Source organism: Sediminibacillus dalangtanensis, from assembly GCF_017792025.1.
Classification (GTDB): domain Bacteria; phylum Bacillota; class Bacilli; order Bacillales; family Amphibacillaceae; genus Sediminibacillus; species Sediminibacillus dalangtanensis.
The window spans coordinates 2,593,374-2,651,044 of the sequence record NZ_CP046956.1; the positions used below are offsets into that span (position 1 = coordinate 2,593,374).

50 protein-coding genes, 3 rRNA genes, 2 riboswitches and 1 other annotated feature (2 of these 56 cut by a window edge) are annotated in these 57,671 nt (G+C 44.4%); of the genes, 18 read left to right on the forward strand and 35 right to left on the reverse strand.

All coding sequences use genetic code 11. The annotated features are described in order from the left end of the window. The 3 genes in view from thpR to ERJ70_RS13050 are tightly spaced (at most 30 nt apart) and all read right to left on the reverse strand, a layout consistent with a single transcriptional unit that may run on beyond the window. On the reverse strand, positions 1 to 243 hold the beginning of the coding sequence (gene thpR / locus ERJ70_RS13040) for an RNA 2',3'-cyclic phosphodiesterase (RefSeq protein ID WP_209365274.1). It extends 309 nt beyond the left edge of the window; 243 of the gene's 552 nt are visible here — the first part of the coding sequence; its start codon is at positions 241 to 243; the stop codon falls past the left edge of the window. 5 nt (positions 244 to 248) lie between these two features. Then, entirely contained in the window at positions 249 to 1,427 is a 1,179-nt protein-coding gene (locus ERJ70_RS13045) for an MFS transporter (protein WP_209365275.1), read from the reverse strand. Positions 1,428 to 1,457: 30 nt separating this feature from the next. Then, positions 1,458 to 2,483: an ion channel gene (locus ERJ70_RS13050; protein ID WP_245207951.1), complete on the reverse strand. Its 1,026-nt coding sequence runs from the start codon at positions 2,481 to 2,483 to the stop codon at positions 1,458 to 1,460. Between the two features lie 151 nt (positions 2,484 to 2,634). On the opposite strand from ERJ70_RS13050, the gene ERJ70_RS13055 reads away from it, so the two are divergent. Beyond that, the gene (locus ERJ70_RS13055; RefSeq protein ID WP_026569649.1) at positions 2,635 to 2,853 is read left to right on the forward strand and encodes a DeoR family transcriptional regulator; all 219 of its coding nucleotides are present in this window, start codon (positions 2,635 to 2,637) and stop codon (positions 2,851 to 2,853) included. 44 nt (positions 2,854 to 2,897) lie between these two features. Here the strand turns inward: ERJ70_RS13055 and ERJ70_RS13060 are convergent, their stop codons facing one another. Together ERJ70_RS13060 and ERJ70_RS13065 are read right to left on the reverse strand one after the other, a co-directional pair. After that, positions 2,898 to 3,620, reverse strand: a complete 723-nt coding sequence (locus ERJ70_RS13060) for a pseudouridine synthase (RefSeq protein ID WP_209365276.1) — start codon at positions 3,618 to 3,620, stop codon at positions 2,898 to 2,900. Between the two features lie 19 nt (positions 3,621 to 3,639). Beyond that, the gene (locus tag ERJ70_RS13065; protein ID WP_209365277.1) at positions 3,640 to 5,265 is read right to left on the reverse strand and encodes a putative polysaccharide biosynthesis protein; all 1,626 of its coding nucleotides are present in this window, start codon (positions 5,263 to 5,265) and stop codon (positions 3,640 to 3,642) included. 279 nt (positions 5,266 to 5,544) lie between these two features. Here ERJ70_RS13065 and ERJ70_RS13070 point away from each other — a divergent pair, with 279 nt between their 5' ends. Beyond that, on the forward strand, positions 5,545 to 6,807 hold the full coding sequence (locus ERJ70_RS13070; RefSeq protein WP_209365278.1) for a BaiN/RdsA family NAD(P)/FAD-dependent oxidoreductase: 1,263 nt from the start codon (positions 5,545 to 5,547) through the stop codon (positions 6,805 to 6,807). Between the two features lie 483 nt (positions 6,808 to 7,290). On the opposite strand, the gene rrf is transcribed toward ERJ70_RS13070, so the two are convergent. The 8 genes from rrf to ERJ70_RS13110 form a co-directional block, all read right to left on the reverse strand. Continuing rightward, a 5S ribosomal RNA gene (gene rrf, locus ERJ70_RS13075) occupies positions 7,291 to 7,406 on the reverse strand. 303 nt (positions 7,407 to 7,709) lie between these two features. Further along, positions 7,710 to 10,627 (reverse strand): 23S ribosomal RNA (locus tag ERJ70_RS13080). A 360-nt stretch (positions 10,628 to 10,987) separates the two neighbouring features. Continuing rightward, positions 10,988 to 12,553 (reverse strand): 16S ribosomal RNA (locus ERJ70_RS13085). Together the 16S, 23S and 5S rRNA genes form the textbook arrangement of a ribosomal RNA operon. A 304-nt stretch (positions 12,554 to 12,857) precedes the next feature. Then, complete coding sequence (locus ERJ70_RS13090; protein ID WP_309506994.1) at positions 12,858 to 13,169, reverse strand: rhodanese-like domain-containing protein; 312 nt, start codon at positions 13,167 to 13,169, stop codon at positions 12,858 to 12,860. A gap of 119 nt (positions 13,170 to 13,288) precedes the next feature. Continuing rightward, a complete protein-coding gene (gene leuS / locus ERJ70_RS13095; protein WP_209365279.1) occupies positions 13,289 to 15,706 on the reverse strand; it encodes a leucine--tRNA ligase in 2,418 nt (805 codons plus the stop codon). Between the two features lie 86 nt (positions 15,707 to 15,792). Next, positions 15,793 to 16,005, reverse strand: a binding site (T-box leader). A 77-nt stretch (positions 16,006 to 16,082) separates the two neighbouring features. Further along, positions 16,083 to 17,732 (reverse strand): methyl-accepting chemotaxis protein, encoded by a 1,650-nt coding sequence (locus ERJ70_RS13100; RefSeq protein WP_209365280.1) that lies wholly within the window; start codon positions 17,730 to 17,732, stop codon positions 16,083 to 16,085. Positions 17,733 to 17,747: 15 nt separating this feature from the next. Further along, a complete protein-coding gene (locus ERJ70_RS13105) occupies positions 17,748 to 18,710 on the reverse strand; it encodes a BMP family lipoprotein (RefSeq protein WP_209365281.1) in 963 nt (320 codons plus the stop codon). 169 nt (positions 18,711 to 18,879) lie between these two features. Then, positions 18,880 to 19,158: a DUF2524 family protein gene (locus ERJ70_RS13110; protein ID WP_209365282.1), complete on the reverse strand. Its 279-nt coding sequence runs from the start codon at positions 19,156 to 19,158 to the stop codon at positions 18,880 to 18,882. Positions 19,159 to 19,282: 124 nt separating this feature from the next. Between ERJ70_RS13110 and mnmM the strand changes: the two genes are divergently transcribed. Then, the gene (mnmM, locus tag ERJ70_RS13115; RefSeq protein ID WP_309506996.1) at positions 19,283 to 19,849 is read left to right on the forward strand and encodes a tRNA 5-(aminomethyl)-2-thiouridylate-methyltransferase MnmM; all 567 of its coding nucleotides are present in this window, start codon (positions 19,283 to 19,285) and stop codon (positions 19,847 to 19,849) included. Positions 19,850 to 19,886: 37 nt separating this feature from the next. On the opposite strand, the gene ERJ70_RS13120 is transcribed toward mnmM, so the two are convergent. Then, complete coding sequence (locus tag ERJ70_RS13120) at positions 19,887 to 20,951, reverse strand: tetraprenyl-beta-curcumene synthase family protein (protein WP_309506998.1); 1,065 nt, start codon at positions 20,949 to 20,951, stop codon at positions 19,887 to 19,889. Between the two features lie 116 nt (positions 20,952 to 21,067). Between ERJ70_RS13120 and ERJ70_RS13125 the strand changes: the two genes are divergently transcribed. Together ERJ70_RS13125 and ERJ70_RS13130 are read left to right on the forward strand one after the other, a co-directional pair. Beyond that, entirely contained in the window at positions 21,068 to 21,583 is a 516-nt protein-coding gene (locus tag ERJ70_RS13125; RefSeq protein WP_209365285.1) for a gamma carbonic anhydrase, read from the forward strand. Positions 21,584 to 21,658: 75 nt separating this feature from the next. Beyond that, positions 21,659 to 22,546 (forward strand): C39 family peptidase, encoded by an 888-nt coding sequence (locus ERJ70_RS13130; protein WP_245207953.1) that lies wholly within the window; start codon positions 21,659 to 21,661, stop codon positions 22,544 to 22,546. Here the strand turns inward: ERJ70_RS13130 and asnB are convergent. The 7 genes from asnB to ERJ70_RS13165 form a co-directional block, all read right to left on the reverse strand. Next, complete coding sequence (gene asnB / locus ERJ70_RS13135; RefSeq protein WP_209365286.1) at positions 22,536 to 24,440, reverse strand: asparagine synthase (glutamine-hydrolyzing); 1,905 nt, start codon at positions 24,438 to 24,440, stop codon at positions 22,536 to 22,538. The genes ERJ70_RS13130 and asnB overlap by 11 nt on opposite strands. 179 nt (positions 24,441 to 24,619) lie before the next feature. Further along, entirely contained in the window at positions 24,620 to 24,889 is a 270-nt protein-coding gene (locus tag ERJ70_RS13140; RefSeq protein ID WP_245207955.1) for a hypothetical protein, read from the reverse strand. A gap of 179 nt (positions 24,890 to 25,068) precedes the next feature. Beyond that, on the reverse strand, positions 25,069 to 25,947 hold the full coding sequence (locus tag ERJ70_RS13145) for an LCP family glycopolymer transferase (RefSeq protein WP_209365288.1): 879 nt from the start codon (positions 25,945 to 25,947) through the stop codon (positions 25,069 to 25,071). Beyond that, complete coding sequence (locus tag ERJ70_RS13150) at positions 25,931 to 26,464, reverse strand: sigma-70 family RNA polymerase sigma factor (protein ID WP_209365289.1); 534 nt, start codon at positions 26,462 to 26,464, stop codon at positions 25,931 to 25,933. Before ERJ70_RS13150 ends, ERJ70_RS13145 begins: the two co-directional genes overlap by 17 nt. A gap of 121 nt (positions 26,465 to 26,585) precedes the next feature. Further along, positions 26,586 to 26,846 (reverse strand): hypothetical protein, encoded by a 261-nt coding sequence (locus ERJ70_RS13155; RefSeq protein WP_209365290.1) that lies wholly within the window; start codon positions 26,844 to 26,846, stop codon positions 26,586 to 26,588. A gap of 41 nt (positions 26,847 to 26,887) precedes the next feature. After that, the gene (gene metK, locus ERJ70_RS13160; protein WP_209365291.1) at positions 26,888 to 28,087 is read right to left on the reverse strand and encodes a methionine adenosyltransferase; all 1,200 of its coding nucleotides are present in this window, start codon (positions 28,085 to 28,087) and stop codon (positions 26,888 to 26,890) included. A gap of 212 nt (positions 28,088 to 28,299) precedes the next feature. Further along, a riboswitch (SAM riboswitch) is annotated at positions 28,300 to 28,405 on the reverse strand. Positions 28,406 to 28,487: 82 nt separating this feature from the next. Next, positions 28,488 to 28,874, reverse strand: coding sequence for a thiol-disulfide oxidoreductase DCC family protein (locus tag ERJ70_RS13165; protein WP_209365292.1), 387 nt, complete (start codon positions 28,872 to 28,874; stop codon positions 28,488 to 28,490). A gap of 175 nt (positions 28,875 to 29,049) precedes the next feature. Between ERJ70_RS13165 and pckA the strand changes: the two genes are divergently transcribed. The 4 genes from pckA (at position 29,050) to ERJ70_RS13185 (ending at position 33,507) form a co-directional block, all read left to right on the forward strand. After that, the gene (pckA, locus tag ERJ70_RS13170; protein ID WP_209365293.1) at positions 29,050 to 30,630 is read left to right on the forward strand and encodes a phosphoenolpyruvate carboxykinase (ATP); all 1,581 of its coding nucleotides are present in this window, start codon (positions 29,050 to 29,052) and stop codon (positions 30,628 to 30,630) included. Between the two features lie 299 nt (positions 30,631 to 30,929). After that, positions 30,930 to 31,922 carry an ABC transporter substrate-binding protein gene (locus ERJ70_RS13175; RefSeq protein ID WP_209365294.1) on the forward strand — a complete coding sequence of 331 codons (993 nt, stop codon included), beginning with the start codon at positions 30,930 to 30,932 and terminating at the stop codon, positions 31,920 to 31,922. A 12-nt stretch (positions 31,923 to 31,934) separates the two neighbouring features. Further along, positions 31,935 to 32,714 carry an ABC transporter ATP-binding protein gene (locus tag ERJ70_RS13180; protein WP_209365295.1) on the forward strand — a complete coding sequence of 260 codons (780 nt, stop codon included), beginning with the start codon at positions 31,935 to 31,937 and terminating at the stop codon, positions 32,712 to 32,714. Beyond that, on the forward strand, positions 32,692 to 33,507 hold the full coding sequence (locus ERJ70_RS13185) for an ABC transporter permease (RefSeq protein ID WP_209365296.1): 816 nt from the start codon (positions 32,692 to 32,694) through the stop codon (positions 33,505 to 33,507). Before ERJ70_RS13180 ends, ERJ70_RS13185 begins: the two co-directional genes overlap by 23 nt. 316 nt (positions 33,508 to 33,823) lie before the next feature. On the opposite strand, the gene ytkD is transcribed toward ERJ70_RS13185, so the two are convergent. After that, positions 33,824 to 34,300 (reverse strand): RNA deprotection pyrophosphohydrolase, encoded by a 477-nt coding sequence (gene ytkD, locus ERJ70_RS13190; RefSeq protein ID WP_209365297.1) that lies wholly within the window; start codon positions 34,298 to 34,300, stop codon positions 33,824 to 33,826. A gap of 32 nt (positions 34,301 to 34,332) precedes the next feature. Next, positions 34,333 to 34,875 carry a hypothetical protein gene (locus ERJ70_RS13195; protein WP_209365298.1) on the reverse strand — a complete coding sequence of 181 codons (543 nt, stop codon included), beginning with the start codon at positions 34,873 to 34,875 and terminating at the stop codon, positions 34,333 to 34,335. Positions 34,876 to 35,506: 631 nt separating this feature from the next. Here ERJ70_RS13195 and ERJ70_RS13200 point away from each other — a divergent pair. Continuing rightward, on the forward strand, positions 35,507 to 36,298 hold the full coding sequence (locus ERJ70_RS13200; RefSeq protein ID WP_209365299.1) for a DUF6612 family protein: 792 nt from the start codon (positions 35,507 to 35,509) through the stop codon (positions 36,296 to 36,298). 192 nt (positions 36,299 to 36,490) lie between these two features. Here the strand turns inward: ERJ70_RS13200 and ERJ70_RS13205 are convergent, their stop codons facing one another. Next, positions 36,491 to 36,799 (reverse strand): hydrolase, encoded by a 309-nt coding sequence (locus ERJ70_RS13205; protein WP_209365300.1) that lies wholly within the window; start codon positions 36,797 to 36,799, stop codon positions 36,491 to 36,493. A gap of 110 nt (positions 36,800 to 36,909) precedes the next feature. Here ERJ70_RS13205 and ERJ70_RS13210 point away from each other — a divergent pair, with 110 nt between their 5' ends. Then, positions 36,910 to 37,137 carry a DUF6154 family protein gene (locus tag ERJ70_RS13210; protein WP_209365301.1) on the forward strand — a complete coding sequence of 76 codons (228 nt, stop codon included), beginning with the start codon at positions 36,910 to 36,912 and terminating at the stop codon, positions 37,135 to 37,137. Positions 37,138 to 37,172: 35 nt separating this feature from the next. On the opposite strand, the gene ERJ70_RS13215 is transcribed toward ERJ70_RS13210, so the two are convergent. Both ERJ70_RS13215 and ERJ70_RS13220 read right to left on the reverse strand, forming a co-directional pair. Continuing rightward, positions 37,173 to 38,018, reverse strand: a complete 846-nt coding sequence (locus ERJ70_RS13215; RefSeq protein ID WP_209365302.1) for an ABC transporter ATP-binding protein — start codon at positions 38,016 to 38,018, stop codon at positions 37,173 to 37,175. A 540-nt stretch (positions 38,019 to 38,558) separates the two neighbouring features. Then, positions 38,559 to 39,923 (reverse strand): TrkH family potassium uptake protein, encoded by a 1,365-nt coding sequence (locus ERJ70_RS13220; protein ID WP_209365303.1) that lies wholly within the window; start codon positions 39,921 to 39,923, stop codon positions 38,559 to 38,561. A 291-nt stretch (positions 39,924 to 40,214) separates the two neighbouring features. On the opposite strand from ERJ70_RS13220, the gene ERJ70_RS13225 reads away from it, so the two are divergent. Next, positions 40,215 to 41,471, forward strand: a complete 1,257-nt coding sequence (locus ERJ70_RS13225) for a DNA polymerase IV (protein WP_209365304.1) — start codon at positions 40,215 to 40,217, stop codon at positions 41,469 to 41,471. Between the two features lie 14 nt (positions 41,472 to 41,485). Here ERJ70_RS13225 and ERJ70_RS13230 read toward each other — a convergent pair whose 3' ends face one another. Both ERJ70_RS13230 and ERJ70_RS13235 read right to left on the reverse strand, forming a co-directional pair. Further along, positions 41,486 to 42,028, reverse strand: coding sequence for a GNAT family N-acetyltransferase (locus ERJ70_RS13230; RefSeq protein ID WP_209365305.1), 543 nt, complete (start codon positions 42,026 to 42,028; stop codon positions 41,486 to 41,488). A 15-nt stretch (positions 42,029 to 42,043) separates the two neighbouring features. Beyond that, the gene (locus ERJ70_RS13235; RefSeq protein ID WP_209365306.1) at positions 42,044 to 43,531 is read right to left on the reverse strand and encodes an o-succinylbenzoate--CoA ligase; all 1,488 of its coding nucleotides are present in this window, start codon (positions 43,529 to 43,531) and stop codon (positions 42,044 to 42,046) included. 272 nt (positions 43,532 to 43,803) lie between these two features. Between ERJ70_RS13235 and ERJ70_RS13240 the strand changes: the two genes are divergently transcribed. Next, positions 43,804 to 44,967 carry a DUF4317 domain-containing protein gene (locus ERJ70_RS13240; protein WP_209365307.1) on the forward strand — a complete coding sequence of 388 codons (1,164 nt, stop codon included), beginning with the start codon at positions 43,804 to 43,806 and terminating at the stop codon, positions 44,965 to 44,967. Between the two features lie 684 nt (positions 44,968 to 45,651). Here ERJ70_RS13240 and ERJ70_RS13245 read toward each other — a convergent pair. From ERJ70_RS13245 to ERJ70_RS13265, 5 genes are all read right to left on the reverse strand, one after another. Next, positions 45,652 to 46,311, reverse strand: a complete 660-nt coding sequence (locus tag ERJ70_RS13245; protein ID WP_209365308.1) for an SDR family oxidoreductase — start codon at positions 46,309 to 46,311, stop codon at positions 45,652 to 45,654. Between the two features lie 373 nt (positions 46,312 to 46,684). Continuing rightward, positions 46,685 to 47,503 (reverse strand): 1,4-dihydroxy-2-naphthoyl-CoA synthase, encoded by an 819-nt coding sequence (gene menB, locus ERJ70_RS13250; RefSeq protein ID WP_026569618.1) that lies wholly within the window; start codon positions 47,501 to 47,503, stop codon positions 46,685 to 46,687. Between the two features lie 124 nt (positions 47,504 to 47,627). After that, positions 47,628 to 48,431, reverse strand: a complete 804-nt coding sequence (gene menH, locus ERJ70_RS13255; protein ID WP_209365309.1) for a 2-succinyl-6-hydroxy-2,4-cyclohexadiene-1-carboxylate synthase — start codon at positions 48,429 to 48,431, stop codon at positions 47,628 to 47,630. A 5-nt stretch (positions 48,432 to 48,436) separates the two neighbouring features. Beyond that, a complete protein-coding gene (gene menD / locus ERJ70_RS13260; protein WP_209365310.1) occupies positions 48,437 to 50,185 on the reverse strand; it encodes a 2-succinyl-5-enolpyruvyl-6-hydroxy-3-cyclohexene-1-carboxylic-acid synthase in 1,749 nt (582 codons plus the stop codon). Beyond that, the gene (locus tag ERJ70_RS13265; protein WP_209365311.1) at positions 50,182 to 51,573 is read right to left on the reverse strand and encodes an isochorismate synthase; all 1,392 of its coding nucleotides are present in this window, start codon (positions 51,571 to 51,573) and stop codon (positions 50,182 to 50,184) included. The genes menD and ERJ70_RS13265 overlap by 4 nt, the downstream gene beginning before the upstream one ends. A 348-nt stretch (positions 51,574 to 51,921) precedes the next feature. Between ERJ70_RS13265 and ERJ70_RS13270 the strand changes: the two genes are divergently transcribed. The 3 genes from ERJ70_RS13270 to ERJ70_RS13280 all read left to right on the forward strand — a co-directional run bounded on the left by ERJ70_RS13270 (position 51,922) and on the right by ERJ70_RS13280 (position 54,101). Beyond that, positions 51,922 to 52,869, forward strand: coding sequence for a 1,4-dihydroxy-2-naphthoate polyprenyltransferase (locus ERJ70_RS13270; RefSeq protein ID WP_209365312.1), 948 nt, complete (start codon positions 51,922 to 51,924; stop codon positions 52,867 to 52,869). 391 nt (positions 52,870 to 53,260) lie between these two features. Further along, positions 53,261 to 53,647 carry a hotdog fold thioesterase gene (locus ERJ70_RS13275; protein WP_209365313.1) on the forward strand — a complete coding sequence of 129 codons (387 nt, stop codon included), beginning with the start codon at positions 53,261 to 53,263 and terminating at the stop codon, positions 53,645 to 53,647. 79 nt (positions 53,648 to 53,726) lie between these two features. Beyond that, entirely contained in the window at positions 53,727 to 54,101 is a 375-nt protein-coding gene (locus ERJ70_RS13280; RefSeq protein ID WP_209365314.1) for a TraR/DksA C4-type zinc finger protein, read from the forward strand. A gap of 304 nt (positions 54,102 to 54,405) precedes the next feature. Here ERJ70_RS13280 and ERJ70_RS13285 read toward each other — a convergent pair whose 3' ends face one another. Beyond that, positions 54,406 to 54,993, reverse strand: a complete 588-nt coding sequence (locus ERJ70_RS13285) for an ECF transporter S component (RefSeq protein ID WP_256439046.1) — start codon at positions 54,991 to 54,993, stop codon at positions 54,406 to 54,408. Positions 54,994 to 55,157: 164 nt separating this feature from the next. Then, a riboswitch (FMN riboswitch) is annotated at positions 55,158 to 55,301 on the reverse strand. A 64-nt stretch (positions 55,302 to 55,365) separates the two neighbouring features. Beyond that, positions 55,366 to 56,424: a M20/M25/M40 family metallo-hydrolase gene (locus ERJ70_RS13290; protein WP_209365316.1), complete on the reverse strand. Its 1,059-nt coding sequence runs from the start codon at positions 56,422 to 56,424 to the stop codon at positions 55,366 to 55,368. A 108-nt stretch (positions 56,425 to 56,532) separates the two neighbouring features. Here ERJ70_RS13290 and ERJ70_RS13295 point away from each other — a divergent pair, with 108 nt between their 5' ends. Further along, on the forward strand, positions 56,533 to 57,090 hold the full coding sequence (locus tag ERJ70_RS13295; protein ID WP_209365317.1) for a thioredoxin family protein: 558 nt from the start codon (positions 56,533 to 56,535) through the stop codon (positions 57,088 to 57,090). A gap of 97 nt (positions 57,091 to 57,187) precedes the next feature. Continuing rightward, positions 57,188 to 57,671, forward strand: partial view of a potassium channel family protein gene (locus tag ERJ70_RS13300; protein ID WP_209365318.1) — the 5' end (the start) only. 515 nt of this gene lie beyond the right edge of the window; 484 of the gene's 999 nt are visible here — the first part of the coding sequence; its start codon is at positions 57,188 to 57,190; its stop codon lies beyond the right edge, outside the window.

Here is a 57,671-nt window from a genome sequence, read left to right on the forward strand (position 1 = left end):
CCCTTTGACTTCAAGGGAGAAACAGTCTTTTTGTGAGAATTGCTGTAAGCTGTTTGTTAATTCTTTAATAGTACTATCGGCTGAAGGACCGAGAAATTTAAGTGTAATGTGCATATCCTGCGGGTGCGTCCAGTTTTTATACGCTAGATCAGGATGCCTTCTTAATTTCTCTTGAACAAGTACCAATTGTTGTTGTATTCGTTCATCCAACGGAATGCCGAGAAAATAATGCGAATCAGCCATCAACCTCATCCTCCTACGGTAAGCAGATCCTCGGCCTTTACCAACCGCTGTATATAGACTAGCAGCCCAAGGCCGAACAGTGTAATTAGGGAGAAGAAACCATACATGATAAAAATGGTTCCCGCATCTATCATTATGCCACCAAGGAACGTGAAAAATGCATTTCCCACACCATTGCCCACGGCACTATAAACACCGACAGCAGTAGCTTGTAAGGCATTTGGCGCGATGTCCCGGATAAAAATCAACGCTGCCGGTACATAAAGACCGACAGAAATGCCCTGTACGATGGTCGTGCCATAAACAACACTTGTAGGCGGTTCAAAGAAATATAATAACCACCTTGCACTTGATACACTGCCGCTGATCAACAGCACATTCATGATACCAACTTTATTGATGATACTCTGTGTGAACCGCATAAACGGCGCCTCACTCCCAGCAGCAAACAAGAATGCAACCCCCACACCTGCAAGGGTTCCGCCTGCAGTAAGCACAAAAGTACTGAAGTAAAAGTTATTGGCTAACACCGGACCGAAGACTAAAAAGTTGGCCAGTAAAAACAAGCTGAACTCTTTTTGTTTAAACAAGCTGGTAAGCCCTGTCCGAAAAGAAACGGTCACGCCTTGTCCGCGTTTCGGGAAATCAAATAAAGTTAACAGAGCCAGCAAAATTGCTAAGGAAAAAGCATAAAAAATCCAATTGATGGAATCGGTCATATCCGTCAAACGTCCGAGCAAGAACGCAGCGACAGCAAAGCCGACAGATCCCATTAACCGGATGTTTCCATAATCTTTTTTTTGCGTTTGTACATAATTAAGCGTCAAGCTGTCCGATAGCGGGATAATTGCACACTGGAATATCGCAATGATGATAATCCCGAACACTAAGGGGTAATATCCATTCAATAAAGGATATCCGAAGCCGAGCAGCCCTGCTGCAAGTCCCGAAATCAGTAATAATTTTCTTGGGTTTTTCGTAAAGTCACTGATTGCGCCCCAAATAGGTTGAAGAAATACAGTAACCAAAGGAATTGCTGATACGATAACACCGATCTCCGTATGGTTTAGTCCTTTTTCTTCTTCAAGGAAGACGGCTAGTAATGGAAATAAAGCACCATTAGAAAAAAAGGTGAAAAAATAGAATACTTGTAAAAAACGGTATGTTTTTTCGTGTTGTCCCATTCTATCCCCTCTCTATTTATCTTTTTCTATTTAGTGTCTATTCCCAGAATACTTTTGGTATATTCGTTCATATGTTTCTAAATCACATATAACATATAATTCTGCGTCTTCCGGCAATTGTTTATCCAGCATCCTGTTCACACTGAGATTGGTATGATCGGCGATAAGGGTAGCTCCGTCTGCCAGCAGTTCATCGAAAGCATCACGGTATGTTTTCCAGTGACTTTGCCTGGGGACATGGAATAAATCATCCCCAAATGATCTGCGAAGCAGTTGGTTATACACACTGGATATCCCTTTCCGAAAGGCAGATCGGACAAACAGAGACGAAATGGTCTCATGGGAAATAATGAACTCATCTACCTGAATGTGTTCAAAATTCTTGATGTGTGCTTCTTCCATGACTTCCACGATGGTATGTACGTTCGGTGCCACAGCTTCTACAGCCGTAGCAATCAAAAGCGTACGGCCGTCCCCAAGTTGCTTGTCCTGTACCCGTTCATCCGCAAAAATCAACACGGCTTCCGCTTCTTTTATATTCGCCTTTTCCAGGACATCTCCTCCCGAAACATTGCCTCTTATGTAATGGATATTTTCCGCCAGCATCGGGGCCTTTTCCAAATCATCTACGATGACGATTTCAGCGTCTTTATTGGTTTCCTGCATTTCCTTAATGGCTGCCTTTGCTTTATGAGACCAGCCAATGATAATATAATGCCCCTTTTCATAAAACATGATATTACCCTCCTCACGATTTTTCCGGAATTTTCCGAGCCCATCCAATACTTTTCCAATGACAACACCGATTAGTCCAATGCCCAATATGTATAGAACCAAAGCTATCAACCTGCCGCCAAAAGTTGCAGGGGAGTAATCTCCATATCCGACCGTTGTTACCGTAGTCATTGTCCACCAGAAACCATCAAATACAGTCGGAAAAGTTTCCGGTTCTACCACGACAATCAAGACAGAAGCAAGCAGAATCAGCAACGCACTGGATATAAACAGCATCGTGTTGCTGATGACAACCACTTTCAAGATAATTTTTCTAAGCAAACAATCATCCCCCTTTTGTTAAAATAACGTGAATTGTCAGTAAAATAGCTAGAAATTCTAGCGTTTTTGCTTAAAAAGGTGTAAAATTATAATAACTTCAAAGGTTCACTTGCACCACAATTCAATGACTTGAACGTTAAGGAGTGGTTTTTTGAATCAATCAACAACCCGGATGCTAACTCGAGTGAAGGCTGTTTATCTTTATATAAGAGAAAACGGGACAGTCTCCACAACAGAACTAGCTGAAGAATTTGGAATCACTGATCGTACTGTACAACGAGACCTTCATGTACTAGAGCATAACGGCCTGGTAGTGAGCCCAAATCGGGGAAGATGGAAAATCACTAGAAAGAAAGTCAAAATTTCATGAAGCATTGTTAATAAATAAACAAATGGCTGACTTACTTCGTCAGTCTATTTTTTTATGTGCTCGTTTTGTAAGTAGTCCAACTCTTTTTCAGTAAGGTCCCGGTATTCGCCTGGCTGCAAAGCAGGATCAAGCTTGAGACTCCCCATAGAGATGCGTTTCAAATAGGTCACCCGCTTTCCTACCGACTCGAACATTCGTTTCACCTGATGAAATTTGCCTTCCGTAATGGTTAGTTCGATTTCGGACATCTCTCCACGTGTCAAAATTTTCAATTCTGCCGGCTGGGTGACGTAGCCATCATCCAAAATCACACCCTTTTGGAAAACTTCAATATCCTCTTGTGTGACCCTTCCATCGATACTTGCATAATACGTTTTGCCCACATATTTTTTAGGGGAGAGCAATTGATGGGCAAGCTTGCCGTCATTGGTGATTAGCAGCAGCCCTTCGGTGTCTTTATCAAGCCTTCCGACCGGAAAAGGATCCAACACAGCATCTTCCGGTTCCAATAAATCTACCACTGTCAAGTCGCGTTGGTCCTCTGTAGCAGATACGTATCCCGGCGGCTTATTCATCATTAAATAAACCACCTCTTTGTATTCAACTGTTTCACCAAACACTGTGATGATACTTTTATCCGGATCCACATGCGTCTGCGGAGATTTTACCACTTGATCATCGCAGCGGACGTTCCCTTTTTTCAATAGATCTTTTACTTCTTTTCTGCTTCCATAGCCCATATTGGCAAGCAGCTTATCGATTCTCATCTTGTTCCCTCCTTCTATTTTATTTTCGTTTCAAAAATTTATCGATGATTCTTACTCTGCTTCCCAAAACGCGTTCCAGCAAAGTTGATTCATAACAAAGCCATAAATAAACGATCGCTCCGGCAATAACTCCGACAGCCAGTACTAAGACTCCCTCTGCCCTGCCATCCTGGTAGGATATAAAAAATCCAAGACCCCATTTCACCAGCCAGACAAAGACTCCCATAATCGTTGTGAAAATGGCAATCAGCATGGATCGCTTAATAAATTGTTTTAACGGGAAAGCCACTGCTTGTTTTACTCTCCATAGATTTAGAAGGACAGCAGTAACGACCGCCAGCATGGTTGCTAGTACGGCTCCTTTAGCACCAAAGGTATGGATAAACGGAAGGTTCAAAAAGACTTTGACCATCAATCCAGCGGTAAGACTGATTACGGCAAATCGCTGCTGGTTGATTCCCTGCAATATCGATGAACTCACGGTAAAAAATCCAAAAGCGAGTGCTACCGGGGCATACCATCCTAATAATGACCCATTTAAATCGATTTTGAAAGTCCCATAAAAAGACTGATATGCTTCATTAGAGAGGATAGATAATCCAACAATCGATGGGAGAATCAGCAACATGATCGTTTGCAAAGATTGATTGATTTGCTGATACATCCTTTGCCGGTTCTTTTCTGTAAACGATTTTGTAATCGCAGGCAAAGCGGCTAAAGACATCCCCGTCGCGAGGGTGACGGGGATAATCACCAGCTTATGCCCGTACAAGTTAATGTTCGACAATGCGACATCTGCAATATCACTTTGCCCAATCGCTGCCATTCCGCGTTTGAACGTAACCGAATCGACAAATTGATAGAGTGGCGTTGCAATTCCCACCAATACAAACGGTCCTGCATAACGGAAGAGCTCTTTAAACAAAGCGTTCAGCGGCAAATCGTAACTTTCCACCTGCTGTTGAACCTGCCTGTCCAAGTGACGCTTTCTTTTCCGCCAAAAAACCCACAACACGACACAGGAAGCAATTGCTCCTACAAAGGCTGCAAATGTAGCAAAACCTACAGCTAATTTTGTTGTTCCACCAAACACATCAATTACTAAGTAGACGGCAACCAACAAAAATATGATGCGAACGATTTGCTCGACTACTTGTGACACTGCAGTCGGCCCCATTGATTGATACCCCTGGAAAAATCCCCTGACAATACTCATTGCTGGAATGACCAACAAGGCGAAGCTCACCATTCGGATGACCATTGCCACATCTGCTGCAGCGATTCCTTCTGAATCATCTGGTATATAAATATTAGCAAGTATCCCAGCACCTAAGAACATTATCAAAAAAGCGATGAAACCTGTTATCGCCATTAAACTGAATCCTGCTTTGAACATTTTTCTTCCAGTTTGATAGTCGCCGAGTGAATTATATTTCGAAACAAATTTGGAAACGGCCAAAGGTACACCGACCGTCGAAATGCTGATCAAAATGTTATAAGGTATGTATGCGTACTGGTATAACGCTCCTCCTTCAGCACCTACGATCTCATTAAATGGGATAACATATATCATCCCTAAAAATTTCGATAAAAATGTAGCGGCAGTTAAAAGCATGGTACCGCGTACTATATTATTTACAGCCATGATAATTCACCTGCATCTCCTTTATCTAACTAGTCTATTTTATCATATCGTTCGATTTCTAACAGAATTTTGGGGTTTTATTTTGCATTCTGTTATATTTTGGCGATGCCAGAGTGAAGTTTCCATCCCGCATGGACTTTTACATACCGAAAAGTCCCCATTGGAAATCCTGCGACTTTTTGCGTATACTGACGACATGCTATGCTATAGTAGTGACAGACTATATAAGGAATCCTACCCTATATACCCAGTCAGATAACAGGAAGGAATGAAGAAATTTTGACTTACCAAGTAGTCGTGATCGGTGGAGGGCCGTCTGGACTGATGGCTGCAATTGCTGCTGCCGAAAACGGTGCGCATACACTTTTAATTGATAAAGGAAACAAATTGGGGAAAAAGCTAGCCATTTCCGGAGGTGGCCGATGCAATGTCACCAACCGGCTCCCCCAAGAAGAAGTAATCAAACATATTCCAGGAAATGGCCGTTTTTTATACAGTGCTTTTTCTGTTTTTGATAATTACGATATCATTGACTTTTTTGAAGGTCTAGGAGTCAAATTGAAAGAAGAAGACCATGGCAGAATGTTCCCTGTCAGCAATTCCGCTAAAAGTGTCGTGAACGCATTGCTTGACCGGCTGGCGGAATTGAACGTAACGATTAGGACAAACACTCCCGTGGAAGCAATTGATTACGGCGAAAGCGAGCACACTATTATCCTTAAAGACAAAGAAAAAATCACAGCTGGCGCAATCATCGTTGCAGTTGGAGGAAAAGCCGTTCCCCATACCGGAAGTACGGGTGACGGGTATGCATGGGCAAAGAAAGCAGGACATACGATTACCGACATCTATCCTACAGAGGTACCCCTCCTTTCTTCGGAAACGTTTATCAAGGAAAAGAAATTGCAAGGTCTTGCACTGCGCGACGTAGCTTTATCCGTGTTGAATAATAAAAACAAACCAATTATCACACACCGGATGGACATGCTGTTTACTCATTTTGGTGTTTCTGGGCCAGCTGTATTGAGGTGTTCACAATTTGTCGTCAAAGAATTAAAGAAAGGAAACAAGGAAGTAAAGATGGAAATCGATGCTTTACCAGATCGCTCCCTCCATGTTTTGCTGGATGATTATAAAAAACTTTTGGAGGAAAGTCCAAAAAAGACAGTTAAAAATGTTTGTAAAGGACTTGTTCCTGAACGTTTTCTTGATTATTTACTGGAAAAAAATGGCATTTCTTTAGAAGATCGAGCAGCGAATATTTCCCGGGAAAAGTTTTCCCTCTTTATAAGTGATTTGAAGCAATTCCAATTTAAGATTAACGGCTCCCAGCCTATAGAGAAGGCGTTTGTAACAGGTGGAGGGGTCTCCACTAAAGAGGTGATACCCAATACGCTGCAATCTAAGTTCATGCACGGACTTTATTTTAGCGGGGAAATCCTAGATATCCATGGTTACACCGGCGGTTATAACATCACTTCCGCTATGGTAACAGGAAGAGTAGCTGGAATGAATGCGGCATGGGAAGCATTGGCCAAGTAAATATTATTGCACCCTTTCCGCTCTTTTTCAGATGGTTAAGTGCTTATACTCACTTAGACAGGAAGTTAAGGTGAAGGCATTCACAAGTTATGTAACAGTTTTTATCAACTGTAACACTTGAGCGCAAAATCACGGTCACTGTCAAATATGGTGGTGTGATTTATCACCCCACCCTCTCTTTATCAAAAGGCTTATTCCATAAATATAGCGATACTCAGACCGAAGAGGAAGTAAACTCGCTTTCCGCGGACGAACGCCCGAGCCTCCTCGCAAAGTCCGCTGTGAGGCCTCGATCGTCCGTTTTTCCGTAGGGAGTCTCGCTTATTTCCTCTGCTACGCTATTTCGCTTTTTTGGCACACTGCAGAAACACTTATCACGACCGGGGACACCGCCACATTCAGTATAGAGCCACAATCACAGAGGGAAAGAGATATAAAAAACACCCTTGAACGAGGATGTCCTCATTCAAGGGTGTTTGGTTTGCCTGGCGGCGTCCTACTCTCGCAGGGGCAAAGCCCCAACTACCATGGGCGCTGGAGAGCTTAACTGCTGTGTTCGGCATGGGAACAGGTGTGGCCTCTCCGCTATTGCCACCAGGCCTGCAGGATGCAGGTCGTTCTGTGTTGTTCACAGGACGTGAACGGTTTTAACAGAACTTCCTTTGTGTACATCTTTAGAAAGTGTACCTTCAAAACTAGATAAGAAGGAAGACATCAACGAACTTCACACGTTTTAATCCAGCTCTGCGGGCCGAAGCCCGCGACGCTTTTTGTTTTAATCCAGTTACGGCTCCTAACAGCTAGTGTATAGTTCATCCAGCTTTTCGTACGCTCAAAGCGGCGTACTACCATCTGGCTGATCTATCCATACGCTGTTGACCAGTCGCCTTCACTTTTTGTTTTAAGTTAAGTCCTCGATCGATTAGTATCCGTCAGCTGCACGTGTCACCACGCTTCCACCTCGGACCTATCAACCTCATCGTCTCTGAGGGATCTTACTCATTTAAAATGATGGGAAGTCTCATCTAGAGGTGGGCTTCATGCTTAGATGCTTTCAGCACTTATCCCTTCCACACGTAGCTACCCAGCTATGCTCCTGGCGGAACAACTGGTACACCAGCGGTGTGTCCATCCCGGTCCTCTCGTACTAAGGACAGCTCCTCTCAAACTTCCAACGCCCACGACGGATAGGGACCGAACTGTCTCACGACGTTCTGAACCCAGCTCGCGTACCGCTTTAATGGGCGAACAGCCCAACCCTTGGGACCGACTACAGCCCCAGGATGCGATGAGCCGACATCGAGGTGCCAAACCTCCCCGTCGATGTGGACTCTTGGGGGAGATAAGCCTGTTATCCCCGGGGTAGCTTTTATCCGTTGAGCGACGGCCCTTCCATACGGCACCGCCGGATCACTAAGCCCGACTTTCGTCCCTGCTCGACTTGTAGGTCTCGCAGTCAAGCTCCCTTCTGCCTTTACACTCTGCGAATGATTTCCAACCATTCTGAGGGAACCTTTGGGCGCCTCCGTTACTCTTTGGGAGGCGACCGCCCCAGTCAAACTGCCCACCTGACACTGTCTCCGGACCGGATCACGGTCCTGGGTTAGAAGGTCCGTACAGCCAGGGTGGTATCCCACCGGCGCCTCCACCGAAGCTAGCGCTCCGGTTTCTAAGGCTCCCACCTATCCTGTACAAGCTGTACCAACATTCAATATCAGGCTACAGTAAAGCTCCACGGGGTCTTTCCGTCCTGTCGCGGGTAATGCGCATCTTCACGCATAGTATAATTTCACCGGGTCTCTCGTTGAGACAGTGCCCAAGTCGTTGCACCTTTCGTGCGGGTCGGAACTTACCCGACAAGGAATTTCGCTACCTTAGGACCGTTATAGTTACGGCCGCCGTTTACTGGGGCTTCGGTTCAACGCTTCGCCTTGCGGCTAACGCGTCCCCTTAACCTTCCAGCACCGGGCAGGTGTCAGCCCCTATACTTCGCCTTACGGCTTCGCAGAGACCTGTGTTTTTGCTAAACAGTCGCTTGGGCCTATTCACTGCGGCTTCTCGCAAAAGAAGCACCCCTTCTCCCGAAGTTACGGGGTCATTTTGCCGAGTTCCTTAACGAGAGTTCTCCCGATCACCTTAGGATTCTCTCCTCGCCTACCTGTGTCGGTTTGCGGTACGGGCACCTCTTTCCTCACTAGAGGCTTTTCTTGGCAGTGTGAAATCAGGAACTTCGGTACTTTATTTCCCTCCCCATCACAGCTTGAGATTGCCGGACGGATTTGCCTATCCGACTCTCTTACTGCTTGGGCGCACATGACCAGCAGTGCGCTTTCCTTATCCTTCTGCGTCCCCCCGTCGTTCAAACGGAAAGGAGGTGGTACAGGAATATCCACCTGTTGTCCATCGCCTACGCCTTTCGGCCTCGGCTTAGGTCCCGACTAACCCTGAGCGGACGAGCCTTCCTCAGGAAACCTTAGGCTTTCGGTGAAAGAGATTCTCACTCTTTTTTCGCTACTCATACCGGCATTCTCACTTCTAAGCGCTCCACCAGTCCTCACGGTCTGACTTCGCTGCACTTAGAACGCTCTCCTACCATTGTTCGCAAGAACAATCCGCAGCTTCGGTGATACGTTTAGCCCCGGTATATTTTCGGCGCAGAGTCACTCGACCAGTGAGCTATTACGCACTCTTTAAATGATGGCTGCTTCTAAGCCAACATCCTGGTTGTCTAAGCAACTCCACATCCTTTTCCACTTAACGTATACTTTGGGACCTTAGCTGGCGGTCTGGGCTGTTTCCCTTTCGACTATGAACCTTATCACCCATAGTCTGACTCCCAAGATCGAGTGGCTGGCATTCGGAGTTTGACTGAATTCGGTAACCCGATGAGGGCCCCTAGTCCAATCAGTGCTCTACCTCCAGTACTCAACTCTTGAGGCTAGCCCTAAAGCTATTTCGGAGAGAACCAGCTATCTCCGTGTTCGATTGGCATTTCACCCCTACCCACACCTCATCCCCGCGTTTTTCAACACGCGTGGGTTCGGGCCTCCAGTCAGTGTTACCTGACCTTCACCCTGGACATGGGTAGATCACACGGTTTCGGGTCTACGACCCCCTACTCGATTCGCCCTGTTCAGACTCGCTTTCGCTGCGGCTCCGTCTATCCGACTTAACCTTGCAGGAGATCGTAACTCGCCGGTTCATTCTACAAAAGGCACGCCGTCACCCATTAACGGGCTTCGACTACTTGTAGGCACACGGTTTCAGGTTCTCTTTCACTCCCCTTCCGGGGTGCTTTTCACCTTTCCCTCACGGTACTGGTTCACTATCGGTCACTAGGGAGTATTTAGCCTTGGGAGATGGTCCTCCCGGATTCCGACGGAATTCCTCGTGTTCCGCCGTACTCAGGATCCACTCCGGAGGAAACAATCTTTCAACTACAGGGCTCTTACCTTCTTTGGCTGATCGTTCCAGATCGATTCGCTTAAACTGTTTCTTGGTAACTCCGATGGAGTGTCCTACAACCCCAGAGAGCAAGCTCTCTGGTTTGGGCTGTTTCCGTTTCGCTCGCCGCTACTTGGGAAATCGCATTTGCTTTCTCTTCCTCCGGGTACTGAGATGTTTCAGTTCCCCGGGTCTGCCTCACTTATCCTATGAATTCAGATAAGCGTCCTGCCCCATTACGGGCAGGGGGTTCCCCCATTCGGAAATTCCCGGATCAATGCCTACGTACGGCTCCCCGAGACATATCGGTGTTTGTCCCGTCCTTCATCGGCTCCTAGTGCCAAGGCATCCACCGTGCGCCCTTCTTCACTTAACTTATCGTTCGTGAATGACGTGTTACTTCAATGTCGTTGAATGTCTTGCATAGTCTAGTTCCAGCTCCTGCTGAGCAGTCGCCTTCACTTCCTATTTATCTTATCTAGTTTTCAAGGTACAAGTAGTAATTAAGGGAATTGATCCCTCAAAACTGAACCAAACAACCAAGTATGTCCTGTGTTTAGCTCGTAAGAGCTATTCCTGTCCAGCTCCAGCACCCAGCGACTAGCACAACTTCCCTCACCTCCGTACGATAAGTCAACATCAGCTCACGCTGTTCGCTGTGTTTCCTTTATCTCCTTCGGTTCAGTCCAGTTTGTACGTCGCTACCCGGGTGCTTTCGCCTTTCGTATATCCTTAGAAAGGAGGTGATCCAGCCGCACCTTCCGATACGGCTACCTTGTTACGACTTCACCCCAATCATTGGCCCCACCTTCGGCGGCTGGCTCCAAAAAGGTTACCTCACCGACTTCGGGTGTTGCCAACTCTCGTGGTGTGACGGGCGGTGTGTACAAGGCCCGGGAACGTATTCACCGCGGCATGCTGATCCGCGATTACTAGCGATTCCGGCTTCATGCAGGCGAGTTGCAGCCTGCAATCCGAACTGAGAATGGTTTTATGGGATTTGCTTCACCTCGCGGTTTCGCTTCCCTTTGTACCATCCATTGTAGCACGTGTGTAGCCCAGGTCATAAGGGGCATGATGATTTGACGTCATCCCCACCTTCCTCCGGTTTGTCACCGGCAGTCACCCTAGAGTGCCCAACTGAATGCTGGCAACTAAGGTCAAGGGTTGCGCTCGTTGCGGGACTTAACCCAACATCTCACGACACGAGCTGACGACAACCATGCACCACCTGTCACTCTGTCCCCGAAGGGAAACCTCTATCTCTAGAGGGATCAGAGGATGTCAAGACCTGGTAAGGTTCTTCGCGTTGCTTCGAATTAAACCACATGCTCCACCGCTTGTGCGGGCCCCCGTCAATTCTTTTGAGTTTCAGCCTTGCGGCCGTACTCCCCAGGCGGAGTGCTTAATGCGTTAACTTCAGCACTAAGGGGCGGAAACCCCCTAACACCTAGCACTCATCGTTTACGGCGTGGACTACCAGGGTATCTAATCCTGTTCGCTCCCCACGCTTTCGCGCCTCAGCGTCAGTTACAGACCAGAGAGCCGCCTTCGCCACTGGTGTTCCTCCACATATCTACGCATTTCACCGCTACACGTGGAATTCCGCTCTCCTCTTCTGTACTCAAGTTCCCCAGTTTCCAATGACCCTCCACGGTTAAGCCGTGGGCTTTCACATCAGACTTAAGGAACCGCCTGCGCGCGCTTTACGCCCAATAATTCCGGACAACGCTTGCCCCCTACGTATTACCGCGGCTGCTGGCACGTAGTTAGCCGGGGCTTCCTCGTCAGGTACCGTCAAGGTACCGCCTTGTTCAAACGGTACTTGTTCTTCCCTGACAACAGAACTTTACGATCCGAAGACCTTCATCGTTCACGCGGCGTTGCTCCGTCAGACTTTCGTCCATTGCGGAAGATTCCCTACTGCTGCCTCCCGTAGGAGTCTGGGCCGTGTCTCAGTCCCAGTGTGGCCGATCACCCTCTCAGGTCGGCTACGCATCGTTGCCTTGGTAGGCCATTACCCTACCAACTAGCTAATGCGCCGCGGGCCCATCTGTAAGTGACAGCCAAAAGGCCGCCTTTCAACCTTCCTCCATGCGGAGGAAGGTATTACCCGGTATTAGCCCCGGTTTCCCGGAGTTATCCCAATCTTACAGGCAGGTTGCCCACGTGTTACTCACCCGTCCGCCGCTCGTTCCACAGGCTTCACCCCGAAGGGATCCGCCTGCTTCCCGCGCTCGACTTGCATGTATTAGGCACGCCGCCAGCGTTCGTCCTGAGCCAAGATCAAACTCTCCATAAATGATGAGCTTGCTTGCTCGTTCAAAAACTAGCTTGTATATCTTGCTTGACATACTGGTTGTTTTGTTCAGTTTTCAAAGATCAAAAGCTGCCTTAGCGACAGTAATTAAATTCTACCATCATATTGACTTGATGTCAATTCCAATTTTTAGGATTTTTTCGATTACTTGCTTCAATGCGACAGCAATAAATATATTACTAGGTATAGAAGAATAAATCAAGAGGAATTTTAATATTTTATGCAGTTTTATGATGGTGGGAAGTTAGGTATATTAACTTTACCCCACTCCCCCTCATTTAAAACCTTAAATAATCAATTCTCCATCCCATTTCATCATTCCACCTACAAGGTTACGAACAACAAATCCCTCTTCTTGCATAAATAAGGCAGCATTCATACTTCTCATCCCTGAATGGCAAATCAACACATATTCCGTTTGCTTGTCCATAGATTCAATTGCTTCAGGAATTTCCCGTAGAGGGATGTGTACAGCACCTTCGATCATCCCGTTGGCTACTTCTTCTTCCTCTCTAACATCTATTAAAGATATTTTTTCACCTTGACCTAACATTTCTTGCAATTCAGCCGAGGTTATTTCTTTTATGGAATCCATCATCTTGACTCTCCTTTTATTTAAGACCGGATAGAATATAAACATTTCTAAACACCTCTATATTATAAGAGGATTCTCTTCTGTAAACAATGAAAGCCTCCCATTACTAGGAGGCTTTCCTGTTAGTTAGCGACAATATTAACCAGTTTACCTGGAACAGCAATGACTTTGCGAACTGTTTTGCCTTCAAGCCAGTCTTGGATACTCTCCAGTTCCAACGCCTGCTTTTCTAAATCATCTTTTGAAGCGTCTTTTGAAACCATCATCTTCGCTCGGACTTTGCCCATTACCTGTATGGCGACTTCCACTTCTTCTTCTATAAGCTTCGCTTCGTCAAATGCCGGCCAACTTTGGTAAGCAAGTGTTTCACTGTGTCCAAAGGTCTCCCAGATTTCTTCCGCCAGATGTGGTGCTACAGGGGAAAGAAGCTTTACAAACCCTTCTGCGAAAAGCTGCGGGATCTCTTTCGCTTTATAGGCATCATTGATAAATACCATCATTTGGGAGATCCCTGTGTTGAAACGTAAAGCCTCAAAGTTTTCCGTCACTTTTTTGACCGTTTCGTGATAAGCCTTTTCAAGGGACGCATCGTGCGAGTCCGAGACAATCTTTCCGGAAATCTTTCCATCCTCTGTCACAAACAAGCGCCACACCCGGTCGAGGAAGCGTCTTGCTCCGTCCAGTCCATTGGTGCTCCAAGCCACAGCTGCATCCAGCGGTCCCATAAACATTTCATAAAGTCTAAGTGTATCTGCTCCATGAGAAGCGACAATTTCATCAGGATTTACTACATTTCCCTTGGATTTGCTCATTTTTTCATTGTTTTCCCCAAGGATCATTCCCTGGTTATACAGCTTCTGGAACGGTTCTTTCGTCGGAACTACTCCGATATCATACAGGAACTTATGCCAGAAACGGGCATAAAGCAAATGTAGCACAGCATGTTCTGCTCCACCAATATACGTATCTACCGGAAGCCATTTTTCCAGTCTCTCATAATCCGCCAGTGCATCTGGATTATGAGGATCGATATAGCGCAAAAAGTACCAACAGCTTCCCGCCCATTGCGGCATCGTATTCGTTTCACGCCGGCCTTTTTTACCAGTCTCCGGATCCACTACGGAAACCCAGTCTTCTATATTAGCCAGTGGAGACTCACCAGTTCCGGATGGTTTTATTTCATTTGTTTTTGGAAGCTCAAGCGGTAAGTCCTTTTCCTTTACTGCAGACATTGTTCCGTCTTCCCAATGGATAATCGGAATCGGCTCTCCCCAGTAACGCTGACGACTGAACAACCAGTCGCGCAGGCGGTAGGTCACCTTCCGTTCACCTTTTCCGTTCGTTTCCAGCCATTCTATCGCTTTGTCGATTGCTTCCTCTTTATCCAGACCATCAAGAAATCCTGAATTGATGTGTGGACCATTACCGGTAAAAGCTTCTTTTTCCGTATTGCCGCCTTCTAGCACCGGGATGATCGGTAGTTGAAATTTAACAGCGAATTCATGGTCTCTTTCGTCATGTGCCGGAACCGCCATAATGGCACCAGAGCCATAGCTCATTAATACATAATCGGCCACCCATATCGGTAATTTTTCTCGGTTGATTGGATTGACGGCATATGCACCCGTGAAGACTCCAGTCTTTTCTTTTGCAAGATCGGTACGTTCCAAATCACTTTTCGCCTGGACATCCTTGATATAATCGGCGACTTTCTGTTGTTGTTCTGAGGAGACAATTTTGTCAATCAACGGATGTTCCGGTGCCATGACTGCATAAGTGGCGCCAAACAGTGTATCAGGGCGGGTCGTGAACACCGTGAATGAATCTTCAAAACCGTCGATGTCAAAATGGACCTCCGCTCCTTCCGAGCGACCGATCCAGTTTCGCTGCATATCCTTGATGCTCTCCGGCCAGTCAAGCTCTTCCAAGTCTTCCAACAGACGATCGGCATAGGCAGTTATTTTCAACATCCATTGTTTCATGGGTCTACGCTCGACCGGGTGACCGCCACGTTCACTCTTTCCATCGATCACCTCTTCATTGGCCAAAACAGTACCAAGAGCGGGGCACCAATTAACAGGCACTTCGTCGATATAAGCAAGCCCTTTTTCATATAGCTTAAGAAAAATCCATTGCGTCCATTTATAGTAATTTGGATCAGTAGTATTGATTTCCCGGTCCCAATCATAGGAAAAGCCAAGTTCCTGGATTTGCCTGCGAAAGGTTTCAATATTTTGTCGAGTGAATTCTTCCGGATCATTCCCTGTATCCAATGCATATTGTTCAGCTGGAAGTCCGAAGGCATCCCACCCCATAGGATGCAATACTTCATAGCCTTGCATGCGCTTCATTCTTGCAAGGATGTCTGTTGCTGTATAGCCTTCCGGATGGCCAACGTGCAAGCCTGCACCGGATGGATAAGGGAACATGTCGAGGACATAATACTTATCCTTATCTGTATCACTGTTTGATTTAAAAGTCTTGTTGTCCAACCAATAATTTCGCCATTTTTCTTCTATTCTTTGATGATCGAATGACATTGGCCATTCCTCCTTCAATTGATTCGACCTGCCCTCTAAGTCGCAAAAAATCCCGCAAAAAGCTATAAAAAAATCCCTGCATCCCATAATGGGACGAGAGATTAATCCCGCGGTACCACCCAACTTAGCGCAAAAAGCGCCCGCTTGAAGCCTTAACGCGGCCGACGACAAAAGCTACTGGCGCAGATTCACTTTTGCGACATCAAAGGCGAGTTCATAATGTCCAGGGACAGCTTTCACCGGCCGCTGTCTCTCTGACACCTGGAAACATTATTACTACTCCTTATCCAAGTCGTTCATTTATTAATTTAACCGTATTGTAAAGAAACCCCAGGTATTTGTCAAGGTTTGTGACAAGGCGGAAATACCCGCTTGCCTAACGATGGAATGCACCTACTGTTTCGTTTAATTCATCTGTCAGCTTTCTTAACTTGGCAACTTGCTCTACCATATGATTGAACGCGGTCAATTGTTCCTGTGTAGAAGCGGATATTTGTTCATTCCCGGCAGCCGACTGTTCAACAACCGCGCTAATGCTTTCCACATTGTCCAGCACTTTTCGTCCTGTACCTTTTGAACGTTGAATCCCCTCCAGCAAAATGGATAATTCCTTACTGAACCCTTCCACTTTCCGCTCAATATTGGTGAAAGCAGCAGTTGTTTTATCCATTGAAGCCTGTTCCTCTTTTACGATGCCGGCACCTCTTTCCACGGATACGGTAATGTCACTGATCCCATTCTCGATTAGCTTTACCATTTCAAAAATATGACTTGTTGCAGTCGAGGAGTCTTCGGCAAGCTTGCGCACCTCCTCTGCAACAACTGCGAAGCCTTTCCCGGCTTCTCCGGCGCGGGCGGCTTCTATCGCAGCATTTAATGCAAGCAAATTCGTCTGTTCAGCTATCTCAGCAACCGATTTTGCCATGTTGTTGATTTCTCCTGTATAGTTGGCAAATGTCTCGGCTGCTTGTCTGATTTCCTGCGATGTCTTGGCATTTTCCTCCACAAGTTGCTGCTGAGAACGAATGGCTTTTTGTCCGGAAGCGACTGCTTCTCCTGCATCATTACCAAAGGTTACAGCTTGTTTGGTATGTTCCACATTGTTTGAAAAGTCACCATCCATTTGTTCAATTAAGGTTACGGCGTCCTGCAAGTCTTCCGAAATGGATTGTGTACCAGCGGATAATTCGTCTGTGGATACAGCAACTTGTTTACTCACTTCGGTCAGAGACTTATTCTCTTCATCGATAACAGCTGCAAAACTTTCCACATCCTTACTCACCCCGTCAATCGAGGAAATTAAGTCACGAAGTTGTTCTGCCATCTTACTAAATGAATCATTCAGTGCACCCAATTCGTCCGACTTGTTGTAATCCAGAGGATGTACTGCCAAATTACCGGTTGCAATCTCTCTGGCATTATCAGCCAGCTTACGAAGGGTAGTCGAAATTGAATTCGTTACTTTCAAAGTAGAGATTGAAGCTATTACCAACAATACGACACAGCCGATTATGGAAGAAACAATCGTGAACCGGATTTGGTTTTTCAACCGCTGTTGTATGTCCTGGTAATTCTTCTCAGCTGATTGACTAAGCATGTAAATATCATTCAGTATGCCATCCGTTCGGATCGATTGGCGCTTTGCTTCGCCCAAGTCCTTTTCATCAAGGGATGCAGCAACTTGCTCCCTCCATTCGTCAAATTTCGTTTCTGCCTTCGTCAAGTAGTCAAGGCTGGTTTGGTCGCTTACTGTCGCCTTTAATTCTTCAAGCAATGCCTGACTTGCTTCCATTTGTCTAGTCGATTCCTGTTTTAGGGCATCCGTTCCTGAAAAGGAAAAGTTGCTCAGGCTTTGCTTTGTACCATTCATTTCTGATTGAACCCTTTCAATATTCAATAAAATGGAAACTTGGTCAGATGATGAAGACTGAATTTGTAACATATTATAAATAATAAATCCTACGATTAAACAAGCTAGCAATAAAATTCCGAGTGAGTTGAGTAAAAGTTTTTTCTTAATCGTCATAATATCCCCCTAGCGTTATTGCAATAACTGCTGCTTTGCATCTTCCAACAACTCATTTTCTCTCTGTGTCAGATTAACGATCCGCACAGGAGCCAAGCCTACCCCGTTGTCGTCTATCCCGAGGTCTAACTGCCCCTGCTTTATTTCATGATTTTCCACTAGTTGTGAAGCGAGTTCATAAACCGCGGAATCAATGTTCTTCATGACAGAAGTAATCACAGCTTTTTCAGCGTGGAAATATTGATCCGAGTCCACACCAATCGCATATATCCCCAGATTCTGTGCTTCCTTTAATGCTCCTGTTCCAGTAAAGCCGGCAGCAGCGAAAATTACATCTGCATTTTCGTCAGCCATTTTGCCGGCAAGTTTTGCTCCCAGCTGATCATCACCAAAGTCACCGGCATACTCTACCAATACATTGATGTCGCTGGAAACCGACCTAGCACCTTCTCTGTAAGCGTGCATAAACTGGTTGATCGTATCATTGTTTTCCCCGCCAATGAACCCAATTGTATTACTATCGGAAGTCAGGGCGGCCAGTACTCCTGCCAGATAGCTCCCCTGGTCCGCTTTAAAGGTGACCGATGTTATATTCTCTAAACCTGAAACGGCATCGATTAATACAAATTGCTGATCGGGGTTTTCTTCTGCGACCTTTTCCAGTTCTTCTTGTACCATATATCCAAGGCCGATAATAATATCATTATCCTCTTCGACCAGCTCCTTCAGGCCTGGTTCATAACTCCCCGATTCATCTAACTCCCTATAGTCGAACACGATACCAAGCTCATCTCTGGCCTTCATCAACCCGGTAAACGCTGAGTCACTGAAAGACTGGTCGCCAAGACCGACATCTGAGAGCATAATCCCTATTTTTATTGGTTCTTCCTCTCCTTCGGCAGCTTCTTGTTGACTACAGCCAGCTATAAAAAGAACTGCAATTATAGTAATTAAGACAACTTGAATGATTTTTTTCATATATGTAAAAACTCCCCTTTAAAAATAGTCCCAAAGATAATATCGGGAATTGAGTACAAATTTGAAGGAAACCTCTCCCGATTTCATTTTAAAAAATAAAGTTGAAATATTCTTTCGATTTTCACATACTAAAAAACCGCCCAGTATCAAACTGTGGCGGTTTTATTAACTATTCACCTGCTAAATCATTTTGATCCAGAATCATATCATTCAAACACTGGCTTGCCAGCAGGTGCAGCCGATGTAGTTGTTCACGTTGCTGAGCATTGGAGCTATCCATTAATTTGGCGATCTCCGCTTCCATTTGGGTCAACTTTGCTTGTGCTTCGGAATAGTCTGCATCGACTGAATAGCCATTTCGGTTCGTAATATCGAGTTGTTCTTCCGCTTCGGATATACAGGCAGTTGTCCTGGCAATAAGGTCATCGATTGATTGTCTGGTAGCCATTTTCATCACCCCTTTATAAGGTGTGCAATCCCGTTTATATTCATACGCAACGGTATTTTCCTAAATAGGAGGTTCATGATAAAATATAGCTGCTTCCATTACGAGGAAGGGAAAGAGGACATTGTTGAAAAAGGTTATCCCATACGCACACGACTTATTAAGAGAAACCATACAACCCGGAGAAGTAGTGGTTGACGCAACTTGCGGTAATGGCCATGATACGGCTGTATTAAGCGAACTTGTCGGAGACGATGGTATCGTTTATGCATTTGATATCCAACAGCAGGCAATTGATCGGACAATGCTGCTGCTTGAGGAACAAGGAATCGACAATGTTCATCTGGTTTTGGCTGACCATCAATATGTCCAATCTTACATACCCAAGACAGATCATGGACAGGTTGGCGGGGCAATATTCAACCTAGGCTACTTGCCCGGAAGTGACAAGCAAACGATTACCACTCCGGAGAGTACGATAGAAGCTATTCGGGCTATATCCGATATCCTGAAACCAGGAGGTCTTATCATTATCGTCGTCTATCATGGTCATCATGGAGGAGAACAGGAGAAACAGGAGCTGCTCGATTATCTTACCGGCTTAGATCAAAAGGAATTTTCCGTACTGCAATATGCGTTTATTAACCAGCAGAACAATCCGCCATTCTTGTTAGCTCTTCAAAAAAAGGTATAAAAAGCACAAGGCCACTGATTCCGCCTTGTGCTTTTTCTTATCGTTTGAGCCGGTTATACACTTTCACATTCAAGTGGAAAAAAGTTGAGCGGATTCCCCCCGCTCGCAGTAAGGTCCTGGTTACTTCCTTTCCTCCTGACAATTTTGCAACTTTAGGATCTGCCAAATAAAGTCCGACAAGTCCGTTGTGAACCATTTCATGAAATTGACGATTTGGCAGCCGTTGTACATTTTTGTTTGTCTGTTCAATGAAAAAGAGCAGCCGCTGCTTCATTTCTTCCGATGTCGTATAATAATTACAAAAATTCAGGTCCCCTTCTTCCAAGTCCTCCTGCTGATCAATGTAATAGTCCAACAAGATATGCAAACCCTGCATAAAAGGAAAATAGCTTTCAAACAGTTCATCCGCAAGCGGTTGAGACATTCTGTCCCCCATGGCGTAGGAAACAAGACAAAAAATACCGAGCGTGGAACCGCTGCATGCTGAAAATTCATACCAGCTTAAGTATGGCCATTTTTCCTTGTATTCCTCGAACCACCCTTCCAGGCGAGGAATACGTTCTTCCTCCTTTACATGCTTATGTACCTGCAAATCGGCATAAAGCCCCTCCAGTTGTTGAATATGAGCACTTATCAACGAATAATCGTCCAGATTGCGCAAGCATTTTTGACAGGTCCTCACCAAGTCAGATAAATACTCTCCGTCGTTCTGTTCATCTCGGTAAAAATAATAAGATTTTATGGATTCAGCTGGTGAAAGTGCGTCCTCCATTGATTGATGAAGCATCCTGAAATCTCGGGGATCAAGCGAGGTGCTCCGATCACATAAATTATCGAGGTAATCACTGATCGTTTGATAAGCAACGATAAAACGGACGGCTTCCTGCCAACGTGGACCAGCCAAAATACTATAAACAGCCCCGCCTTGACAGTGAAATTTTTTATCTCGGATACTATCTTGCGCCTGTTTACGCAATTCGGTATTCGGGATCATATTTGCTCTGTTTTTCCAGTAAGCCAACTCACGATCGACCTGCGGGAATATTCTCGTGTATACATTTTTCATTAAAATCGGCGAAGTACGCGGGATGCTGTATGGCAAAGTTTCTCCCTCTTTCTGTTTCTTTAAAACATTTTTGTCAGCTATTATTGGTGTAAATGTCCGCATGCATTTATGATACTATTATCTATATCACCATAATTTACAGGGGGATTCAAATGATTTACGAATATAAAGGTAAAAAACCTGTCATCCATGATTCCGCTTATGTAGCCGAAGATGCTGTCATCACTGGAGACGTGACCATTGATGAGTTGGCGAGCATCTGGTTTAAAACAGTTATCAGAGGTGATGTCGCGCCCGTCCATATTGGTAAACAGGCAAACGTCCAGGATCTCAGTCTCTTTCACCAAAGTCCCGGTCTACCACTTGTCATCGAAGACGGTGTTACGATCGGCCATCAGGTTACCCTGCATTCAGCGAAAATCCGGAAAGGTGCCTTGATTGGAATGGGCTCCATCATACTCGATGATGCAGAAGTAGGAGAACATGCCTTCATTGGAGCGGGAAGCCTTGTTCCTCCAGGCAAAGTTATCCCGCCAAATACGCTGGCTTTTGGTCGTCCTGCTAAAGTAATCCGCGAACTTACCGAAGAAGATTTTAAAGAAATGGACAGAATCAGACACTCTTATATAGAAAAAGGACAATACTATAAAAACCAGCAGGAAAAATAACGTCTATTTGTCAAAATTGTCTCCTGTTTATTTTGTCGAAATGCGTTATTCTATAAACAGGAGGTGCAGTGTATCGTGTTATTATTTATCGGGGTTTTTGCCTTCCTGATGACACTCCTACTCAGTTATTTTCATCAAAAAGCAGCCATACAAACTTGGCAGCTTTTTTACAAGTCAAATGCATTGCTGTTTGCCCTATGCACCATTACTGTTTCACTGATCATTCTCTATAATAATCGGTACACATGGTTACCGGCAGCATCTGAATGGTTAAAAGAACAGGCAAATCCAGTACGAGCAGATGAATTGCCCACTGTTGAACTGGAGCCTGTTTTTCCTTTAATCGAACAATTTCAGCTTCCTGAGTCGGTTCATTTGGAGGTCCCCCAGATTATGCAGTATCCGGAACTGCCACGCGGATGTGAAGTCACCAGTCTGGCCATGCTTCTCCAATACAACGGTGTAGAGGTATCTAAGTTGAAACTGGCTGAACAAGTCGATAAAGATAAGACTCCTTTTCAGCAAACCGAAAAAGGCATCTACTTCGGCAATCCTTCCAATGGCTTTGTCGGGGACATGTATTCCCTGGACAAACCAGGCTTCGGTGTTTATCACCAGCCTATTGCCAGACTTGCGGAAAGATATCTGGGCGACCGGGTTCACGATTTCAGTGGAGGACATTTTTACGAGATTTTCAAATACCTCCATAACCGACAGCCAGTTTGGGTCATCACCAATACAACCTTTAAAAAACTGCCGGAAAAAGAATTTCAAACGTGGAATACGGAACAGGGTAGTATCAACATTACCATGAAAGAACATTCCGTCTTGGTAACAGGGTATGATGATTCGTACATTTACTTCAACGATCCTCTTGCTAAACAACAAAGAAAAGCACCCATCAACGCCTTCAAAGAAGCATGGGTGCAAATGGGAAAGCAAGCAATTACGGTTAAACCGTAAGCTTGCTTTTTGTTTGGTCTTCTTCTTGCAATTCTTCGAAAGAATACTTTCTTTCCACGTAAATTTGGTGCCATAACATGAACATCAAAACCGTCCAAATCTTTCTGCTGTAATCACCTTTGCCTTGGCAGTGATCCTCCAGAAGATTTTCAATATAGTCTTTATGAAGCAAGTGATCTGTCTCACTTTCAGCAATCAGATTTTTTGCCCAATCATAAAGTTCATCCTTCAACCAGTGGCGAATCGGCACCGGGAAACCAAGTTTTTTTCGGTCGAGTACGTGATCAGGTACGATGCCACGAGAAGCCTCACGCAAAATGCTTTTAGTGGTTCCATTAGCGATTTTCAAATCGACTGGAATTTCACTTGCAATCCGGAAAACTTCTTTATCCAGGAAAGGTACGCGTAACTCAAGGGAGTGAGCCATGGTCATTTTATCTGCTTTCAGCAAAATATCGCCGCGCAGCCATGTATGAATGTCGATGTATTGCATTTGGTTTACCGGATGTTCTCCAGCCACGTTGGCATAAAGCGGTTTCGTGATTTGCTGATAGTACAGATCAGGGTGATAGGCTTTCAGCAGCTGTTTTTTCTCCTCATCTTCGAACATTTTCGCGTTACCGATGTACCGATCCTTCAGCGGCGTAGTTCCTCGTTCCAAAAAGCTTTTTCCCCTTACTCCCTCCGGCAGAACAGATGCGACTCTGGAAAGCAAACCTTTGGCCGGTGACGGAATCGACTCGAACAACTTCAACGATTCCGGTTCACGGTAAATATTGTAGCCGCCAAACAGTTCATCAGAGCCTTCACCGGAAAGTACAACAGTGACATGCTTGCTGGCTTCTCTGCCGACAAAATAAAGCGGTACACATGCCGGGTCTGCTAACGGATCATCCATATGCCACATGATTTTCGGTAGTTTTTGGACATATTCCTCGGGAGTTATCGTATAAGAAATGTTTTCAACGTTCAGCTTTTCTGCCGTTTCTTTCGCTACATCCACTTCGGAATAGCCATCTCTTTCAAATCCGACCGAGAAGGTTTTGATATTAGGATTAAATTCCCTGGCAATGGCAACAATCAAAGAAGAATCTATCCCACCGGAAAGGAATGAACCAACCGGGACATCACTGCGCATATGGACATTGACAGAATCATACATGACATCCTGAATTCGTTTGATCCATTCGTTTTTCTCCATTAAGACCGGCGCGAACCGGGCATGCCAATAGCGCGTGAACTCGATCGGCTCGCCTGGCTTTTTGACAAAGAAATGGCCTGGTTCTACTTTTTTAACGCCCTCGGTCAATGTCATCGGCTCTGGAGCGAATTGAAAGCTTAAATAGTGCTGCAGTGCCGCGGTATCAACTTGTTCACTTTCCCTCATCATGGTGATGCTTTTTTTCTCGGATGCGAAGTATGTACCTTCGTCCATTTCACTGTAAAAAAGCGGCTTGATTCCGAAAGGATCTCTGACTCCGTACAGTATTTGCGTTTGCTTATCCCATATCAATACAGAAAACATCCCTCTTAGTTGTTCAAAAGCAGCTGTTCCATGCTCTTTGAACATAGCAATGATAACTTCCGTATCGGATTCGGTCGTAAAGGTGTATCCCTTTTCAGTCAACCGGTCACGCAGTTCGATATAATTGTAAATCTCTCCATTAAAAATCATCCAATAATGATCGTCATCATAATTGAACGGCTGCTGACCACTTTCTATATCGATTATGCTTAATCTTCTGAAACCAAGTGAAATATATTCATCATAGAAGTAACCCTCATCATCCGGACCTCTATGGGAAATTACATTATTTTGCTTTTGAAAGGTATTTTTGTTGTTTTGATCTGGTGCTTGAGGTTGGTTGCGGATCATTCCGATAAAACCACACATAATCTTGCCTCTCTTTCTATATGTTGACATCTTGTTAATTATAGCACAATCCAATTTTCAATACTAACCGAAAAATAGACAGAAAGTGCAATCAACAAAAAACCTGCCAAAAGACCCGGCAGGCTTCCATCATATCCTTCGGAAACCTGGATGGGTTTTCGGCAGTTTCTCCTACTCTTCTACCAAAAAATAAAAGGAAGCAAGGTAAGTGCCGCTATAGAAGCGAATGCTATCCCATAGGCAGCACCGTATCCCCAGCCCCAGCCAGGTCCATACAAAAACAACCCTGGGCCGCCGGGACCCGGATCTCCGACTCTGTCTTCAATCGGGCGGATGAACACTCGGTCCCTGTGCACTCTATCAATGATTCCCCGGTGAACAGTGCCATCTTGACAAGTAATTTTGACGGCTTCCCCAATATTTCTGTTGCACGTTTCGAAATGGCTCAAAGAATAACCTCCTTTGCCTGGCATCTAGAACATTTCTTAAGTTCTTCAATACGCCGGTTACAGCCATTATATGAAACCATCCCCCCTGCCCAATCGGGCGGTTGAAACAGAATGACAGCGGAAATTGAATTTCAGAACAGAGACCCATCCTATCTTTTCGATTTCTGGTTACTCGACCTTTAGTATCCGTTTCCAATATGCTGTTTTAGTTTAGTGGTCGTTGTTTCTATCGTATCTTGTTTAATCTTTATATAATAAATACCATTCATATGAGTTTCTTCTACACCATTCTCCAAGTCAACCACCTCTATTGGGTCCGTATTACTCTCTTCGATTTTGAAATGGGTGAGAACATCGCTCGGAATATTTGTTTCGCTTTCTTCAACGATCTTTTTTAGCTGCGAAAAGGTTAACTGTTCTTCCAGTAAATCTCCAAGCTGTATATGATTTGCCCTTCTTTCAGCCTCCGTTATTTCCAGTCCTCCATATATTTCTTCTTCTGAAAAAATGGAATAGTAATCAACAGATAAATCGAAAAGATTTGAGACTGTGGATGAGACAGCTTCAGGGGACGAATGAAAAGCATATGCGTGCATTAATTTATCCTCATGTTTTTTTTCTCCTGCAGCATTATATATTTCCACATAAGCATCTCTTGGAATCGGTACTAACTTTATGGTTTTCTCCGTACTGTTGTATGTTAATAAAATATGAACCGTCGTTCTCATATTATCATTCTCAGTTGAATCCTTTCCCATTAGTAAGACGGAAAATGAAGTACTTTCTTGCTCTTGCTCAGAGGCATGGTTTGAAAGTGGCTGTTTTATCCCGTCATTTTGATAAAATTTTGGTAAAAGAATCCCTATCAATAAAAGTACTGCAATGAAAGTGCCTAATATTGGACCGACAAAACGTTTACCAATGTAGAACAAAGAATCCCTTCGGTTACCTTTGTGTTTCCTATGGATTTTTCTAAGTGTTTCTATCCTGTCTTCTCTCGTAAACGTTAAATCATGATCATCTTCATATCTTGAAATTCGCTTAGTAAATTTCCCCATACACCTCAGCCTCCTCTAGTAAATTTTTCAGCCTTTGCTTTCCTCTCCTAAGTCTTGTTTTAACGGTGTTAAGATTCAAACCAGTTACTTCAGCTATTTCTGGGATGGATAAGTCTTTGTAATAATATAAATAAATAACTTCTCTGTAGCTTTCGGGCAAAGAGAACATAAGACTTTTCATCTCTTCAGATTCTGATTTTTTTATAACCTCATTTTCTGTTAAGGATGAAATAGATTTGATTGCATTCACAAACACACTTTTGGTTTTGACTTTCCGATAATGCCAACTCCTTAAATAATCCTTGCATTGATTGACGGTGATCCGGTATAACCATGTTTTGATGGTTGAATCATAACGAAATTTACCCAAGTTTTCATAACACTTAATGAAAGAATTTTGGACCATATCTTTAGCAGTTTCTTTATCTTTCACATAATTGAATGCTAATCTTACCAAATCATCCCCATGTTTTAACATTATCGCTTCTAAGAAATCTTCTTTTTCTCCTTTTTCCATAACTCCCCTCTTTTCCACCTTTCTTTGCTAACTCCACCTATAGACGATAGCCGAAATCGATTAGTTTCGGAATTAACCAGAAATTTTCTGCCTCTCCTCATCGGTAGAAAGGATTGTGGTATCAAAAATGCACAAACATCATACCCACCTCAATAAAGAAAAGCGCAAGCGCCTGTTCAAAGGAGTACAGGCTAAAGCCGCCACGTCCTGTGGCAACGCTTGCATGACCCACATCGTTTGGTCCTCCGACAAGCTTAAGCAAAGCACCTTGCCGGACCGGAATGTTTACCACCATTGATTCAAAAGAGAAATTGGTTACTTCACAGGTTAAAATAAAAATAAAAAAACCGAACGAGATCGAATAATTAAAATTTCGAATCATCGTTCGGTTTTTTACCCTTTTCAACTATGCTATTGTTACATTTACTGGTTCAAAAATTCATTCAAACTGTTTACCTTATCGGTCTTTTCCCAAGGAAATTCGATATCGGTTCTGCCAAAGTGTCCGTACGCAGCTGTGTTTTGATAAATAGGACGTTTCAAATCAAGCATCTTGATAATACCTGCTGGACGAAGGTCAAATAATTCCCTCACAGCTTTTACTAATTCATTTTCCGTTACTTTCCCTGTACCGAAGGTGTTAATCGATATGGATACTGGTTCTGCCACACCAATGGCGTAAGCAAGCTGGACTTCACAGGACTCGGCTAGTTCCGCTGCCACAATGTTTTTCGCAACATATCGTGCCGCATATGCAGCCGAGCGGTCCACTTTGGTGGCGTCCTTTCCGCTGAATGCGCCGCCTCCATGACGGGCGTATCCCCCGTAAGTATCAACAATGATTTTTCTTCCTGTCAAGCCGGCGTCCCCTTGTGGACCACCGATTACAAACCTGCCTGTTGGATTGATGAAATACTTTGTTTTCTCATCCAGAAACGCTTCCGGCACAATCGGCTTAATGACAAATTCTTTAATGTCCTGTTGAATTTGTTTGAGCTCGATTTCCGGATGATGCTGGGTGGAAATGACGATGGTATCCACTCTTACTGGTTTGTCATTTTCATCATATTCTACTGTCACCTGGGTTTTTCCATCCGGGCGCAAGTAAGGCAGAATGTTTTCCTTTCTGACATCTGACAGACGCTTACTTATTTTATGGGCGAGTGAAATAGGCAGCGGCATTAGCTCTGGCGTTTCATTATTTGCGTACCCGAACATCAGACCCTGGTCACCAGCACCGATTGCTTCGATTTCTTCATCGTAGCTTGTATCTTCGCGTGCTTCCAAAGCCTGATCCACGCCCCCCGCAATATCAGGGGACTGTTCATCGATCGCGGTCAGGACAGCGCAAGTTTCCGCATCAAAGCCATACTTCGCTCTCGTGTACCCAATATTTTTCACTGTCTTACGAACAATGCTTGGAATATCAACATAAGTAGTGGTAGTGATTTCCCCCGATACTAAAACCAGACCGGTAGTAACAGTTGTCTCGCATGCCACACGAGCATCTGGATCACTTGCCAAAATTTCATCTAAAATGGCGTCAGAAATCTGATCACAAATTTTATCGGGGTGTCCTTCTGTAACCGATTCTGAGGTGAATAATCGACGATTTGCAGTCATTCTGCTAAATCCTCCTTCATTTCATCAAATAATACGGAACCGCTCTTTCCTAGGTATGTTATTACAATTTCATTAAGCTGGTGAATTTCCATTCCCGTTAAACTGTTTTTTGTCATCTATACGAATAAAATCATGAGCGCATGGTATTTTACCTCTAATCAAACAAAAAACCTTTCCTTAATAAGGAGAAGGAAAGGAAAATGGCCTTTCTCATCTTATCGTCCAAGGTAAAACCTTGCATCAGGTTGGCACCTTTTCATCTGCATGATGGTTGCCGGGTTTCTTCGGGCCTGTCCCTCCGCCGTCTCTGGATAAGAGAGTATCCGTTCGCACTTTATCGTAACGAAACATGCCGGCAATGTCAATAAATTACCACCTTTTTGGTTGGAATTAACTTATGCTATTGAGGGAGTTTGCACACACCGTTGGTACACTTGTTTTTAAAAATACGATAACGGTTTTTGGCTATCAATCGGTACAGAGGGTCTCCTATCACTTCAGCATACGGCAGGTACATCAGGAATCCCAGCGGTGCAGTTAAAGGACAACGGACAAGCATAAATCGAACAGCTTGGTAACCTGTACTTATTTTCCCATCAGGCTTCACGAGATGGATTTCTCCCCTTATCACTTCCCGTTGTTTACTCGAAACGGTTTGCCTTTTTTCATATTCCTGTAGCGATAGCCATCGAAAAGCGCCAAACCAGTCCAGCAGCTTGATTACTTGTTTTGTCTGCCGGCACAAGTAACAATCGCCATCGTAGAGTACAATTGATTTACGTTCCATATTATCCCGCCTTTTTGAGCTTTTACTAGTCCCTTCCCTTTATTTTAACGAAAATAAAGCAATAGCGGAAATTTTAACGATCACCTTTCATTTTGTAAACCAGTATGTTATATATTAATCATTATGTTATACTATTCGTTATCAAGCTATCAATTTACACAAAGGAAGTGAGCAAGTGAACCCAACAAATGAAAGCGCTTCTAAATTGGGCAAAACGATCCTGCAGAACTGCCAATTCAATCTTTCTACAGAAGCACTGGTAGAAATCATCGAGAAACGCGGCGAAGGAACCATTACTGCCAATGGGGCCGTCAGCGTCACTACCGGAAAATATACCGGACGCTCTCCGAAAGACAAGTTCATTGTAAACGAAGGGGAAGCAGCTGAACAAGTTGACTGGGGTTCTATCAACAAGCCGATGGATAAAAACAGCTTTATCGCCTTGTATGAACGCGTCATGGAGCACCTTCGCTCCCAGGACACGCTTTTTCGCTTTACCGGCTGGGCAGGAGCTGATACAGACTACCGACTTCCGATTGAAGTCATCACCGAATTTGCCTGGCATAACTTGTTTGCCCGACAGCTTTTTATCCGGGAAGACAAAGAGACTGCCGGTAAACATAATGCGTTCACTGTCATTTCCGCTCCCACTTTCAAAGCAAATCCCAAAAGAGATAACACCAATTCAGAGGCTTTCATTATTATTTCTTTTGAAGAAAGAATCATCCTAATTGGCGGCACCGAATATGCAGGGGAAATTAAAAAAGCAGTTTTCTCCGTTATGAATTACTTATTGCCACAACAGGGAGTGCTCCCTATGCACTGTTCCGCCAATACCGGTGATTCAGGAGATACTGCCCTGTTCTTCGGATTATCCGGTACAGGCAAAACGACATTGTCTGCAAATCCTGATCGCTGTCTTATCGGGGATGACGAACATGGGTGGTCACCTAATGGCGTTTTCAACATCGAAGGGGGATGTTATGCCAAGTGCATCGGGCTAAGTGAGGAGAAAGAACCTCAGATATACCATGCCATCAAACATGGTGCTGTTCTGGAGAATGTTTTCTGTCATAACGGAATGCCCGATTACTCCAATACGGAACGGACGGAAAACACAAGGGCTGCTTACCCGTTGGACCATATTGACAATAGCATTTTCCCAAGCAAGGGACCACATCCAAAATCGATTATATTCCTGACTGCCGACGCATTTGGTGTACTCCCTCCAATCAGCAGATTGACAAAGGAACAGGCGATGTATCATTTTCTCAGCGGCTACACCAGTAAACTGGCTGGTACGGAGCGGGGCATCACCGCACCAGAAGCGACTTTTTCCGCCTGCTTCGGTGCACCCTTCCTGCCGCTTGCCCCGGCGGTATATGCCGATATGCTCGGCGACAAGATCGATCAATATGATGCAGACGTTTACCTTATCAATACCGGTTGGATAAAAGGACCTTTCGGTATCGGGGAAAGAATCCCGCTTGTTTATACAAGAGCGATGGTGGACACAGTCCTGAAGCAGCGTCTCGATGGAGTAAACACGGTACCAGATGACTATTTTGGGCTTCATATTCCGGAATCCATTCCTGGTGTTCCGAGCCAATTGCTGAAACCATGGGAATCCTGGGAATCTTATTCCTCTTACCAGGAAAAAGCAGCACAACTTGCAGCTAAGTTTCATGAAAATTTCCGGTCTTTTACAAAAGTAAGCGAGGAAATCAAAAACGCCGGCCCTGTGTACGAGGGATAAATAGATGTAGTGACTCCACGAGCAATCGATTCACACTAAATCCTGCAGAGAAATTTTTTCTCAGCAGGATTTTTTAATTCCTCTTCTCTTCCTCCGAACCATTCCGATGCTCCATAAATAGGAGTACTTTACTAGGAATAGGATTAAGGATAACTTCCGATTCCTTATCCTGTCACCTAAGAAAAATAGCTTCCTTGTTCTTCGCATTTCCAGCTTCTATTCCCCTGGGCATTTCACACACTTTGGGCTTGCGCATACAATAATCCAACCGAATATATTTCAACGAAAGGTTGACCGATATGAAAAGAAACCACTGGCTTAGCTTATTTACACTTGTATGTGTTCTTGCATTAACCGCATGTAGTTCGAACGGAGGAAAAACATCGGTGAAAATCGCCGAGGTTACCCGCAGTATTTTTTATGCTCCTCAATATGTCGCTTTGGAACAAGGGTATTTTGCTGATGAAGGACTGGAAGTCGAGCTGCAGACGACCTGGGGAGGAGATAAAACCATGACGGCATTGTTATCCGATGATGCAGATGTGGCGTTAGTCGGGTCCGAAACATCCATTTATGTAGCTGCGCGCGGTGCCAACGATCCGGTTATCAACTTTGCCCAATTGACCCAGACTGACGGCACCTTCCTGGTAGCAAAACAGCCAAATGATAACTTCAAATGGGAAGATCTAATCGGTAGTGATTTTCTTGGACAGCGAAAAGGCGGGATGCCGCAAATGGTCGGCGAATATGTGTTGAAACAGCATGGAATCGACCCGCATGAAGATTTGAACTTAATCCAGAATATCGACTTTGCTAATATTCCGGGTGCATTTACATCCGGCACCGGAGAATACGTTCAGCTTTTCGAACCACAAGCAAGTAAGTTTGAGGCAGAAGGAAATGGTTATATCGTTGCTTCCTTCGGCGAGGAGTCCGGCCATGTACCGTACACGGTGTTTATGGCAAAACAAAGCTTTCTCAAAGATAACGAAGATACTGCGAAAAAATTCGCCAGAGCCATTTACAAAGCGCAAACCTATATCCAGGAACAGCCACCCAAAAAAATAGCTGAAATCGTAGCACCTTATTTTGAAGATGTAGATAAAGAGCTTCTAAGCTCCTCTATCGAGCGTTATAAAAGCCAAGGGTCGTTTGCAGAAGATCCAATTTTAGATGAAGAAGAATGGAAAAATCTTAAAGCAATCATGGAGGAAGCCGGGGAACTGCCGGAGGATATCCCGTATGAGGAGCTTGTAAACACTACCATTGCCGAAGATGTGATGGCTGAATAGGAGGAGATAACCATGTCTTTCTTGGCTCTCAATCACATTTCTCATCAGTATTTCACAGAAAAAAGCTACACAAAAGCTTTGGATAATATATCCTTTACGGTGGAAGAAGGCTCGTTTATCTCGATTTTGGGCCCGAGTGGCTGCGGAAAGACAACATTACTTTCTATTATTTCGGGATTAATCAAGCCAACCCGTGGAGAAGTGACATTGTCAGGCATTAAAGTAGAAGATGCGGAAGCAGAGATTGGCTATATGCTGCAGCAGGATTATTTATTTCCTTGGAAAACGATACTCGATAATGTTCTGATCGGACCGAAAGTCCAGCGAAAGCAAACGGCAGAAGTACAAGAAAAAGGAATTGACTTTTTAAAGGAAATCGGTTTGGGAAATGTCATCCACGCTTATCCCGCCGAACTATCTGGAGGCATGAGGCAGCGTGCGGCATTGATCCGGACGCTTATCACTGATCCGAAGCTGTTATTGCTGGATGAACCGTTTTCTGCTCTTGACTATCAAACCAAGTTGAAGCTGGAAGATTTAGTTTCCCATCTATTAAAGGAATACCACAAAACCTCTGTCCTCGTTACCCACGACATTGGCGAAGCAATTGCCATGAGTGATCAAATCTACTTGATGAAAGCAAATCCAGGAGAAATAGCGGAGATATTTGAAGTACCGATCGAACTAAGGGACCTGCCTCCTTTTCAGGCAAGGAAGCATTTAAAATATCAATTGTTATTCGATCGTATTTGGGAGGAGTTGAATTCCCTTGAAAACAAATACCAAGTCTGACGATCAACTTTTTGAACAATACCGAAAACGCCGGAAATCCGAGCGGAAAAGTGTTATTCTTTGGCAGTTCGTCATTTTCGTTGTATTCTTTGCCTGCTGGGAGTTGGCGAGCAGACAAGAGTGGATTGATCCGTTAATTTTCAGTTCGCCTTCCCAAGTCGGCTTGCTGTTCACGGAAAAACTGCTGGATGGGTCTCTTTGGTTTCATCTTCACGTGACGCTTATCGAGACGATTATCGGCTTTGCGGTCGGTACGATCCTCGGAATTATTCTTGCTGCCATCCTTTGGTGGTCCGAAAAACTATCCAAGATATTAGACCCTTACTTAGTCGTACTAAATGCCATGCCAAAGGTTGCCTTAGGGCCGATCATCATTGTTGCCCTAGGACCGGGTTATGTTTCGATTATAGCAATGGGAGCGATCATCTGTGTCATCATTACAACCTTAGTGGTCTATGCTGCCTTCCGGGAAGTGGATGAGAACTATGTGAAGGTTTTGAAAAGCTTTGGGGCCAGTAGGAGGCAATGCTTCTCAACTGCCATCCTTCCCGCTTCTTTTCCGGCAATGATTTCTACGTTGAAAGTGAATGTCGGCCTTTCCTGGGTCGGAGTGATTGTAGGGGAGTTCCTTGTTTCTGCCAAAGGGCTTGGATATTTGATCGTTTATGGCTTCCAGGTCTTCGATTTTACACTTGTTCTTTATAGCTTATTGGTCATTGCGATTCTGGCCGCGATTATGTACCAACTTGTTGAAAAGTTAGAAAAATGGCTGATTAAAAATACAGAACGATAATTTTTTCCACCGCAAGTGGCGCAATCAAACCTTACAGCACAAAATCAAGCGGATGAAAAGTGCAACTTCCCACTCCGGCAAGGTACTTCGCTTTCCGCGGGCACGCGTAGTATCTTGCCGTAGCGATTCGAAGCACGTATCAAACAACAGGATAAAACGAGAATAAACAACGAAAAACCGAGCGAATTCATAAGCATTTAGAATTCGTTCGGTTTTTGCTTTGGTGGCCATGCTTTTTTGTCCCGGCCTCTTTGATCAAGTTAAGAGGGTTGAATTCGTTTTCGACAACCGGAAAATCATTTAGAATCAGAACCGGTCAATGGAACTGAGCTAACAAATATACACGCTTCAAACTTAGTGGAAGAACCTGGTCCTTCATCATAAAACTATAATCCGGATTGATTTTCATATGCTTCGGAAATTCATCAAGCCATACAGGACCTTCGGTTTCATAATAAGTGGCTTGTTCGATAACTTGTTCGATTGTAGCGAAATAAACATTTTTTATAATGGTTCCGCCTTTTCCGGCCACGTGGTACTGACCGATATAGACCAAATCTTTGACGACCCCCCCGGTTTCCTCATACACTTCCCGGACAGCCGCCTCTTCAGCTGTTTCTCCCTCTTCCACTTTTCCCCCGGGAAATTCAATTCCCCGTTCTTTATGCTTGGTCAACAGCCAACGGTTGTCCGACCGGCAAATCACCCAGACATGCTTTGGATTTTCGGAAAAAGGATGGTCATCGAATGAAAGCTTTACTTCGTTATTGTAGTAATCGGTGAATGTGATCATTATTGGTTCAACTGCCTTTTAGAACTTGAATGTCAAGAATGCTTCGTCTCCGTGATCTTCCAGCTGTCGTCATACGTTAATTCAAGCTCTAGCGTATAGCTCCCGTGCAATTCAGTCTGGTTTTCCTGAATGACTTTAACTGTTCCATCTCCTGATTCTATCATCTCATATTCGGCCTCACTTTGAAACCATGGCGGTGTTTCGGCCGGTAAAAGATACAATCCATCCTCTTTTTCCTCATAATAATAATCAATATATTTTTTTGCCGCACTTGGCTTGGCTATCTTGGTAAATGCGTCTGTCAATTCATTGATGGAGTTGTAGGACCTCACCCGGTAGCTTTCATCGGTCTCTTGCACAAGCAGATCCATGAATTTCTCTGTTATGGAAACAAGTTGTGCGTGAGTAGGCCTGCTTGCCGTTTCACTGTCAGAAGGAACATTTTCCTGACTTATTTGTTCAGCGCTACCCGCTGTGGCCATCTCTTCATCCCCAGCCTGTCCGGATAAAATAAGTATTGGTATAATCAAAATAAGTACACACATCGCCAGGACTGCAACTGCTTTGTTTCTCATGTGGTCCTCCCCCTTTATGTTCAACATGCTCGATAGTGTTTTATACCTTTATTCCCCATTTTTTAAACTAAAATTGAATGATTGGTGAAACCTTTTCTTACTCTTTAACGTATGGGTACTGAAACGATTTAATCACCTGTTGTTCCCTGTTTACGTGTAACGGGACATTATTTTCAAAGACTCTTTTCTAAAGGTTGTTGTTTTAGATCCAAGATATATCTGCGTATGCTGCCTACACTGGAATCGTTGTTTCCCTTATCAGCGAACACATTCTCTTTTTTAGAAAAACAACACTACACATGAAAAGCTTGCTCTCCATGGCATCACGTAAATCAGGCATTACTCGTTTATATGTCTTCATTCCTCCTAACAATGGATTTATATAGATAAGCAGGCAGACTTTCAGCGGAGGAAATACCTGAAGACCCATGCGGGAGGAGAGGCATCTGTGAGATTCCGGAGAGCATTAGCTCGAGTCGCCTGCGGAAATCGAGAGGTATTTCTGAAGCGCCGACTACACATTTTCTAGTCAAGGACAGAAGTGAACCAATTCATGCGCAGTTTATATCAACTGTAGAAACTATAAGCCAGCAATCAATACGAAAAGAGCCTTAAAAAAGGAGAGATATTTTTGAAAAAAATCTTTTTACCTATGTGCAGCTTGCTTTTCCTGGTGCTTTTAATGACTGCCTGTAGTGCAGATGAAAAAGCAGAACTCGAAGATATTTACCAGCAAACGCTCACAGCTTCCGAAGAATTGGAGAATTTTGAAATGGAAGCAGAGGTTAACCAGCAAGTGGAAGGCGGAGAAGTGGAAATTCCGCCGATTTCGACCACTATCAACGCTGAAATCCAGTTAAAACCGCTGGCCTTTCACCAAACGATGGATATGATGGGCCAGACAGTTGAAATGTACTATACCGAAGAAGGTATGTTTTTCAAAGACCCGCAACAAGGGCAATGGATGAAGGGACCAAAAGAGTTGGCGGATCAATTGAATATGGCGGCAGTTCAGCAACAGCAAAATCCAACCGATCAATTAAAACAATTGGAAGACTATGCAGAGGATTTCAGCATAGAGGAAACAGACAACCGTTACATCCTATCATTAAGTGCATCCGGAGAAGGATTTGATCAGTTGCTGGAAGAGCAATTGAACAGCCTGCCGGAAGGAGAGATAACAGCGGAAGTACTCGATACCCTGAAAATTAACAAACTGGATTATACCATTACCGTGAGCAAGGATACGTATTATCTGGAAACAATGACGGTAGATATGGACCTCGATATAGAAGAGAACGGAACAACAACCAATCTCTCTCAGAAAATGGAATCAACTTACCGGAATTTTAATGAATTGGATACGATTGAAATTCCTGAAGAAGTAACCGATACTGCCATCGAAATGGAAAATCCCATGTAAGCTCATAAGACCTTGCCCCGCCAACGGGCAAGGTCTTATTTGTCGGATGATCAAATCGATGAAAGCAAGGATGCTCGCATGAAGAAAACATACCATCACTTCTACACGGTTAAACTGCCCTGGACCGATTGATTGTGGATTGCGTATATATGGATGCTCAGGTTATGTCCACCAACTCATATGCACAGAAATCTATTCAGGAAGAATGTGCATGCTATTGATATGGCTTTTTGTTTCTTCATCGCCTAACTCGTGAAGCATTTGAAATGCCGCTACAATTCCTGTGTCATACCGATCATTGGCGGAATCCTTATGGTAAGGTATTGGCAAATGGGTGCGAAAAAAGGCAGTAATATCGGAATTGTACATCTCATTGAAAATTTCTCTCAACTGGAAAACTTCTTCATCCGTGGCGAGAATCGTGAAATCATTGTTATTCCCTGACTGCACTTGCGAAATCTCCAAAGTACCTATATTGACAAAGTATCGTTTCTTTTCCATCTTTCACCCTCCTACCCTTTAATTTTCGCTATTTGCAGGAATTTATGAACAACTTTTTTATCTTTCTGCATAAGGTAAGTTACAAACAAGCTTAGAAAGGAAAGGTTAACATGAAATTCGCAGACAACCTTTTTGAATTATATTTGCGACACTTCGAGGAAAAGGAATTTTTAGAAGTATTTATTCATTCTGTCTTAGAACAAATGGATCACGATGATTTACTGGAAGTTTTTGAAGGCTGTCCAAAAGATGAATTGGATGAAATCTTAGGCGGTTATCTGAACAGCAAATTGGAAACAAAAATCACCTCAGTACCTGAGGAGACAAAATTGCCATAAAAAAACCCACTGATAAAAACCAGTGAGTCAATCGTTTATACAAGCGATTCTGCTTTACGGGCCTGCCGTGCTTCTTCCACAGCACTTTTAATCAAACAGCGGCCTCTTCCATGCGGAATGCACATAGGCGTTCCGAACATCGGATCATAGGTCACATCACACTTCATGTTGAACACATCATGTACCATGTTGCAGCTGATGATTTCTTCAGGTCTTCCCTGCGCATACACTTGTTTATCTTTGATGGCGACAATATGATGTGCGTAACGGCAAGCCAAGTTCAAATCATGCAATACCATTACGACGGTGCGACCATCCCGCTCATTCAATTCAAACAATAAATCAAGAATCTCAATTTGATGGGTCATATCCAAATAAGTAGTCGGTTCATCCAATAATATGGTATCTGTCTTTTGTGCAAGCGTCATCGCAATCCATGCTCTTTGCCTTTGACCGCCTGATAAAGAATCGACGGACCGGTCTTGCAGTTCTTTCATGTTGGTCGCCTGTAACGCTTCCTCAACAGCCTGGTCATCCTCTTTTGACCATTTTTTAAACATGCCCTTGTACGGATGTCTTCCCTGCTTTACCAGGTCCAGAACCGATAATCCCTCCGGACTTACCGGGCTTTGCGGCAAAATGGCCAGCTTTTGGGCGACTTCTTTTGTCGGCATCTTGGCAATTTCCTCGCCATGGAGAATCACGCCGCCTTCTTTCGGCTTCAACAACCTTGCCATCGAGCGCAACAGTGTCGATTTTCCGCAGCCATTTCCACCAATAAAGACTGTAATTTCTCCTTTAGGAATGGTTATATTTAAATCATCAATGATTATTTCCTCTCCGTATCCGAGAGTCAAATCCTTTGCTGTCAATGTTTCCATTTCGCAACCTCTCCCTTACGAGCGATGGCTTAAAAGCTATTTCAAACGAATATAGACGTTCCCTAATCGTTTTTTACTCTATCACCAGTTTATTTGCTTTAGAGCTCGGCGTCAATGATTTTGATAATTGTTCTCATTTATTTTTTTGCCAGGACTTCAAACAGAAAGATAAATTAGATGTTTTTTGATTGTTTAATAAAATTAGGTTCTGTTCGTATGAAAGACATAAAACACCTCTGGACAGCAGGCTGGACAAAAGCGCAAGCGCCTGTTCAAAGGAGTACAGGCTAAAACCGCCACATCCTGTGGCAACGCCTGCATGACTCACATCGTTTGGGCCTCCCACAAGCTTAAGCAAAGCCTCGAAGTGGCGGGCTTTTGCCACACAGAGGCTTTGCTTAAGACTTCGAGGGGGTAGGCGCTGGAGCTAGACATCTCTGAAATTTATACTTTCTTATCTTTTAAAAAGACCAAACCGCCATGCGATTTGGTCCAAATAATGTCCTGTTCTTTCCTTCAACGAACTACCGACGAATTCCTTTAACCGATAATGACCCGTTCTTTTGGATAATGGTAAATATCTTTTGTCACACGTCCTCTTAGCAAGAACAGGAAGGAGAATATCCCGATTCTCCCGATGAACATAAGGAAAATGATGATAATCTTCCCAGCCGTCGATAAATCGGGAGTAATCCCCATCGACAAACCGGTTGTTCCAAAGGCCGAACACACTTCAAAGGCTATAGAAATCAACGGAAATGGCTCCAGATATGTCAGTATGGTAATCGCACTTAAGCAAAGCATCGCCGCCGTCGTAATGACAATAAAGGAACGCATCACATCTTCTTGATCGAGTTCTCTGCCGAATACTTTAATACTGGTGTTCCCTTTCCCATAATTGTAAATTGCCAACAGCATGATCGCAAAAGTCGTCGTCCGGATCCCCCCGCCGACACTACTCGGGGAAGCGCCAATGAACATCAGAACACAAATCACTATCAGAGTTGGTGACGTGAAGTCTGCCACATCCATGGTAGCCAGCCCTCCATTTCTCGTAGTGACTGATTGGAAGAGACTGTAGAAAATTTTTTCGTGCCAGATCTTATCCGCCAAAAAAGCGTTTCGCTCCAATACGAATATCAATAACCAACCAGCTAAAACCAACGCAAAAAATGTTAACGTCGTCAGCTTGGAAAACAGAGAAAATGTATATTTTTGATTTATCTCCGACTGCTGTCCTCTTATTAATTCTTGTACTTCAATCAATACAGGAAAGCCGATTGCACCCAAAATCAGCAAGACGATATTGACAAACTGAACAAAATAATCATCCGCAAAAGGAATCAGGGATGCTCCGGTAATATCAAATCCTGCATTGGTCGTGGCACTCACCGATGCAAAAAAACCTTGCAGTAATGCTTCCTGCCATGTATCAAAATAGGATAGAAAATAAGTGCTTAGTATAATGGTACCAATGACTTCGATGGTTACAATGATTTTCAGTATCTTGAGCATTAATTTTACCAAACCAGATAACGTGGTTCTGTTTTGATCAATCTGAATCAGCTGTCTGCCCCGCAGGCCGATTTTTTTGCCCAACAAAATCCAGATGAATGTCCCCAGAGTCATAATTCCGATACCGCCGAACTGAAGCACCACCGTCAATGCAAGTTTTCCTGCAGCATTAAATGTTTCCGCAGTGGAAACAACTGTAAGACCAGTTACACTGACCGCACTTACAGCCGTAAACACTAAATCAATAAACGATATGCTGAACCCGCCCTGATGAAAAAACGGCATGCCTAACAAAAGAGTCGATATAAGGACAGTCATTAAGTAAAACAAAACAATCAAACGGATTGTCGATAGGTGACTTGCTTTAAATAATCGCGAAAATATGTTCATCTTGATTCTCCTTGCTTTCAATTGCAGCAATGTAAGTTTACCAAAAAATACAGTTTGTTTATATAGTTTTTTTCAATTACCTGCTTCTGCTTCTTTTATCGTCTCGTCGGGCGGTTGTACGGGGATTTGAATACCTCGTCTTTCTCAGCATTGTTCGCACTCTGCCTGTCTTCTATACCAAAACAGACATACCTGAAGCCGGTCTGGAATAAATTAACGCTGTTTAAATCCTTTTAGCTGGGTTATATTATACATAAAACGAACATACGTTCTTTGAAAGAGGGGGATTTCATGCTGCCGACAAACCTAAAGCTTCCCAGAAATAATGTTCTTTGTATCGATATGCGTTCTTTTTATGCCAGCGTAGAATGCGTGAAACGCAATTTGGACCCCATGCAGGATATGCTGGCAGTCGTAGGCGACAAAAAGCGATCAGGGAGTATCATTCTGGCTGCCTCCCCTCAATTAAAGAAAAAACACGGAATAAAAAATGTCAGCCGCTATTTCGAGCTTCCAAATGACCCGGATATCCATGTCGCAGAAGCGAAAATGTGCGATTACTTACAAGTCTCCATGGAGATCACCAAGCTGGTCAACCAATATGTCCCGAAAGAAGCAATCCATCAATATTCCGTTGATGAACTATGGGTGACAGTGAACGGTCTGGAAAAATTATATGGAGACTGCTGGCAAATCGCCCGGTTGATCAAAGCAGAATTGCAGGAGACAATGGGATTGACCTGTTCGATCGGCATTGGGGATAATAAATTTTTGGCGAAGGTTGTCATGGATTTATACGCCAAAGAGACAGGAATTGCCGAGTGTCGGTACGAAGATGTAGAAAAAAAGCTATGGCCGGTACCGATTGAAAAAATTTGGGGGATCGGAAAGCGGATGATGCGTAATTTAAATCGAATGGGCATTGTCACACTTGGTCAACTGGCGGATTTTCCTCTAGAGCGGCTTAAGAAACGATTTGGCATTATGGGAGAGCAATTATATTGGCACGCATGGGGGGTAGATTTAAGCCCTGTCACCGGCGATTTTCAAAAACAGGAGCAAAAGGGATTCGGCCATGGAATTACACTGCTGCGGGATTACCGAGGGGACGAAGTTTTCGCCTGCATTCTTGATTTGTGTGAGGAAGTATGCCGAAGAGCAAGGACTGCTGGCCAGGCCGGCAGGACAGTCCACCTCGGCATCGGCTATTCCCAGGAAAGCGGCGGGGGATTCAGCAGATCCCGCTCCGTAGCACTTCCAACGAACATCACCATAGAAATATACAAAGTATGCATGCAGTTATTCCGTGAATTTTATGACGGTGTCAGCAAAGTCCGCCGAGTGTTCGTCACCCTGGATAACTTAGCAAATGATGAGGAAACCCAACTGGATTTGTTCATGGACAAAACCAAACAAAAAGACCTTGGTTATGTCATGGATCAAATCCGGCAAAAATACGGATCTGCTTCCCTGCTGCGTGCCACCAGCTTTACGGATCTAGGCGTGACCCTTGACCGTACACATAAAATCGGCGGCCACAAAGCCTGAGGAATCTTGGTATATCAGTGAAAAATCGGATTGGATTCCCATTCTTCCCGAAGCAGCCCCATCCGGATAGAATCATAAAACTTTCCATTATAATACCGGCACTTCCTTAGCTTTGCTTCCATGGTCATGCCGAGCTTCTCCCCGACTTTTATCATCCGCTGATTTCCGGACCAGGTAGTATAACCGACGCGGACCAGCGGCATGGTTTGAAACAAATGATTAATCCACAGCCGCAGGGCTTCCGTACCATATCCACCGCTCCAATACTGCGGCTGATAGAGGACAATCCCCATTTCCAGCCAAAGCGAGGGCTTATGCTCCCAATAATAGCTGACCATACCGATCACCTTATCATCGACTGTTATGACCCAGCGTTCATCCTGGCTAATCAATTGCTCCTTTTTATCCAGGTACTCATCCAGGGAAATCTGTCGATGAGCAAAATAGGGTGCATCCCACTTTTTCCATTCCGGAGACTTCTCACTGTACGCTAATTTCCACAACATTTCCAGGTCTCTTTCCTCAATCTGGCGTATTGAAATACTTTCCTGGCCCATATCCCATCCCCTCTCTTAAGATCCAGCTTCTTCTAACAAGTCAACTAGCTTATGCCTGACAAGCTTATTCGATGCATTACGCGGCAATTCAGCGATAAAGTAAACTTGTTTCGGCACCTTGAATTTTGCCAAGCGTTCCCTGCAATACTTGAAAACTTGCTCCTTGGTTAAATCGGAATGGGATGGAACAATGAAAACAACGGGTACCTGCCCCCATTGATCATCCTCTCTGCCGATGACACCTGCTTCTTTCACCCCGTCCATCCCGGCGAGAACGCTCTCGATTTCAGCTGGGTAAATGTTTTCACCCCCGGAAATAATCAAATCCTTCCGTCTGTCCATCACATAAAGAAAACCATCTTCATCCAACTTCCCCAAATCGCCGGTGGCCAGCCAACCATCGTGAAACGCTTTTCCATTGGCAGATTCATTTTTGTAATAACCTTTCGTCACCATCGGGCCTTTGACAACTATTTCTCCGACCGTTCCATCTGGAGCGGGCTTTCCATCCAGCATGATTTTCAATTGGGCGGGAACAAGGGGTTTTCCTGCTGAGCCAAGCTTGGATAAGGCGTAGTCCGGGCTAAGCGTGACAATTTGCGAAGAAGTTTCCGTCATGCCGTACGTTTGAAAAACCGGTATCTCATGTACCTTTGCCTTTTCCAACAGTGGCTCTGGTGCCGGACCACCTCCTAAAAGCATACAGCGGAAAGAATCCGGATAACGACCGCCATCCAACTTTTTGATCAGCCGTTCAAGCATCACTGCTACCACGGAAACAATGGTGATATTTCCTGAAATGATCGCTTGATGAGCCAGGTCAATATCAAATTTTTTCATCAAATGAACGGGCATGCCATACACGACACTCTTCACTAACAGTGATAACCCTCCGACATGAAACAGTGGCAGAGAAGCCAGCCATTTATCGTTTTTGCTCAATCCGAGATTGAGAGCCGATGATACCGCACTCCACCAATGATTACCATAAGTATGCTCCACACCTTTTGGAAAACCGGTAGTTCCAGATGTATAAATAATCGTAAACAACTTATCCAACACTAACTCTTCCTGCAAAGCGACAGTTGTTTCTGTTTGATCGTAAATTTCTTGAAAACTGCAGGATTTAGAACAATCAGCTTGGTCGACAGCAGAAAGAGCGAGCTCGGTATGGTCCTCATCATAAAGAAGACACGACACCTCTGCATCATTTAATTGATAAGCCAGTTCCGCAGCAGAAAGACGGACGTTCAGTAAAACGGCGACAGCTCCAAGGTAAGACAAAGCATGAATGGCGGCCACCATATCCGAAGAGTTCGCAGCCAACAAAGCAACATGATTTCCTTCCCGGACACCAGAAGCAGCTATTTTCTTTGCCAGGGACCTGCTTTGATCGCGCAGCTGTTGAAAGGTCAACTCTTCTCCATCGGATGTTTCAATTGCTGTTTTATTTGGTGATAAATCTGCTTGCTTAGTAAGCCAATGAGGAATAACTTCTGTCATGATGTTCGAATCCTTTCTTTAAGAACCTGATAACTAGTATGTCATAATTTTATCGAACAACGAAAAAAATTAAAAGCATGGTCATTCAAAAGCTAGTTGAGCCTCAACACAAATAAAGTAATAATTTCAATACGTGCTATTTACCGCCTTATGTTAAAATAAATAGATGCTAAACCGGTGGAGAGTAAATGAAATGGTACGCCAACTATTTACTCTCCACTTTCTCATGCTTTTTGATTATGCCAATTATACACACAGGGGTGGATTTTTCAATGAACAAAAAAGATATCGCTGCTATCCGCAAACAATTTAAAGTTGACAATGATTTACTCAAAATATCAGACATATTCAATGTTTATATCATGAAGGAATCAAGCGAAATTTATCATCATCAAAGCCAGCCTTTTGAAATGCTGGAACAGGATCAGCAGGAATTATTCATGAATAATTTCAAAAAATTACTTACTGGTCAACTGGACGAAAAACTATTCGAGCTGAAATTCGAACGTGATATAGAAAACAGTAGCCAGCTTATTTTACATCAGGGCTTGCTAAGCAGCGAGGTGGAAGATTGGAAACAACAAATGCTGCTTATCGTTGAGAAAATGCTGAAAAATAAACAATACGAAATGGACATCGTCATCACCTTTATCAAGGCAGAATATTTAAAACCGATGAAACGCCAGAGTGAGGAGTCGGAGGAAAGTGAACGGGATACCGTATTTTCCAATCCGTTTATTCTTTGCAGCATCAACAAAACCCAAGATCCAAAGAAGGAGCTTCTTTTTGATTATGTCGAGAAGGAATTCAAATACAATGTCGTCGTCGATCCGATCATCAATCTGAACGCCCCGATGGCAGGATTCTTGTTTCCTTGTATCACGGATAATGCCGCAGACGTCAACCACATTCTTTATTCAGCAGGCAAAGTGAATGAACCGGATCCAAGCTTTGTAGAAGAAGTGTTGAATGCACAAGAAACAATCACTGCCAAAGAGGATAAAACTGTTTTCGAAGAAATTGTAAAGGACGTAACGGGGGATCAGTTGAATACGTCCACACTTGCCAATGTTTATGAGGAAATAAACCGTGTAATGGAAGACAATGAAGAGGAAGAAACACCAAAGCTAGATTATCGGGACGTTGAACGGGTGTTAAAAATGAGCGGTGTTGACGACGTGAATACAGAAAAGGTCGAAGCTGCTTTTCATCATGTTATCGATGATGAGAAATACGAGCTGAAAGCGAGTAATATTTTGCCAAAATATAATTCAAAATCAATAAAAATCAACACGAAAGTGGCGAACATTTCAATCAGCCCGGAAGATTTGCGATACGTAAGACAAGTAAACTTCAATGGCAAGCGCTGTATCATGATCGAAGTAGAAGAAGATACCGTGATTGAAGGATTTAAAATGATACCCGAAGCTTTTTAGCATGTGCCTGCTGCGATAATTGCTGCACTTGATAGAAACTAAGCAGTAACTATGATGGGAAATTTCATTGCCTATTCAAATAGAGTGGTAACCACCGCTTCGGTAGCATACTTCGCTTTCCGCGGGCACGGCTTCAGCTAACTTGGTAAAGAAAAACCGCTTTACCAAGTGGATCTTCAGCTCGCGCTTTTCCCGTTGGAGTCTGCGTATGCTCCCTTCGCTAAGAGCATGCTGATTATCGCTAGCGTAGAAACTTTTTTCCTTGAAACCCAACAAGACTTCTTAAAAACGGTTGTCAGGAAACGCGTGCTTTTCTTCCTAGAAAACAGTTGGGGTTCCTTCTTTTCTCCTTCTCTTGGACTTTTTGCTTGTTTTTCTATCTACATGCAGGACCAAGTGATGCAAGAGAAAAATGTCTCGTACATTCGTTTAGAAACAGGAAGCTGTTCCCAGCGAAATACCCGAAGACTCCTCGAAAATACAAACCACCAGCCGCCCGCGGAAAGCGCAGGGGATTTCCGTAGCGCTGGACTACACCACTACTATAAAAAGGCCCAAGGACTACAAAGGAAGTTACTGCGTAGTTTATATTTTTTTCGCATACAGAATTAGTTGAAAAGAAAGGGCTGCAACCGCAGCCCTTTTCTCATGGCTATAGAATTGAATCAGACTGGCAGCTACACTCTATAAGGAGCTGATCGCTTCCTTAATCGGAGTAGTACCAGTCACTACTTGAAATTCTTTCCCGATTGTCGAGTCATTCTCCAGGCTGGCTGCGATGACGCTTGCAATATCTTCTCGCGGAACTTCTCCTCTTTCCAATTCAATTGCAGCCTTCACTTTTCCCGTCCCTTTTTCATTTGTCAACGCACCAGGATGAATGATGGTATAATCCAAGTCTGTCCGCTTCAGCCACTCATCAGCATAATGTTTTGCTGCAACATAAGGTGCAAACGAGGAAGGGGCCTCTTGTATTGCTTCTCGTCTAGTATCAAACGAGCTAATCATAATAAATCGTTTCACACCAGCAGCTTTGGCTGCTTCAATGGTTTTGACCGCTCCGTCCAAGTCCACCATGATCGTTTTATCTTTTCCTGTGTGTGGGCCGGAACCCGCAGTAAAGACGACAGCATCAACTCCCTCCGCAGCTTTGGCGATCGTTTCAATATCCTGTTCCAAGTCAACCAATGCTGTTTCAGCGTTCAGTTTTTCAAAGAATGCTGCCTGTTCCTGTTTCCGGATCATTGCCTTTGCTTCCAGGCTCTCCTTATGCTGCATAATAGTAACAAGATGTTTCCCGATTTTTCCGTTTGCTCCTACAACTAGAACTTTCAATTTCTTCATCCTTTCTAAGTAAAGGGTTAGAGAGACCCTTTTTGATTAAGGTCTTTGTCTTTATCCTAAAGTGAAAAGAAGGGAAATGTCCAGAATCAACCATCAGTAAATAGATACACTTTGTAACATTAATCTTTTTCCAAATGTAAACAACCTATTTTTCACCCCTATTTAAACTTCATCGCTCAGATGAAGTGCTCTTTGACTGCTTCTCCACCCCTATTTAAAGCTTTTTGTCTAAGCCATCATTCAAAGGGAATCTCTCCATCGAATCGAAGAGAGCCACTCCAAGGGAGACAGGTGTGTTCAAAAGCAAAAACCGAACGATTTTGATCATCGTTCGGTTTTTCCCATGGCCACTATGCTTTTTTTTCAGTTCGTATTAAGGGAAACGAGGGAATTGCTTGAAGTCCGGTTTACGCTTTTCTTTGAAGGCGTCTCTTCCTTCCTTCGCCTCATCTGTTGTGTAGTACAGCAATGTCGCATCGCCGCCCATTTGCTGTAAGCCAGCCAAACCATCTGTATCAGCGTTGAAAGAAGCTTTCAAGAAACGCAGAGCAGTTGGTGATTTTTCCAGCATTTCCTGGCACCACTGTACAGTTTCCTCTTCGAGCTTATCCAATGGTACCACCGTATTCACCAAGCCCATATCCTCGGCTTCTTTTGCGCTGTATTGACGGCACAAATACCAGATTTCCCTTGCCTTTTTATGACCGACAATTCTCGCCAGAAGACCGGCGCCATAACCTGCATCGAAACTTCCAACCTTAGGACCTGTTTGTCCGAACACCGCATTATCGGCAGCAATCGTCAAATCACACACAATATGTAGGACATGGCCGCCCCCGATTGCATAACCGGAAACCATTGCTACTACCGGTTTTGGAATAACACGGATCAGGCGCTGTAAATCCAGCACATTCAGGCGGGGAATTTGATCCTCACCAACGTATCCGCCGTGACCGCGGACTTTCTGGTCTCCTCCTGCACAAAAAGCTTCATCCCCTGCACCAGCAAGGACAATAACACCAATATTGGAGTTGTCACGTGCCCGGGTAAACGCGTCTATCAATTCATTTGTTGTTTCCGGACGAAATGCATTGCGTACCTCTGGACGGTTAATCGTGATTTTTGCGATTCCATTATAAGATTCGTAAAGAATATCTTCGTATTCCCGTTCTGTAACCCATTCAATTGCCATAGGGATACCCTCCATTCAAAATTGTTTTGGTTTCTTGTTCCCGGGAAGCTAAGAGCTATTCGGGAAAGACCTCATAGAAAAATCATAAAAGCACTTCCCTGATTTCGATGCTCCATTAGCTTCCTTAGACATTTTCCAACAAGAATTCATGTACTATTGTATCAAATTTTTGTGGTTGCTCCACATGAATTGCATGCCCGGACAACGGAATTATTTTCAACTCGCTGGACGGCATACTTTGGTGCATCTCTTCTGCAATGCCGACGAACTTCTGATCTATTTCACCCGCGAGAAGTAAAACCGGCAAGCGAATGTCACCCAGTTCTCCCCACCAGGATGGCTGCGCCCCCGTCCCCATCCCAATCAGCGAATCGGCAAGTCCCCGCTCTGTTTGACTCAATCTTTCCTCACGGATACGATTTTGGATTGATTCCGGAAGTTTTTTTTGTGACTCAAATAAGGGAAGGTTCTCCCAGTAGTCCACAAACGAGGGGATACCTTCTTCTAGGATTCTTCCAGCCAGTGCTTCGTCTTTTGTCTGCCGTGCAAGCTGTTCGTCAGGCGAACCGAGACCAGGGGATGCACTTTCCAAAACCAGTGACTGCACGCGTTCCGGTTTTAACACGGAAAAAGATAAGGCCGTCCTCCCACCTAGGGAATAACCGAGCAGACTCACCTTGGAAATCGAAAGCTGATCCAGCAGTAGTTCCAGATCCTCACAGAAATCCTCCATCCGAATCGGGCCTTGTATCTTCGTCTTTCCGTGACCTGGTAAGTCAAGCAACAATACCCGAAACCTATCCTTCCACTTTTCGGCATATTGCTGCCAGCTTGTACTGCTTCCGGTAAAACCGTGCAGCAGCAGCAAAGGAGGGCCGCTGCCAACCTCTTCTAACCAATATTGTTTCCTGTCGATTGTGTAATACATCCTTATCACCTGCCAAGATAATCTAGCAAACGATGTTCGATTTCATCCCATTTTTCTCGATGCCATTCCACGTTTTCCTGCCGATTCGTTTGAACTTCGATAATGGACAGTCCCTCATAGCGATAACTGTCAGCCAAGGCCTGCCGCAAATCGTTCCAAGTTTCCGGCTTGGTGTATTTCCCTTCATACAATGCACTTGCATGTTTAAAATCAACGTCCAACGGAGTGCCGAAAATAGTCTCGAAGTGGCTGGTCTGCCCTGCCTGTGGCAAGAACGAAAAAATCCCTCCACCGTTGTTGTTGATTAATACCACTGTTAAATTGAGTTGATATTGTTTGGCCGCCATCAACCCGTTGAGATCATGGAAAAAGGTTACATCACCTAATAATAGCGTCACTTTTTCCCCTCGGGACGCTGCACCAAGTGCAGAGGAAGTGGTCCCATCAATACCATTTGCACCTCTATTGCCTAGTACCCGGATTGATTTCGGCGTAGACATAAAGAACGTGTCCATATCGCGGATGGGCATACTATTGCCGACAAAAATAGTGCTTTTCTCCGGAGCGGCTTCTGCCAGCTGTTTCACCGTATGTCCCTCGGTTAAAGAAAATAGTTCTCTGTTTTCTTCAAGAAGCTGGGCTTTAGCCATTTTGTTCAGTTCCCTCCAGGTTTCAAGCCATTGTTGATTGTAAGAGGGTGCTGTTCCATGAAGCAATAAATCCTGACAGAGGTGGATGGGATCGGCATATATGAATTGTGCAGGAGTACCAGCAGGCTCCCGGTAACCTTGATGCGGCTCCACCACAAAGTGTTCGATATCCGGATGTTCTTTGACAAACAGCAAATACGGCTTGGAAACAGGCATGGCACCAAAACGGATAATAAAGTCCGGTTCAATTCGATCCCTGACTTGCTTGCTTTTCAGTATGGCATCATAACTTTCCATGACATTTACTTTGTCATGCTGCCCTGCCCTCAACTGTGACAGCGGATCGGCAAGTACAGGAAGCTGCCACTTTTCTGCCAGATCGCAAACGGCCTCCGCAAAATCCGGATCGAATTGAGGACCGCAGACAAGCAAGCCCTTTTGATGCACCGATAACTGTTCAACCAGCTTGTCAAGCTGGTTTGGTTCCAATCTTTTTCCACCGGTATATGTGTGGTGATGGGATTTGCCATTATTGTCTCCCCATATATTGTCCAAGGAGAAATCAGGCATTAACGGTTCACGGAATGGAAAATTCAAATGGACAGGACCGGGATTCCCTTCTGAGGCAGTATGGAAAGCTCTGGCCGCTTTGCTTCGTGCATATTGCAGCATGGCAGGTGCCTCCTCTGGAAGCGCCATTTCCTGAAACCATTTGGCGTATTTTCCAAACATCTCGATTTGTTCAATTGCCTGCGGAGCCCCGACATCCCGAAGTTCATGTGGACGATCCGCCGTCAGTACCACGAGGGGAACACGGCTGTAGTAAGCTTCTACAATCGCTGGAAAGTAGTTAGCAGCTGCTGTCCCGGAAGTACATACCATTGCCACAGGTTTATTTTGCTGCTTGGCCATACCGAGCGCAAAATAAGCCGCCGAGCGCTCATCCATGTTCACCCAGTGATTGATATGCGGATGCTCTGCGAAAGTGACAGCGAGCGGCGTCGATCGGGAACCTGGTGAAACAACGACATCTCTCAGTCCGCTTTGATAAAGTTCATCAACAAAATTGGCAGTATATCTGGTCAACGCCTCAGTATAACTCATGATTGTCCTCCTAAAACAGACAGCATCGGTGTGAATTTTATATTTGTTTCCAGATACTCTTCTTCCGGATTGGAGTCTCTGACAACACCGCATCCGGCAAATAGAGAAGCATGGTCGTCCTGAATCAACGCTGACCGTATAGCAACGGCGAATTCCCCGTTTTGATAGGCATCCAGCCAGCCAATTGGTGCCCCATACCAGCCGCGGTCCAGATGTTCATGCTCACGGATGAATGCAACTGACTCCTCGCTTGGCAGCCCGCCCAATGCAGGTGTGGGATGGAGCCGTTTCACAATGTCGAGTATGGTATAGCCTTCATGAAGAACCGCTTCTACCGGTGTATAGAGATGCTGCAAATTTTTCAACGGATATAAAACAGGTTCATCGGGAACCCGGACCTGCTCACAACATGCAGATACTGCTTTCTTGATCATTTCTACAACAAACTGATGTTCACTACGGTTTTTTTCATCGGTCAATAGCTGCTGACCGATCCGGTTATCTTCTGCTTCCGTTGTTCCCCTGGGTGCAGTTCCGGCGAGACACGTAGACAACAGTTTTTTATCCTCCACCTTCACCAAGCGTTCCGGTGTGGCGCCTAAAAAACAATCCTCTTCGTTTTCAAAGGCAAAAATGTAACTATTTGTCTGGGAGGCTGTCAATGCTTTTAAGACCGGGGCCACATTTGCCTTGTCCGAAAATTGGACGCGAAGCTCACGGGCGAGCACGATTTTTTCGGTCTCCCCTTGCTTGATCGTTTCAGTTGCCTCACGTACGAGCTGCTTCCATGCTAAGGGTTCCACTTCGCTCTTCGATGAAACAAAAGGACCCTCAGGCAATGTAACAGAGGACAAAAGCAACCGTCTGTCTTGCTCCATGCGCTGTTCGATATCAGCTGACCTATCGTCCTGATCAACCACGATGTTGCTCGTCAAATAATGTTTTCCGTTTACCACAGTAAGCAAGTAAGCGGGTATTCGAAGCTTGCTGTCGGGAAAAGACTCCCACAGGGAAGTGACAGGTTTAGCAGGATCAAAAGAGAATCCTCCGAATGCAATGGGCCCTGTTCCCGGTTTACGTTGTGGATTATGGATAATCGCTTCCTGAATCATTTTCTTCCATTTACTTTCCATTTGTTCAAATCGATTATTTCCCGAAGCAGTTAAAGCACGGGCCTCTCCAGCTCCTGCCAGCATGAGACTGCCCGCAGCATTCCCCCAAAAAATTCGTCCGCCATCAAAAGAAAAACCGTTGGCGAAAAAAGAAACCGGATCAATTGCAGGCACTGGTTCGGTAAAACTTAATAATTGGGAATCCTGTTTTGACCTGGCTGCAGTCACTGCTTCCTCAACAGCAAGTCCCAATTCTTTCAATTCTGTTTGAATCATGTATGATACCCTCCAATACAATAGGGAGAAAGTATGTGATTATTTCTTCCAATATAAGTACAGAAACGAGCACCGGTCGCTCGACAGGCCAGCCGCCTCCTGTATCTATTTACCCATAAATAAGGCACATTAATAAAAAATATAACTTTCAAGCTATAAAAGCAAGTATTCAAACCTGTATTGCAGACTTGCGACCACTATCTATTTTATTCCCTTTTCGTTCGTTTCTCAACAATTGCCACTAATTCCTAGTAAATTATTATAATAGATAATTGACACCGTCCCGTCGTTTCCCTAAACTTAATATGATATACCACGATTTGAAGGCTTACGTAAGGAGAGAACCATATGCAATCCCTTGATAAAAACGCAATCAGCAGTGCGCTCAATGAAAAAGCAGGGTTTCAAGTTTGGTGGCGTCTGTTACGCCCGCATACCCTAACTGCTTCGTTTGTACCTGTTTTTGTCGGTACAATGGCAGCAATGCTGGATGCTTCCGTTAATTTCTGGTTATTTGCAGCAATGCTGCTGGCTTCCATGCTTATCCAGGCGGCAACCAATATGTTCAATGAATACTATGATTTTGTCAGAGGGTTGGACAACGAAAAATCCGTCGGAATCGGCGGCACGATTGTCCGGGACGGAGTCGCTCCTCAGACAGTGCTGCGCTTGGCGTTGAGCTTCTTCGCCGTAGCCATACTGCTCGGTGTCTATATTTGTCTGGAATCCAGCTGGTGGATTGCCGGAATCGGGATCATTTCCATGCTGTGCGGCTATTTATACACAGGCGGACCTTATCCAATCGCATACACCCCTTTTGGGGAATTGATCGCCGGTTTTTTCATGGGTACAGTCATCATTGGAATTAGTTACTTTATTCAAACGATGGAAGTAACCGGCGCCGTTGTGTGGATTTCCATTCCTGTCGCTATTCTTATCGGCACGATTATGCTGTCGAATAACATCAGGGACTTGGAAGGGGACAAGGAAAACGGAAGGAAAACAATCGCTATTTTAGTCGGCAGAAAGAATGCGGTGATACTGCTTGCGGCCTTATTTGCTGTCAGCTATATATTAATGGCGATTTATGTACTTACAGGTATCCTGCCTATCTGGTCTTTCATCACCTTGCTTGGCACAAAAAAAGCAGTAAGTGCAGTCAAGGGCTTTAAAGGAAAAACCGTTAATTTGGAAATGATGCCGGCAATGAAAGCAACCGCGCAGACCAACACCTTTTTTGGTTTACTGCTAGGACTGTCGTTGCTGATTGAATATTTCATCCCATTTCACCTTTAAACACACCAAAGAGAACGACAAGCTGCCGACTTGTCGTTTTTTTAATGTATAGGAAATTATAAATTTAATTGACTGTGGATAATTATTGGCTGAAACAGTCACGTCCAGCTTCAGCGCCTACCCCCTCGAGGTCTTAAGCCCACCCTCTGTGTGGCAAAAAGCGCCACGCCGAAGCTGTTCTTAAGCTTGTCGGAGGCCCAAACGATGTGGGTCATGCAGGCGTTGCCACAGGACGTGGCGGCTTTAGCCTGTACTCCTTTAAACAGGCGCTTGCGCTTTTGTTCTTCGATAATACGGAAATCCGGTATAGCTAACGGTGCAGAACAACAGGAAGGAAAATGGACGTTTCATCCCCACAACCCCGGGAAATATGATAGAAAGGATGTTTACTATGAATCTTGAAAACACCTTAATGGAAGCACTTGGAATGCAGGTAATCACACAGGAGAAGGATTTAGTGGAAATAACCATGCCGGTAAACAAACAAACACACCAGCCCATGGGTTTTTTGCATGGAGGGGCGAGCGTCGCATTGGCAGAATCAGCGGCGAGCATCGCTTCTTTCTTGAATGTCGATGCCGACAAATACCAAATTTTCGGTATTGAGATCAATGCCAATCATATAAAAAGCAAACGTTCCGGAATAGTTACTGGAAGGGCTACCCCTCTTCATCTCGGCAAGACGACCATGGTTTGGGACATTAAAATTGTAGACGAACAAGAACGGCTCATTTCTGTCTCCCGCTGTACAGTGGGAGTCGTGCCCTTGAAAAACTAAGAAAAACGCTGGGCACCTTGCCCATCCCAATAGAGAAGCACTTATCCTCTCCAAACCTGCAAGAAAGGAGAAGAGTGTAATGGATCAAGAAAAACTCGAACATTATAAACAATTATTAGTAACGATGAAAAAAGAGGCGCAAGAAGAACTTGGCCAAAACGCCGACAGCTATAATTTGGATAAGGAATATCCTGACGACTCCATCGGAGAATTTACCAACTATGATAATCACCCGGCCGACTTGGGGACCGAAATGTTCGAACGGGAAAAGGCGGCCACGCTCAATTCACAGGCACGTCAGCGATTAAGCGAAATCGAACATGCGCTGGATAAAATCGACAAAGGCACCTACGGATTCAGTGAATCATCAGGAAAACCAATACCGGAAGAGCGTCTGGAGATAGAACCAACTGCACGTTATCTCGTCGAGGAAGTCGACGGAAACGACGAATAAAGAGAAAAGAGGCCTGGACAAAAGCTTGGCCACCAAAGCAAAAACCGAGCGAATTCTAAATGCTGTGTGAATTCGCTCGGTTTTTTGTAAAGTTAGACTTCCTTTTATCCTGTTGTTTGATGCGTGCTTCAAATCGCTACGGCAAGATACGACGCGTGCCCGCGGAAAGCGAAGGACCTTGCCGGAGTGGAGAGTTGCACTTTTCATAAGAGAAGGGTAGAACGGTTTACTTTTTTCTAGTCAAAAAACCGAACGAATTCGTCCGGTTTTTATTTTGATCACGATGCTTTTGTTTTTGTGAACGTTAAGATACGGCCATCCTCTTTTTCTCCAGCCATGGTTTCAGCTTTATAAACAGTGGTACGAAAAGCGCACCAATAACGATTCCTTTAATTACATTAAAGGGAAGAATACCTGCTGTTACCGTCACCAGTTTCACCTGATCACTCATCGATTCCCACCCCATAAACAGACTGTAAGCGGGCAAAAGGACAAAGTAATTCAGCAGCCCCATTCCCACGGCCATGACAACCGTGCCTGTTACTAATCCGGAAACAAGACTCTTTACCCCTTTGAACTTATGGTAGAGCATAGATACTGGAACTATAAACAGGACACCGGCGAGGAAATTGGAAGCAATGCCGATTGGATCTCCTGCACCTGTATAGATCAAATAAAGCAGATTTTTGACTGCTTCCACGATGATTCCTGCTCCAGGTGAAAAAATCAGTGCTGCAATCAATGCCGGAACTTCACTGAAATCAACTTTCAAATATTGTGGGAGCATCGGAAGTGGAAAATTCAAAAACATCAACATCATTGAAATAGTTCCCAGAAGTGCCAAAATAATTAATTTTAATAAATGCGAAGATTGCTTGGTTGTGGTAGCCAATATCTTCTCCTCCTTCATCTTTTGCATCGAATCCTATCTGGCGATGAAGGTGAAACAGAATCCCTATGAATCAAGAAAGCCATTTAAAAACCCTAAAGCTCATTTAAGCTTCAGGGTTTATGTTCAGAGGGAATAAAGGCAGTATGACACATGCCTTTTCTGTTCCGTATCTTCTCCCATCCAGACTGTAACTGTCGGTCCTGGAATTTCACCAGGTCAGCCATCCGGCGTGTGCCGGACAGGTCACGGACTTAGAGCTTAAGCTCTTCACCGTCGGTCGGGAATTTCACCCTGCCCCGAAGATAGAATCGATATTTATTTGGTAATCTTATTATACTACCTATCCCAACATTTGCAAACAGAAACGTTCCATTAGTCCTCCAGCGGATTCAAGCTTTCATTGCCGGTCATCTCGGCAATCATCTTGACCAGTAAGTCAATTTCTTCATCCATATCCTTGATGCTGACTGTTTCCACCGGTGAGTGCATGTACCTTAGTGGAAGAGAAACGAGTCCAACTGGAACACCTTGGCCAGTAAGACGCATTTTGTCTGCATCAGTGCCTGTAGCACGTTGGGTCAATTCATATTGCACCCGCAAGTTCAGGGAACGGGCAGCTCTCTCCAACAACTGATTGATTTTGATGTTGATCGGTGCTCCTTTTGCCAGGACCGGCCCTTTTTCCAATTGGACGTCCCCATATTTATTTTTGTTCACACCTGGATAATCGGTCGCAAAAGTTACATCACAGGCAATCGCCATATCGGGTTCAATACCTGCAGCAGCAAAATAAGCACCACCCATATTGGTTTCCTCGTTTACTGTACTAGCAGCATACACCCCTACTTTTACTTGCTTCTCCGCGAGGCGTCGAAGCACTTCCGCCACCATGAAAGCACCTGTCCGATTATCCAGGCCGCGGCCGGATATATATCGATCGAGCAGGACTTCCGGTTCCCGTTTGTAGACGGCCAAATCACCAATTTGAACATACTTTTCCATTTCTTCTTTCGAACGGGCACCACAATCAATGAACAAGTCCTCTAAATCGAAATCCCCTTTAATACCGCCATGATGTTGGGCATTGACACCAATGACGCCGGTGATATCTTCCGCATACCCTAACACCGTCACTTTCATCCCAATCGCGGCTTTCGGATTGATACCGCCCATTTTATCAAAATGAAGATAACCCTGCTCATCAATCCGGTTGATCACAAGGGCGATTTCATCACAGTGACCGGCCAAGAGGATTTTGAATTCAGCATCCGGATTGAGTACACCGATTGCATTCCCTGCATTGTCGGTTATTACCTTGTCAGCAAAAGGTCTGACATAGTCGATCCATTTTTTTTGAATGTTCATTTCCATACTGGACGGAGATGGTGTCCGCAGTAAGTCCATTAAAAATTGTTGTCTGTTTTGTTCCATATGTAGTTCCTCCTTTATCACATAGGTTAATGATACCAAAAATTTGGGAAAACACTAAATGTTGTGAAGCAGCATCCGTTTTGAATCAAAAAATTAGGAGTGATACAGTTGAATTTAGAAAGTTGGTATCAAAAAGGAATCGGTCCAGATGAATATATTGAATCGATGCAGCAGCATAGAGACAATTTGTTGTACGTATATGACCATTTTACTTTACCTGAAGACGACCCGTTTTTCGAGCAGCTTGCAAAAGAAAATCTCCGCGTCATCGCCTTAACAGAGGACTGGTGTGGGGATGCCATGATGAATGTACCGATTTTGTTCCACCTTGCCGAACGGACGGAAATGGACGTACATCTGCTTGCCCGTGATCAAAACCTGGAGTTAATGGATCAATATTTAACAAATGGAAAGGCACGCTCCATTCCGATTTTCATTTTTATCGATGGTAACGGCCAGGAGATTGCAAAATGGGGACCGCGGGCTCCCGAGGTGCAGCAGTTCATTGATGAATCCATGGCCAACCTTCCTGAAAAAGACACAGCAGATTACCAAGAAAAACGGCAGGAAATGTTCACTTTCATAACCAAATCATTTCGAGATAACACGGACTTCTGGCAGCAAACGTATCAAAGTATTCTTTCCACTTTAAAAAAGGCAATCTAAATCCCCTTATCCCCGGCTTATGCCGGGGATTTTTATACTATGGAGGAGACCTTTTGGAGATACTGGTAGTAAAAAAACAAAAGGTGAGCTTACGCATATGCAAACACTTCTGCAAGTTTATTTTCGCATGCCAATATTTTTCCGTTTACTATCATCTGTCCTTCTGCTGATGATGTTTTTTGGCATTGCTATCCACATTCTGGAGCCTGATCACTTTCCGACTATATTTGACGGTATTTGGTGGGCATTTGTTACGGGATCAACAGTAGGTTATGGGGACTATGTGCCGTTAAGCTCTGCCGGAAGAATCGTTGCCATTCTTCTGATTCTCGCCGGTGGTGGATTGGTGACATTTTATATGGCCACCATCTCTGCCGGAACCATCAAACATGAACGAGACCTTTCCAAAGGACTGGTAAAGTACAGAGGCAAAGACCATGTCATCCTCGTAGGCTGGAATGAACGAACGAAACAGCTCATGGAAATGATTGTCGAACGCGACATGCGAAAACAAATCGTGTTGATAGACCACACCATGAGCAATCTGCCTTACCAGAAACACCACCTGCATTTCATCCGTG

Coding starts and splice junctions, on each gene's coding strand:
- ERJ70_RS13045 (WP_209365275.1), bottom strand. CDS start 1,427: ATGGGACAACACGAAAAAACATACCGTTTTTTACAAGTATTCTATTTT.
- ERJ70_RS13060 (WP_209365276.1), bottom strand. CDS start 3,620: ATGAGAATCGATAAGCTGCTTGCCAATATGGGCTATGGAAGCAGAAAA.
- ERJ70_RS13065 (WP_209365277.1), bottom strand. CDS start 5,265: ATGGCTGTAAATAATATAGTACGCGGTACCATGCTTTTAACTGCCGCT.
- ERJ70_RS13090 (WP_309506994.1), bottom strand. CDS start 13,169: ATGATGGATTCCATAAAAGAAATAACCTCGGCTGAATTGCAAGAAATG.
- leuS (WP_209365279.1), bottom strand. CDS start 15,706: ATGTCATTCGATCATCAAAGAATAGAAGAAAAATGGCGAAATTATTGG.
- ERJ70_RS13100 (WP_209365280.1), bottom strand. CDS start 17,732: ATGACGATTAAGAAAAAACTTTTACTCAACTCACTCGGAATTTTATTG.
- ERJ70_RS13105 (WP_209365281.1), bottom strand. CDS start 18,710: ATGAAAAAAATCATTCAAGTTGTCTTAATTACTATAATTGCAGTTCTT.
- ERJ70_RS13110 (WP_209365282.1), bottom strand. CDS start 19,158: ATGGCTACCAGACAATCAATCGATGACCTTATTGCCAGGACAACTGCC.
- ERJ70_RS13125 (WP_209365285.1), top strand. CDS start 21,068: ATGATTTACGAATATAAAGGTAAAAAACCTGTCATCCATGATTCCGCT.
- asnB (WP_209365286.1), bottom strand. CDS start 24,440: ATGTGTGGTTTTATCGGAATGATCCGCAACCAACCTCAAGCACCAGAT.
- ERJ70_RS13145 (WP_209365288.1), bottom strand. CDS start 25,947: ATGGGGAAATTTACTAAGCGAATTTCAAGATATGAAGATGATCATGAT.
- ERJ70_RS13150 (WP_209365289.1), bottom strand. CDS start 26,464: ATGGAAAAAGGAGAAAAAGAAGATTTCTTAGAAGCGATAATGTTAAAA.
- ERJ70_RS13155 (WP_209365290.1), bottom strand. CDS start 26,846: ATGATTCGAAATTTTAATTATTCGATCTCGTTCGGTTTTTTTATTTTT.
- metK (WP_209365291.1), bottom strand. CDS start 28,087: ATGACTGCAAATCGTCGATTATTCACCTCAGAATCGGTTACAGAAGGA.
- ERJ70_RS13165 (WP_209365292.1), bottom strand. CDS start 28,874: ATGGAACGTAAATCAATTGTACTCTACGATGGCGATTGTTACTTGTGC.
- ERJ70_RS13175 (WP_209365294.1), top strand. CDS start 30,930: ATGAAAAGAAACCACTGGCTTAGCTTATTTACACTTGTATGTGTTCTT.
- ERJ70_RS13180 (WP_209365295.1), top strand. CDS start 31,935: ATGTCTTTCTTGGCTCTCAATCACATTTCTCATCAGTATTTCACAGAA.
- ytkD (WP_209365297.1), bottom strand. CDS start 34,300: ATGATCACATTCACCGATTACTACAATAACGAAGTAAAGCTTTCATTC.
- ERJ70_RS13195 (WP_209365298.1), bottom strand. CDS start 34,875: ATGAGAAACAAAGCAGTTGCAGTCCTGGCGATGTGTGTACTTATTTTG.
- ERJ70_RS13205 (WP_209365300.1), bottom strand. CDS start 36,799: ATGGAAAAGAAACGATACTTTGTCAATATAGGTACTTTGGAGATTTCG.
- ERJ70_RS13210 (WP_209365301.1), top strand. CDS start 36,910: ATGAAATTCGCAGACAACCTTTTTGAATTATATTTGCGACACTTCGAG.
- ERJ70_RS13215 (WP_209365302.1), bottom strand. CDS start 38,018: ATGGAAACATTGACAGCAAAGGATTTGACTCTCGGATACGGAGAGGAA.
- ERJ70_RS13220 (WP_209365303.1), bottom strand. CDS start 39,923: ATGAACATATTTTCGCGATTATTTAAAGCAAGTCACCTATCGACAATC.
- ERJ70_RS13225 (WP_209365304.1), top strand. CDS start 40,215: ATGCTGCCGACAAACCTAAAGCTTCCCAGAAATAATGTTCTTTGTATC.
- ERJ70_RS13230 (WP_209365305.1), bottom strand. CDS start 42,028: ATGGGCCAGGAAAGTATTTCAATACGCCAGATTGAGGAAAGAGACCTG.
- ERJ70_RS13235 (WP_209365306.1), bottom strand. CDS start 43,531: ATGACAGAAGTTATTCCTCATTGGCTTACTAAGCAAGCAGATTTATCA.
- ERJ70_RS13240 (WP_209365307.1), top strand. CDS start 43,804: ATGAACAAAAAAGATATCGCTGCTATCCGCAAACAATTTAAAGTTGAC.
- ERJ70_RS13245 (WP_209365308.1), bottom strand. CDS start 46,311: ATGAAGAAATTGAAAGTTCTAGTTGTAGGAGCAAACGGAAAAATCGGG.
- menB (WP_026569618.1), bottom strand. CDS start 47,503: ATGGCAATTGAATGGGTTACAGAACGGGAATACGAAGATATTCTTTAC.
- menH (WP_209365309.1), bottom strand. CDS start 48,431: ATGTATTACACAATCGACAGGAAACAATATTGGTTAGAAGAGGTTGGC.
- menD (WP_209365310.1), bottom strand. CDS start 50,185: ATGAGTTATACTGAGGCGTTGACCAGATATACTGCCAATTTTGTTGAT.
- ERJ70_RS13265 (WP_209365311.1), bottom strand. CDS start 51,573: ATGATTCAAACAGAATTGAAAGAATTGGGACTTGCTGTTGAGGAAGCA.
- ERJ70_RS13270 (WP_209365312.1), top strand. CDS start 51,922: ATGCAATCCCTTGATAAAAACGCAATCAGCAGTGCGCTCAATGAAAAA.
- ERJ70_RS13275 (WP_209365313.1), top strand. CDS start 53,261: ATGAATCTTGAAAACACCTTAATGGAAGCACTTGGAATGCAGGTAATC.
- ERJ70_RS13280 (WP_209365314.1), top strand. CDS start 53,727: ATGGATCAAGAAAAACTCGAACATTATAAACAATTATTAGTAACGATG.
- ERJ70_RS13290 (WP_209365316.1), bottom strand. CDS start 56,424: ATGGAACAAAACAGACAACAATTTTTAATGGACTTACTGCGGACACCA.